We start from the raw sequence: 49,386 nt of genomic DNA on the forward strand, positions 1-49,386 counted from the left end.
ACGGGGCACACCGCGACGTTGCTGGCGGATGGGCGCGTGCTGGTGGTGGGCGGGTTCTCGAACGCGAGTGGGACGGGAGCGCTCACCTCGGTGGAGCTCTACGACCCCCGGAATGGCGGCTCGTGGACGAGCCTGCCGCCCCTGCAGGTGGCTCGGGGCGAGCACACCGCCACGTTGATCTCCGGAGGGAAGGTGCTGGTGGTGGGCGGCCGCGCGGGGGCCACTCCGACGAAGAGCGTGGAACTCTATGACCCGGCCTCGGGCACCTCACCCCGACCGGACCTGCCGATATCGGCTCGCGCGAGCCACGGGGCGGTGCTCCTGCCGGACGGGGACGAGGTCCTGGTGATGGGAGGCGGGGCGAACGGGGAGACGGGCCTCGGCGACTCGGCGCGCTACGCGGTGTTCGGAGGGACCTGGTCGACCGGGAGCGGCTCCATGCGCGCGGAGCGCAACGTCCTGTCCGTCACGATGGTGCTCAACCGGGTCTTCGCGGTCGGTGGCTACAACGCGAGTCGGACCGAGGGCAGCTACGACGTGTACACGCCAGGGGAGGGGTGGAGCGTCGCCGGTGGTCCCTTGCTGGAGCCTCGGCACGCTCATGCCGCGGCGGTGATAGGGCAGGGCGAGGCGGCCGCGCAGCTGCTCATCACGGGCGGCAAGCGAGGGGATGGCGCGGGCTCCGTCATCGCCCTCTCCTCGACCGAGTTGATTCCGACCGAGGAGGGCAGCGGCAACACCCCGATTCCCATGGACGCGATGTTCGACGCGCGCTTCGCGCACACGGCGACGACCCTGAAGTCGGGGGACGTGCTGGTGGTGGGGGGCTCGGAGGCGGACTATGACTCGCTGTCGACGGTGGAGCTCTTCGACTCGAACCAGCTCGAGTGGGTGCTCCGGCCCGCCCTGCCGACGGCGCGCGCGGGACACACGGCGACCCTGCTCGATGATGGCTCGGTGCTGGTGATTGGCGGGCACGGCTCCAATGGCGCCGCGCTGAAGTCCGCCGAGCGCTACTGGCCCTGACGCACGGAGGAGGCGCGCATGGTGACAGGATTCAAGCGGCGGCTGGCGGAGACCATCGCGTGGTGTCTGCCACGCGCCGAGGCCGCCAGGGCCGGGGTGACGACGCGCTCGGTGGAGCTGATGCCGCCGGTCTGCGGGCATGACGGCGACACGCTGGTGTTCCAGTTGTTGAGCGCGCCCGCCGTGCCCGCGGAGGCGGTGGACTTCATCGTCGAGCGACGTCGCCGGGCGCTCGAGCGGCTGAAGCTGCCGCTGCCGCCGCTCGGAGACTTGATGGGCGGGCGGGTGTTCGCGACACACTTCGACTCGGACCTGTGTGGCGCGGCGACGCAGCCGTCAAATGGCTACCTGGATGACTACGACATCCCCGGCTGGGACACCTGGTTCGCGCACGACAGCGAGTGGAAGGGCGACTACACAGAGGTCCACGGCGGCCTCGTCTACGGCTGGGTTCCGCCCGTCCTCCTCGAACTCGCGGACCAGGGGTTCTATGTGATTCCCGTGTCCAGCGTGTGGTGGGTCGAGGACGCGGAGCTCCGCCGACTGATGGCGACGTGAGCTCCGCTTCCTCGAGGTGACGTCAGCGCAGCCGCGTCCAGAACGAGCGGCGCGCGGAGATTCGCTCCAGGGCGTGTTGCAGCTCCTCGTCCGCGTCGGCGCGCTGGGCGATGTCTCCCAGCGAGATGATGCCGACGAGCCGGTCATCGCGCTCGATGACGGGGAGCCGGCGAATCTGCCGGCGGGCCATGATGTCGATGAGACCATGCAGGCTCTCGTCGAGCGTCACCGCCTCCACGTCCTCGGTCATCACGTCCGCGGCGCGCAGTTGCTCCGGTGAATTGCCACCGGCGAAGGCGCGCAGCGCGAGGTCCCGGTCCGTGACGAGCCCTACCAGGCGGCCCTGCTCGTCGACGATGGGGACGACGCCGCAGTCCTCGTCCTTCATGATGCGAGCCACTTCGCGCAGCGGGCTGTCACGCCGCACCGAGCGCACGTTGCGCGTCATCACGTCGCGAGCCGTCAGCGGCTCCCGCTGCCATCGCTGGGACATGCCGAGCGGCGGTGCGCGGTAGTCCTGGCTCCGGTCCTCGCGGATGTGGTCCGCGACGAAGGCGCGCTCCGAGCGCTCGACGCCAGACGTGCCACGCGAAGACGAGGACGTGCGCTCCGAACGAGAACCTCCTCGCGAGGACGAAGACACCTCACGGCCCTCGCGAGAGCCTTCCTCCGGACGCACCACACCGGAGCGCTCACGCGACCGCGCGGACATCTCTCGCTCCTCGCGCCAGCCCTCATCGGAGTGCTGCCGCGAAGGCGCGGAGAGGTCGCGACCGCCGCGCACGCCACCCTCCGAATCGGAGTGCTGACGTGAGGGCGAAGCGCCGCGCCATCCACCCTCTGCGCGCTCCGAGTCGGAGTGCCGACGCGACGGCGCGGCCAGGTCGCGACTGCCACGCCATCCGCTCCCAGCGCGCTCACCCGGGCGGCTCACGTGGGAGCGCGCCTCGAACTCGAGCGTCTCCTCCGCGAGCCCCAGCTCCGTGTCGACATCGCCCGTGTGGAACGCGCGTCCCTCGCTCCGGCGCGGCGGCTCATGGAGCGTGCTCGTCTCCAGCGGCAGCGGCGCCTCCTCGCGAGCCCGCCAACCCGAGACCGCACCCGGCGCGTCCCCGCGCATCCGCGACTCCTCGCCGCCGTACCCCTCCCGGTTCCAGGACCGGTAATCCGCGGGCTGGGGCGAAAGCTCCTGGTCCTGCGTCCCCATGCGTGCCCGAGGCCCCACGCCCGTGGCGTAGCGGTCATCCCGGTCATCACGCCCATAGGGCCCGCCCTGGACACCTCCGCTCGCCCACGCCTCGTCGGAGCGGTCCTCCACCGCCGTCCGGGGCTGCGCCATGCGCAGCGAAGCGGCGCGGTGATAGCGTCCCTCCCGCGACGAAGGCGCCTCATCCCGAGCGGGGTTCCAGCCCGACACATCGGACTCACTCCGCTCACGAGACCCAGGCGGCGCCGCGTCCGCCGGCCGAGCCGTCTCCATCCCGGGCCGAGCGGCGGCCCCCCGCGCCTCATCCTTGCCGTTGTCCATGCCTCGATGCGCCATGCGGCGCACGCTGGTGACGGCCCCGCGCTCCACCAACCCGCCACACCCACGCGGACCCACCCGAGTGTCCGCTTCCCATCGGCCCCGCGCACCGACTTCCCACGAGCCAACACCCGCGCCGCCCTGCACCGGACACGCCCCCCGACCGGAGGGCTCGACACGGGCCCCCGCGAAAAGAAACGCGCGTGCCCCCAAGCAAGGGAGACACGCGCGAGCTTCAGCGAACCGAAGGACGACCGCGCCCTAGCAGCAGGGGTCGTTCTTCTCCTCGCAACAGGCCTGCGTGGTGGAGACCTGGGGCGAGGTGCTCTGCGTCTCGGTGGAGGAGGTGGACGTGGCGCTGCCATCGCCTCCGTGGATGCGGGCGAGGTCCTTCACGAACAGCTCCTTCAAAGTCTTCACCTTGTGGCTCTTCATGATGCGTCTCCCGTAGGGGTGAGGCCGGTCGCCGAATCGACCGGCACGCCAGAGCGTAGGCCCCGCCCGGAAACCCGAGAAGCGTCATGTTTCACATGACTCACCGTGTCTCACGACTCACGCGAGCCCACGGAAATCTTCCACCACGCTCCCGAGCGCGGACGCCGTGCAGCGAATGCTCGTTCAGTGGACGGCCCAGCGCTCCGCGATTTCCTCACACGCGAGCACCACGTCACTGAGTCGGCGGATATGCGCGCGGGGCGCGGTGAAGAGGGTGCCCGCGAACACGTCCACCACCTGCACCATCCGGTGGTCCGACGGACCCAGCTGACACAGGTGCTGCTCGGCGAAGCGCTGCAGCATCGTCCCGATGTACTGCCCGGAGCGCTCATCCAGCGGATGGTGCTTGGAGAAGTAGAGCTTCATCAGGCCCACGCGTGGATTGCCATGTCGGTCCATGCGCTGCAGGACGACCTCCGGCCGCACGCTGATGGTGACCCCCGCCATCTCGAGCACGGGAGGCTCGGCGCCCACGGGGCTGATGATGGTGTCCTCCAGCCCCAGCCACGGCACCAGGTCCGCGAAGCGCTCCAGCGCCTCCGAGCACAGATGCAGCCGCTGCGCCTCGAACTCCGACTGCGGCACGCTGCACGCGAAGCGGCGCTGGTGCTCGCGGAGGATGGCCGGGTCCAGGTCACGACACAGGAAGTCCGTGATGGCGAGCGACGCCTCCGGGTAGCGCAGATACTGCTGCTCGGGCGGGTGCTTCTGGTCGTAGATGATGCGCTTGCGACGAGCCGGGGTGGCGGTGAGGTACTCACCCAGCTTGTTCACGGATACACGAGGCAGCTCACGGACTTCCGCCATGGAGTTTCCTCCCCCTGGATGTGCTGGCGAATGAGCACACAGTACAGGGAGGGGCTGACATTCCAGACGGGGCGTGAGGGATTGCGCGCGGGGTCACCAGACACTCAATCGAGAAGAGGCCGTGGCCCGAGGGGACCTGGAGGGTTCGGGAAAGCCCCCTCGGGCCGGCCGTGAAGTCAGTCCTTCTCCTCCTCCAGGCTGCCCGGGAAGGCGGTCCAGTAGAGGTCGGGAAGAGGATTGGTGCCCGCGTCGCTGCGGGGACCGTCGCCGTCCGGGATGTCGTCCAGGATGGCCTCCGGCGTGCGCTCGGCGGGGTCGATGGGGTGGGCGCGTCCGTGACGCTCGGGCGCGTCGTCGTCGGGCGTGGAGGGCGGGACGCGGGGCGGCTCACGCTCCTCGCGGGGCGCGGGCTCGCCCCGGGGACCGGTGGGGCGCCCGTAGAAGTCCTCGGCGGGCTGGGTGGCGGGCTGTCGTCGCGGGTCCTTCGCCATGATGGAATCCTCCGTCTGGATACAGTCATGACGCGGAATGCCTCCGGCAACCCGGCTATCGTCGTGGCGCAGAAGTCCGCACGGCGAGCGGGCGGGCGAGCGCCTGTCCGCTGCGTCTCGACAAGGAGCGGGGTGATGGCATTGGGGCACGAGGAGCCGGCCGCGGCGCTGACGGAGCCGAGGCTCCGGCTGGGGTGTCAGTCGTGTGGCGCGATGCTGGTGTTGGAGCCCTCGCTGCGCACCACGCGCTGCCCGTATTGCGCCGCGCCCTCCGTGGTGGAGCGCCCGCCGACGCCCGGGGTGCCCGAGCCGCGCTTCGCGCTGGGCTTCTCGCTGAACCACGCGGCGGCGCGGGAGAAGGTGTCGCACTGGCTGCGCTCGCGCAGCCGCTTCTGTCGCTCGGGGATTCGCGACGCGAAGCCGGGGGACGTGCACGGCGTCTATGTGCCCGCCTACCTCTACAGCGCGCTGGCGACCTCCCGGTTCCAGGCCTCCATCGGTGAGAACTATCAGGAGCAGGAGCGCTACACGACGACGGAGAACGGGAAGACGGTGACGCGCACGCGCACGGTGACGCGCACCGAGTGGCGCCCGTTGAGCGGCCAGGTCTCCGGCTATGTGGCGGACGTGCTCGTCACCGCGTCCAATGGCTTGCACAACGACGAGCTGGAGGCGCTGGAGCCGTTCGATTTGCGGGGGCTGGCGCGCTACACGCCGGCGCTGGTGTCCGGCTGGGTGGCGGAGGAGCCCACGCTGACGTTCCAGGCGTGTCTGGAGAAGGCGCGCGAGGAGGTGTCGGGGCGGCTGCTGGACAAGCTCGCGGCGCTGATGCCCGGGGACTCGCATCGGGAGCTGAGTCACGACAGCCACCTGGATTGGGAGTCGTTGGACGTGTGCCTGTTGCCCGTCTGGGTGCTGGCGGTGCGCTACGCCCAGGACGCGGAGCCCCTGCGCGTGCTGGTGAATGGACAGACGGGTGAGGTGCACGGGAAGGCGCCCCTGTCCGTGTGGAAGGTGGCGGCGGCGGTGGTGGTGGGGTTGCTGGGGGTGCTGGGCCTGTGGCTCTTCCTCCAGGGAGGTGGCCGATGAGCGCGGCCGTCAGCGTGTCGCCGTGCGAGCGGTGCGCGTGCGAGCTGGAGGTGGATGACCTGCGCTGTCCGGTGTGTGGCCTCGCGACGCCGGAGCCGCCCAGGCAGGAGGCCGCCGTCGAGCGGGCGCGCGTGGTGCGCTGTGACAGCTGCGGCGCGTCGGTGGAGTACTCGGTGGAGGCGCGGGCGCCACGGTGTGACTACTGCGGCGCGGTGACGCATGTGGAGATGACGGTGGACCCGGTGGAGCAGGCGCAGGGGTGGCTGCCCTTCTCGGTGGAGCCGTCGGTGGCCAGCGAGGCGCTGTCGCGCTTCCTGGGGCGGAAGGCGTTCTTCCGGCCTTCGGGGCTGGCCGAGGAGGCGTCGCTGGAGTCCATGCGGCCCATGTGGTGGCCCGCGTGGGTGTTCAAGGCGGGCGTCGAGGTGAGCTGGACGGCGGACTCGGACGCGGGCTCACGGCGCTCGGACTGGGCGCCGCATGCGGGGCAGACGCACCTGGACTTCTCCAACATCCTGGTCGCCGCGTCGCGCGGCTTGAAGATGGACGAGTGCGACAAGCTCACGCCGCACTACCGCTTCGACGAGGCGGTGGGTGAGGCGCGAGGGCCGGAGGGCGCCAGCGTCGAGCGCTTCGAGGCGACGCGCTCGGGGGCGAGGCGCAGGGTGTTCCAGGCCGTGGAGCGGCTCGCGAGCGAGCACGTGCAGTCGAGTGGAGACATCCCCGGCCGTCGCTACCGCAACGTGCGCGTGGCCGTGGCGCTGTCGAGCCTGCGCACCACGCGGTGGGCCCTGCCGGTGTATGTGCTGGCGTATCGCTATCGCGACAAGCCGTACCGCGTCCTGGTGCATGGCCAGGACGCGGAGGTGGTGTTCGGCGAGTCCCCCATCTCCGCGTGGCGTGTGCTCGGCGTGGTGCTGGCGGTGCTCGCGGCGCTGGTGCTGACGATGCTCATCGCGGGGAGGATGTAGCGCGAGCGCTCAGGACGCGTCGGGCTCGTCGTCCGGCTCGAGCGGCTTGCTCCCACCCGGAGGCGTGACGTCATCCTCCGGCCACGGCGCCTCCACGGCCCCGCTCCGCACGGGCGAGGCCACCGACTCCGCTTCGACCCTGGACGTCCACCACGCCTCCTCCCCATCGCGAGGCGCGGGCTCCTCCACGCGGGCGCGCGTCACCCCGCGCTTGCCCGGCACCCCGAACACCCGCGCGGCCTCCTCCGCCAGCGAGCCCTCGGCGTCCAGCTCCGCGCGCCCACCCGGCTCCAGCGGCACCGACGCCTCCTCCGCCGTGAGGTCCTCCGGATGCAGCCCACCCTCCAGCAGCTCCGCCTGATTGCGCCGGCTGGTCGCCTCCATCGCCACGCGCGCTATCTCCTCCGCCGTCGCATGGCGCCCCTGCCCGGGCGCGTGCGCGCTCAGCCACCCCCGCAGCACGCAGCCCATCTCCTCCGCCGTCTGGAACCGCTCCTCCGGCGCCCTGCGCAGCGCGCGCAGCACCACCGCCGCCAGCCCCTCCGGCACGTCCGCGACCAGCCGCGCCACCAGCTCCGGCTCCAGGCTCGTCATCCGCGCGGCCACCTCGTCCACCGGCATCCAGGTGGGCCCCTGCGCCTCCAACGTCAGCCCCTCCGGCAACGGAGGCGGCGGCGTGTCCTCCACCGCGAGCGGGTGGCGCCCCGTGAGCAGCTCCAGCAACACCAACCCCAGCGAGAACAAGTCCGAGCGCGCATCCACCGGCGCGCGCAGCAGCAGCTCCGGTGACGCATAGGCCACGTCGCCCTTCACCAGCGGCCGGCTCGTCTCCTCCCGCCCCACCAGCCGCGACGAGGCCACGGTGAAGTTCGTCAGCTTCACGTCCCCATGCGTCCCTACCCGGATGTTCCGGGGGCTCACGTCCCGGTGCACGATGCCCAGCGGCCGGTTCCAGTCATCCACCGCGAGGTGCGCGTGGTGCAGCGCGTCCGCGACCTCCGCCACCACGAACGCCGCCAGCGCGGCGGACACGGGCCGCCGCCGCATCGCCGTCAGGTTCAACAGCGTGTCCAGCGACCGCCCCTCCACGTACTCCATCACCACGTGGGGCGCGCCCCGGTACACCTTCATCTGGTGCACCTGCGCGATGTTGGGGTGCTTGAAGCGGAACGTCAGGCTGACCTCCTCCACCAGCCTGCGCCGCTCCACGAAGGTGGCCGGGCTGCGCAGCCGCTTCACCACCACCAGGCCGCTCTGCCCGTCCCGGTAGCGGCGCCGGACCAGCATCAACAGCTCTCCGGTGGAGCGCACCTCCAGCTTGCGCACGAACTCGAACACCGTGCCGCCCACGTTGAACAGCACCCGCGGCCGGCGCGGTCCTCCGGGAGAATCCTCCGTCGTCGTGTCGGGCGTCGTCATGGCCTGCCTCTCAACCTGGGAAGTGAGTTGGGCGCTACAGGATGCCCCAGGTAACACGAAGCCGGCCGTGATGGAATATCCGAGGTCGGGCGACAACCATTGGACGTCAGGTGTTGGATGCCTAGTCCTTCCCGCGCCAGGGCTTGAGCGCCCCCTTGAGCACGTGCAGCCGCCGGCGCAGCCAGGAGCGCCAGGGCGCGACGGGCGGGGCCACCGGCTCGGTGGAGGGCGTGCGGGCGGACCCCGACGCGGAGCTCGCGCCGGGCCAGTCCGGCCAGCGCATCCACTGCCGCACCTCCCGGCCCTCCTCGTCCCCATCGAACAGGGACTCGTCCTCCTCCGTGACGGCCTCGTGGGGCGGCCGGGGCGGGAACAGCGGCTGGTCCCACGTGTCGTCCGCCAGCTCCAGCGCCGCGGAGAGCGCGCCGAACAGCTCCGCGCCGCTCGGGAACCGTCCGCCCGCATGCTTGTCGAGCAGCCGCAGCACGATGCCATCCAGCACCCGGGGCACGCGCGGGTTGAGCACGGACGGCAGCTGCAACACGGCCGACTCGATGCTGGCCAGCAGCGCGGACGGCGGCAGGTGGGCCGGATAGGGGAAGGTGCCCGTGAGCACCTCGTGCAGCACCAGCCCCAGCGAGTACAGGTCATCGGTGGGCGCGAACCGGTAGCGCGCGCCGGGGATGCGTGGCCCCATCCAGAAGCGCAGCGACTCCGGGCTGCGGTAGCTGGGCGTGCCCGGAGGCAGCCGGTCCTCCGTCAGCGACGGGGCGCACGGGTGGTCCCCCGAGCCGAAGTCCACCAGCACCGGCTCCCCGTCCGACGCGCGGACGATGATGTTGCTGCCCTTGAGGTCTCGGTGCACCACCCCCGCGCCGTGGATGGCGTCCAGCGTGAGCGCCAGCGACGCGAACACCTGCGCGGCCCGGCGCGGCGTGGCCTTCTCCGTGGTGGCCCACCTGGCCAGGGTGGGGCCCTCCACGTAGTCCATGATGAGGTACAGGTAGCCGCGGTGCGCGTCCGGCCAGCGCCGGTAGCCCAAGAGCTCCACCACGTTGGGGTGCGCCAGGTGCATCAGCAGCCGGGCCTCCCGCTTCGTGCGCGCGTCCACCCGCGCCTCGTCGTTCTCCGAGGGGCCCTCCAGCGCGAACTTCAGCGCCACCGTGCCCTTCGTCTCGCTCTCCGCCAGGAAGATGGCGCCATAACCCCCGGTCGCCAGCCTCCGGATGATGCGCAGGGCCCCCAGCTGCTCCGAGGGTTGGAGCAGCAGCGGGTGCATCGCCTCCAGGTCGCTCATCGTCCCATCCTCTCCGTCTGTCCCCACCCATGAGGGCATCACCACACCCAGGACCTTCAAGGTCGAATCCCTCTCCGGAAATCGAAACCCCGCCAGCGAATCCGGATGACCTGGGTCAACCCCTGACGTCATTAGCATGGCGGCCTTCTTTTTGGGTAGCCTGTCCCCCTCGTGAGGTAGGGTGCGGCGCGGACGATGTAGTAGGGAGACTGCCCGAGAGGCGCGGGGACCATGAACGAGGAACTGGCCATCACCGTGGGGACGGCGGCGAAGGCGGCGCGGGCCCGGTTGGGATTGACCCAGGCGGACGTCGCGGAGCGCGTGGGAATCGCCATGGAGGTCTACAGCCGCATGGAGCGCGGACGCGTGCTGCCCAGCGTGACCACGCTGCGCAGGCTGTGCCTGGTGCTGTGCATGGATGCGAACGCGCTGCTGGGCTTGTCGGAGGGCGCGCCCGTGGCGGTCCGAGGACCGGTGGGCCCGCGCGTGGAGGACCCGCCCGTGCTGCGGCGGCTGCTGCGCTCCCTGCGCGCGCTGGAGCCGGAGGCGCTCAGGGCCGTGGTGCAGGTGGTCCAGGGCGCGCTCGCGCTCCGGCGGCGCTGAGGGGACGGGAAACTTGCCTCCCCCGCGCGCCGTGCGACGCTGCCCCCATCATGCGTGAGCCCGTCGACCACAAGCTCGCGGCCATCCTGGGAGGGGCGGCGCGGACCGCTCGCCTGCGGCTGGGCCTCACCCAGAGCGACGTGGCCGAGCGCGTCGGCATGGCCATGGAGGTCTACAGCCGGCTGGAGCGTGGCCGGATGTTGCCTCGCACGCAGACGCTCAAGCGGCTGTGTGACGTGCTCCAGGTCTCCTCGGATACGCTGCTGGGGGTCGGCCGGGGTGGTGCTCCGCTGACGCCCGTGACGCGCAAGCCGGAGCGCGAGGACCCGCTGGAGCTGCGTCGCATGACGCGCAAGCTCCGGGAGCTGGAGCCCTCGCAGCTGCGCGCGGTGTCGCGCGTCGTCAACGCCGTCGTGTCGGTGATGCCGCCCCGGGCCGCCCCGGTGAAGCAGGCCCGTCCGGCGCGGCGGCGCAAGGCGACCGGCTAGGCGTCCGGCGCCGGGAGGCTGGGAATGCGCGGGCGTCGGGTGTTGAATCCCCGACGCGGAACCCTGGACAGACGTCCACTCCCCAGGTTCCCCGCACGTGGGTTAGCACACCCTTACCCCCCAGAGGAGGTCCGCCCCCATGACGACCCTTCGCAAGGTGATGCTGGTGGATGACGAAGAGGACATCCGCGCCATCGGGAGGCTGAGCCTGAGTCGGGTGGGCAAATGGGACACGGTGCTCGCCGCGTCGGGCGCCGAGGCCCTCTCCAAGGCCGCCGAGGAGCTGCCGGACCTCATCCTCCTGGACGTGATGATGCCGGGCATGGACGGGCCCACCACCTTCGGTGAGCTGCGCAAGCAGGCGGCCACGTCGAGCACGCCCATCATCTTCATGACCGCCAAGGTCCAGAAGCAGGAGGTGGAGCGCTACCTGGGGCTCGGCGCGGTGGGCGTCATCAGCAAGCCCTTCGACCCCATGACGCTGCCCAAGGAGATTCGCAAGCTGGTGCCGGAGTGAGCGGCACGCGCCTGTCGAAGCGCTCCGTCGCCCTCGCGGTGGGGGCCCTGCTGGTGCTGTGCGCCCTGTTCGTGGTGGGCCGCCCCTGGGGCACCGCCCGCATCGACGCGTACCGCACGGGCCTGCAGCAGCTGCGTCTGGCGAGCGCGGAGCTGGAGCAGGACGTGCTCCGCGAGCGGCTGGGCCTGCCCGAGCGCCATGGCTCCCACGCCCAGGCCTTCGCGGCGCTGAAGGCCCGCGCGGAGTCGCTGCGCGAGGTGCCGCCCTTCCTGTCGGAGGAGGAGGCGCGGGTGATGGCCTCGTCGCTGGACGCGTACCTGGGCGCGCTGGAGGACAACCGGCTGCTCCTGGAGCGCTCGCGGGCGGCCCAGGCCCGGGGTGAGCAGCCAGGGGCGGACGCCGCGATGCAGGCCCTGTTGGAGCGCTCGGCCAGCGCGCAGGCGGAGCGGCTGGTAGGCACCTTCATCCAGTTGCACGAGCGGGCGCAGGTGGCCAACGAGCGCACGCGCGTCGTCTTCTTCGCGGCGTCGCTGCTCCTGGGGGCGTACGTGGTGGTGGTGCTGGTGCGGCTGTCGCGCGCGTCCGGGGAGCTGGCCACGCTCAACGCGGCGCTGGAGGAGCGCGTGGAGCAGCGCGGCCGGGAGCTCGTCGCCGCGAGCGAGGCGCAGCGCACCACCCAGGCGCGCAAGGCGGCCATCCTGGAGGCGGCGCCGGACGGCATCCTGCTCATCGACGAGGCGGGGCGGCTGCTGGAGCTCAACCCCACGGCGGAGAAGGTCTTCCGGCTCACGGCGGCCCAGGCGGTGGGGCGCGAGTTCCTGGGGCTCGCGCTGCCGGCCTCGTTGCCCGCGAGCAAGCGCGAGGAGGTCTCCGCCGCGCTCGGCGAGACGTCCGGCGTGGCCACGCGGCTGGAGTCGCCGTGCCTGCGCGCGGACGGGAGCATGTTCCCCGCGGAGCTGACGCTGGTGCGGGTGCCGGGCGAGGGGCCCGCGCGCTTCACCGCCTTCGTGCGCGACATCACCGAGCGCAAGGAGGTGGAGCGGATGAAGAACGAGTTCGTCTCCACGGTGAGCCACGAGCTGCGCACGCCGCTGACGTCCATCCGCGGCTCGCTGGGTTTGCTCGAGGGCGGCATCGTCGGCGAGGTGCCGGAGCCGGCGCTGGAGATGGTGCGCATCGCCCGCTCGAACACGGAGCGGCTCATCCGCCTCATCAACGACATCCTCGACCTGGAGAAGATGGAGGCGGGCATGCTGGAGCTGAAGCTCGCCTCGCTGGATGCGCGAGAGCTGGTGGAGGCGACGCTCAGCGGCCTGAGGGGCGTGGCGGACGCGGCGGGCGTGGTGCTGCGCGCGGACGTGGAGGAGTCGCCCCGCGTGCGCGGAGACCGGGACAGGCTCATCCAGGTGCTCACGAACCTGGTCTCCAACGCGGTGAAGTTCTCCACCGGCGGCGCGGAGGTGGTGGTGCGCGTGCTGCCGGAGGTGCCGGGGCGCGTGCGCTTCAGCGTGGTGGACTCCGGGCCCGGAATCCCCGAGGAGCAGAAGGACCGGCTGTTCGCGCGCTTCCAACAACTGGACGGCTCGGACACCCGCTCCAAGGGCGGCACGGGCCTGGGGCTGGCCATCTCGCAGGCCATCATGAACCAGCACGGCGGCGGCATCGAGGTGCTGAGCGCGCTGGGCAAGGGCTCCACCTTCACCTTCACGCTGGAGGCCGCCAGGCCCCTGTCGGGCTCGCACCCGGCGGTGGTGGCGGCGGCGACGGCGCGCGACACCAGCCGGCACGACGTGCTGGTGGCCACGGCGGATGGGGAGCTGTCCGCGTTGCTGCGCGGGTTGCTGTCGCAAGAGGGTTACCGCGTGGTGCGGGCGGTGAGCCTGGCGGAGGCGCAGAAGGTGCTGGAGGCCGAGCCGCCGGACGCGGTGGTGCTGGACACGCGGATACCGGACGGGCAGGCGCTGGACTGGGTGCGCTCCTTGCGGGAGCAGCCGCGCACGCGGGCGCTGCCGGTGGTGGCGCTGTCGGGGCGCTCGTCGGAGGGCGAGGGCGTGGGCACGCCGCTGGTGGTGGACTGGATGTCGCAGCCCTTGGAGGAGTCGGGGCTGCTCGGCGCGCTGCGCCACGCGATGCGGCGGCCGGGGCAGGCGAGGGTGCTGGTGGTGGACGACGACGTGGCCACGCGGCGGGTCATCTGCGCCAGGCTGGAGCGGCTGGGGCGGGTGCAGGTGTTCGAGGCGGCGGATGGGGAGAGCGCGGTGGAGCTGGCGCGGCGCACGCCGCCGGACCTCATCGTGCTGGACGTGGGGCTGCCGGGGCTGGACGGGTTCGAGGTGGTGGACATCCTGCGCCGGGGACGGGGGCGCACGACGCCGCTCATCGTCTTCACGGGGCGGGACCTGTCGCGCGCGGACCAGCGGCAGCTGACGTTGGGGATGACGCGGCACCTGAGCAAGGCGCGCTCGTCCGAGGAGGAGCTGGTGGCCTCGGTGCGCGAGCTGCTGCACGAGTTGCTGTCCGGCAAGGACGGCGAGCTGGAGACAAGGGCCGTTTCATGACCGACGCGAAGACGCTGCTGTTCCTCGAGGACGACAAGGACTTGCAGAGCCTGGTGTGCGCCTTCCTCCGGGAGAAGGGCTTCCGGGTGGAGACGGCGCGCACGGCGGCGGAGGCGCGGGCGGTGCTGGCGAAGGTGCCGGTGGACGCGGCCATCGTGGACGGCTTGCTGCCGGGGGTGACGGGGGCGGACTTCATCCGCGAGCTGCGCGGCCAGCAGCCGGACCTGCCGGTGTTGTTCGCGTCGGCGTTCTGGAAGGACCTGAAGAGCCACGAGCTGCTCACGCGGCAGCTCAAGGTGGCGCGCATCATCCACAAGCCGTACCGGCCGGACGAGCTGTACCTCTGGGTGAATCAGCTCTTCACCAAGGCGCTGCCGCCGGCGCCGGCGGGGCCTCGGGCCCTGGCGGACGTGGACCTGGTGCGCGACGAGCTGGCGGCGAGCCTGGTGGCGCTCAACCAGGAGTACGGCGCGCGGCTGAAGGACAAGGTGAGCGGGCTGGAGGCGCTCTTGTCGGCGGCGCGCGCGGGGGACGGGGTGGCGTTGGAGGAGGCGGGCGTCGTCGCGCACAAGCTGCATGGCACGGCGGGCAGCTATGGCTTCACGGAGGTGAGCCTGGCGGCGGGGCGGCTGGAGGATGCGCTCCGGGCGGGGAGGGACTGGGGCCTGGTGGACGTGGTGTTCCGGGAGCTGGCGGCGACGGCGTCCGTGCAGGTGACGCCGCCGGCGCGCAAGGAGGGGCCCTCGGCGGTGTTGCCCACGGAGGGGGTGTTGTTGGTGGTGGACGAGGACCCGGCGGTCCTCGAGGAGGCGCAGCGGCTGGGGCGCGCGCACGTGGTGCGGGTGTTGTCGGCACGCACGGCGGACGAGGCGGTGGTGTTGGCGCGCAGGCAGTGGGTGGACGGGGTGCTCATCCACATGCACCTGGGTGGGGAGATGGGCGGCATCCAGGCGGCGCACGAGCTGCGTTCGACGGAGGGGCTGGGCTCGTTGCCGTTGGGGTTCACGGGGGTGTCGGGCGGGTTGGAGGACCGGGTGGCGGCGGCGCACGCCGGGGGCTCGTTGTTCCTGCCCAGGCCCTTCACGGCGACGGACTTCGCGGCGGCGGCGGAGCGGATGGTTGCGGCGCGGCGGCCGGAGCGCTCGCGGGTGCTGGTGGTGGACGACGACCCGGAGGCCATCGCCGCGCTGGTGCACGCGCTGGCGAGCGAACAGATTGAGGTGGTGGGGTTGGGGGACGCGCACCGGTTGATGGAGGCGCTGGCGGAGCATCGGCCGGACCTGTTGCTGTTGGACGTGCAGATGCCGGGGCCGAGCGGCTTCGACCTGTGTCGGATTTTGAGGTCGATGCCGGCGTGGCAGGAGCTGCCGGTGTTGCTGATCACCGCGCACCTGGGGTTGGAGTTCCGGCTGGCGGCGTTCCAGGCGGGGGCGGACGACTACATCTCCAAGCCGGTGTTGAAGGAGGAGCTGCGGGCGCGGGTGCAGGCGCGGCTGGAGCGGGCGCGGCTGTCGCGCGAGCGCGCGGAGCGGGACGCGCTGACGGGGCTGATGTTGCGGCGGCCGTTCATCGAGGGGGTGAGGAGCCGGCTGTCGGAGGCGCAGCGTCAGCAGCGGCCGTTGTCGTTGTGCTTCCTGGACGTGGACCACTTCAAGCGGGTGAACGACAAGTACGGGCACCTGGCGGGGGACCGGGTGCTGACGCGGCTGGGGCGCCTGTTGGGCGCGCGGTTCCGGCGCGAGGACGTGCGCGGGCGCTGGGGAGGGGAGGAGTTCGTGGTGGGGCTGCTCGGGGAGACGGCGGCGAGCGCGAAGGCGATTCTGTCGCGGACGATGGCGGAGGTGGCGGAGATGACCTTCGACGGTGACGGCGGCGAGTCGTTCCGCGTGACGATGAGCGCGGGCATCGCGGAGTCGCCAGGAGATGGCGCGACGATGGAGGCGCTGCTGCGCGTCGCGGACGCACGGCTCAACCGCGCGAAGACGAACGGGCGCAACCGCATCGAGGTGTGAGCGGCGTCACTCCCCCGGAGGCTCCGTCAGCACCAGCAGTCCGCGCGACGTATCCACGACATAGACATGGCCATCCCCGGGCACCTGGAGCCCGGTGGCGCCTTCCTCCATCGAGTCCCCGCGTCCCGGGTCCGTCTCGCGGAAGCTGTTGAAGTACGCCACCTCGCGCGGCTTCGTGGGGTTGCTCACGTCCAGCACGCGCAGCCCCTCCTGGTGGTACGTCACGTACAGCCGCGAGCCCCTCAGCTCCATCGCTCGCGGGGACACCACGGCGCGCAGGCCGTACTCCCCTATCTTCACGATGTGCCGCGGCTCGCTGACATCCAGCGCGCGCAGCCGCGCCCCCATGCCCAGGCTGCTCTCGAAGGCCACGATGCGCCCGCCGAACGTGCCCACCGCGCTCGCTCGGCTGTTGGCGTACGGATACGTGTAGTGCCCCAGCACCCGGACCCCCGAGGACGCGCGCGCGTCGACGACCTGCAGCCCCGCGCCCCGGTGATTCACATACAGCCGGCCCTCGTAGCTCACCGGGCCCCGGGAGGACGGCTGGTCCGGCATGCGCATGCCGGAGACGATGCGCTCCAGCAAGCGCGGCTCCGCGGGCTCGCTGATGTCGAACATCAAGGTGCCCACCGCCGCGTCCGTGGACACGGCATACAGCCGGTCCCGGTCCACGCTCACCATCGACACTCCCGGCGAGGCCCTCGCGGACACGCGGCGCACCAGCACCGGCGCCGAGGGCACGGAGACGTCGAGCACCACCACCCCCGAGCTGGCGCTCGCGACGTAGAGCATCCCGCCCTTGAACGTCGCGCCCCGCCAGTCCGTGTCCCCTGGCGTGCTCAGCTCCGCCACGCGCAGAGGCACCGCCGGGTCGCTCACGTCGAACACCGTGAGCCCCCCCGGCCGCCCACGCCGGTCCTGCGAGATGACATACGCATGGCGGTCGATGAGCTGCACGTCCACGGCCGGACCCAGGCCCACCGCGCGCTCGGACACCAGCCGCATCCCGCCGGAGATTTCATGCTCGCCCTGGAAGCGCGTGACGCGCTCGGCGCGGAACGTCCCCGACTCCACCAGCACCCCGTCCCGGCACCGCGTGAAGCACCCCGTGACGACGCGAGGGTTCACCGCGTTGCAGCCCGCGAAGGTGAACAGACCCCCATCCGGCGTCTCGCTGGCGATGAACAGCGTCCGCGCGTCCCAGACGCCCGCCACGGCGTTGGCGCCCTGCACCTGCTCGGGCGTCCCCGCCGCGTTCAGCTTGAAGCCCCCGCCCATGGGCACGAAGCGCGCGGGGGCGCCGTTGCGCGCATCGATGCGCAGGAGGCTGCGATACACCCCCATGCGCTCCAGCTGCTCCAGCGTGTGGCGTCGACAGCCGGACAGGTCGAAGGACTCCAGGCTGCCGCACGCGGCCCCGCTCTCGACGACGCCGCAGACGGACAGCGGCCCGTAATCACTCCAGTCGCCGAGCTCCTCCAGCGGCGTGTAGCGCCCATCCCAAGGGGGCTCATCCGACGACGCGCAGCCCGTCGCCAGACAGGCGAGCAGTGCCATCGACGCTGGCAGCGCGGGCCGCATCGCGTACCTCCCGGGTGCAGAGCCACGCGCCGGCCAGCGAGCTCCCGCTCCAGGATTGTAGGAATGAGGTCGTCCGCTCGGGAAGCGCACGCCGCCGCGGAGTGGTGAACGCCATACGTCTTGGGGGATGTGCCCTGTGTTCGCACCCACCCACCACGGCGGATGCGGGACGCCCGGTGTCCACGGGGACACATCCCGAACGCCCCCGACGCCAGCAGGCGCTGACCCGCACGCCTGGCCGGGGAGCCGGGCCGACCCGACGATGCGCCGATTCGCCCTGAATCGGCGCTCTCCCGCGAGCGAGGGCTCCCGTTTAGTTCTTCACCATGAACGACACACAGGTGAAGGACGTGGTGATTGTGGGGGGTGGCCCGGCGGGCCTGAGTGCCGCGCTGATCCTGGGACGGGGCCGCAAGCGGGTGCTGCTGTGCGACGCGGGCGCTCCGCGCAACGAGCGGGCGGAGCACATGCACGGCTTCGTCACCCGGGACGGCATCCCCCCCGCGGAGTTCCGCGCCATCGGCCGCGAGCAGCTGCGCCCCTACGACGTCGACGTGCGCAACGTGCGCGTCGAGCGCATCGAGCCCAAGGGGACACGCTTCCAGGTGACGCTGGGCGACGGCCAGGTCGTCGAGGCCCGCAAGGTGCTCCTGACGACGGGCCTGGTGGACCAGGTGCCGGACCAGCCCGGCTTCCGCGAGCTGTGGGCGCACAGCGTCTTCCAGTGTCCGTACTGCCACGGCTGGGAGATTCGGGACCGGGGCTGGGGCGTGCTCGTCCCCGAGGAGAACACCCATCACCCGTACGTCGACTTCGTCCTCTTCCTGAAGGGCTGGACCTCCAACCTCACGCTCTACACCCAGGGCCATCTGGCGCTGACCGCCGAGCAGCGCGAGTCCCTGCGCCGCGCCGAGGTGCGCGTCGTCGAGGGCAAGGTGCGCGGCCTCATCCCCACCCAGGATGGCCAGCACCTGGAGGCGGTGGAGCTGGAGGACGGCACCCGCGTGCCGCAGGAGTACCTCTTCGCGCACCCGCCCCAGAAGCAGACGGCGCTGGTCCAGGGCCTGGGGCTCGCGCTCGACGAGCTGGGCTTCGTCAAGGTGGGCCCGACGCTGGAGACCTCCGTGCCCGGCATCTACGCGGCCGGAGACCTCACTACGCGCCTGCAGGGGGCGCTGGTGGCCGCGTCGGCGGGCGCGATGGCGGCCTACACGCTGAACCACCTGCTCAACATGGACGCCCTGGGCCTGGCGCACCCGGCCTGACGCCGGCTTGAGCCCGGCCCCGCCAACCGCTACGAGAACGACCCCATGGCGTCCACCGAGCAGTCCTGTGTGCATCCCCCCTCCACGCTGCGCCAGGACTTCGAGGAGAAGCGGCGGCTCACGTGGGTCGGCACGCTGGGGCCCGTGGCGCCCCTGCGAGTCACCCCCCGCGCCAGGGTCCACGCGTACGCCGCCATCGTCCTGGTGTTGAAGGGCGAGTCACACGTGCGGCACGCGGGGGACCTGGTGCTGCGCGCGGGCGACGTGCACCTCATCCCACCGGGAGATGCGCATGGCCATGAGCACTCGGACGCGCAGGGCCTGGGGCTGGGCTTCTATCCCGAGGCCCTCTCCGCGAACGCCGAGGAGCGCGAGGCGCGCCTGGGGCCGCTGCTGCGCGTGCGCGCGGGCTGCCACCCCGTCTTGCGTCCCACCAGCGTGCAGCGCCGCCGCCTGCTGCGCTGGATGCGCCTGATGGAGGAGGAGCAGACCCGGAACGAGCGCGGCAACGAAGAGGCGAGCCTGTCCCTGCTGCGCCTGGTGCTCATCGAGCTGGAGCGGATGGCCTCCCCCGAGGCCCTCACCGAGCCCGCCTCCGTGGGCCTCAGCCGCCGGGCGCTCACGTACATCGAGACCCACTGCCTGGAGCCCCTGTCCCTGGCGAAGGTGGCGAAGGAGCTGGGCCGCTCGGCGCCACACGTCGCGGGCGTGGTGCGCCAGGAGACGGGCCGCACCGTGGGCGAGTGGATTCTCGAGTGTCGGATGGCCGAGGCCCGCAGCCGGCTGCGCCACACCGACGAGCGCGTGGACATCGTCGCGGACCGGGTGGGTTACGCGGATGTGACGCACTTCATCCGACTCTTCCGTCGCGTGCATGGTGTGACACCCGCCGCATGGAGGCGACGCATGGCGCCAGGGGTGCGCTGAACGCACGTTCTCTATTTCGTGGGGCGAATGGATTGACAGGAAACTGTCATCTGGGTAGTTCCGGGGCATGCCGACGCCGATGAGGGACTCATCGGGAGCAAGCCTTTCGAGGGCTGCTCCCCGAGGGGCGGTTGCGTGCCCATGCTTCAGCGCAGCAGCGGGACAGCACGGGCGGTGTCGCTGATGGCGACGCGAGCGAGTCGAGGAGGCAGGGGCGCCGCGCGGCCCGTGTGTCTCAACCCCGAGGAGGGGTCTTCCGCTCCGGAGGGAGGCGGCGCGCCGCCGCTGTTGTGCCCGTTCTGGTTCAACCTGGGACCGCAGGTGGCGGCCAACGACACGGAGTCCCCGTCCCGTAGGAAGGGTCGTCGCAAGAGCGGGCCCACCGCGTCCTGAGCCTTCAGTCCGACGTGTCGCGCCCCGAGCGGGACACCGTCTCGTGAGCGAGGGCGCGGAAGTGCTGCGCGGCGGGTGACGGCCGCCGTCCAGGGAAGGCCACGACCAATTCCGCGTGGCCGGGCGCGCCGCTCAGGGGGCGGAACACGACGCCCTTGGGGCACAGGGCCTGCGAGGACGCGGGCGCGATGGTCAGCCCCAGCCCCGCCTCCACCATGCCGACGACGGAGGGCCACGAGCGCGCCTCCTGTCGGATGTTGGGGGAGAAGCCCGCCGCCAGACACATGCTCGTCACCAGGTCGTGCAGGCCGGGCGCGGAGTGGCGGGGGAACAGGACGAAGGGCTCGTGCGCCAGCGAGGACAGCGCCACGACGCGCTGCCTCGCGCGAGGGTGACGGGCGGGCAGGGCGAGCACGAAGCGCTCGCGCAGGAGTCGCTCCACGGTGAGGCCCTCGTGGCGGAAGGGCGCGCGCAGGATGGCCAGGTCCAGCTCCCCCGAGGCCAGCGCCGCGCCGACGTTGAGCGTCTCGCTGTCATCCAGCTCCAGCTTCACCTTGGGGAAGCGCGTGCGGAAGCGCAGCACGATGTCCGGCAGCACGCCGAACGCCGAGGACGCCGCGAAGCCGACGCGCAGCGTGCCCGACTCGCCGCTCGCGGCCTCGCGCACGGCGTGGGTGGCGTCCACGCGTCGGGCGAGCAGCGCGCGCGCCTCCTCCAACAGCCGCGCCCCGGCGGCGGTGAGGGCCACGTGGCGGCTGGTGCGCGTGAGCAGCTCGACGCCCAGCTCGGACTCCAGCCGGCGGATCTGTTGGCTGAACGGCGGCTGCGCCATGCCGATGCGCGCGGCGGCGCGTCCGAAGTGCAGCTCCTCCGCCACGGCGATGAAGAGCTGGAGCTGACGGAATTCCATATCGAGACGATATCCGTCTGGATGGGTGCTGAAAGAGATATTGGTCGTGAAGGATGCGGCTCCCTAGCATCGGTGCATGCGACTCTCCTTCCTCGCCCTGATGCTCACGACGCTGACGGGTGCGCCCGTCCTCGCGGACCCGCCCGGTCCGGTCTTCGCGCCCGTCCCGGACACGAGCACCCAGGCCAGGCTGGACCTGGCGGACCGGTACCTCCGGCGCGTGGAGCTCGTGCGGGACAGCCTGGTGCCGCCCCGGTGGCTGCGCGAGGGAGACCGCGTGGTCTTCTGGGCCCGCGAGGGCAAGGACGGCGGGACGTGGGTGCTGGCGCACGCGAGGACGGGCGAGCTCGAGCCGCTCGTGTCCGGGGAAGCGCTGCGCCGCCAGCTCTCCGCGCTCCTGGGCAGGCCGGTGACGGCGCCGCGCTTCCACGACGTCGCGCTGGCGCCGGATGAGCAGGGCATCGTGTTCCAGCTCGACGGGAAGGCCTTCGGACTGGGCCTGTCGGGAGGCAAGGTTACGCGGCTGTCGCCCCAGGACCGGGCCGCGCTGACGCTGTCTCGCGAGCATGTCCTCGCGCCGCGTGGAGGCGCGCTCGCGGTGCGGAAGGAGGGCGGCTTCGCGGTGCTGGGCGCGGATGGGGCCACCGTGGTGGAGCGCCAGGGCGAGGAGCGGCTCGACTGGCGGATTCCCGAGCGAGCCTGGTCGCCGGATGGTCGCTACCTCGTGGTGTGGCGCGAGGACACGCGCGCGGTGCACCGGGTCCCCGTCGTGGACTACTCCACCGCGCTGGAGAAGGTGACGACGGTGCCGTACGCGAAGGTGGGGACGCCGCTGCCGCGCTCGGAGCTGCACCTGGTCGACGTGACGACGGGGAGCGTGACGCGCGTCGCCCCCGTCGAGGGTGAGACGTATGACTTCTTCGCGGGCTGGAACCCCGAGGGCACGGAGGCGCTGTGCCTCCACCTCTCGCGGGACGCGAAGCGGCTGGACCTCACCGCGGTGACGCCGGGGAGTGCCCAGCGTCGGCACGTGCTGCGCGAGGAGCGCCCGGAGACGTTCGTCGCGGGCCTCGACTTCGCGGTGGGCGGCTTCGAGCTGCAGGTGACCGCGCTGCCCTCGGAGCGCGGCTACCTGTGGATGTCCGAGCGCGACGGCTGGCGTCATGTGTACGCGTATGACCGCGCGGGGAAGCTCGTGCGGCAGGTGACGCGGGGGGCCTTCCCCGTGCACCAGGTCGTGTCCCTGGCGCCCACCGGTGACGCGCTCTACGTGCTGGCGTCCGCGGACAGCGGCGCGCCCTACGAGCAGCTCATCTACCGGGGCAGCCTGAAGGGCGGCGCGCTGACGCGGCTGTCCCCGGGCTCGGGGATGCACCGGATGACGCCGTCCCCCTCGGGCCAGTACTACGTCGACACCTGGTCCTCGCGCACGCAGCCCCGCGTCCGGGAGCTGGTCTCCGTGAAGGGGGGCCGGCGCGTGCGCCTCACCACGTCGGACGCGAGCGAGCTGGAGGCGCTCGGCGGCACGAAGCCGGAGCCGCTGCTCGTCAAGGCGGCCGACGGCGTCACGCCCCTGCACGGCGTGCTCTACAAGCCGCGCGACTTCGACCCGAAGAAGCGCTACCCCGTCATCGCGCACATCTACGCGGGGCCCTTCCTCTCGGTGGTGCCATGGAGCTACATCGGCAACTACGAGTCATTGACGGCCAGCGCACTCGCGCAGCTCGGCTTCGTGGTGGTGCTGCTGGACCCGCGCGGAGGGCCCGGACTGAGCAAGGCCTTCCAGGACGCGAACCACGGCCGCGTGGGCCAGACGGAGATTCCCGACTACGTCACGGGCCTGGAGCAGGCCGCGTCCACGCGTCCGTGGATGGACCTGGAGCGCGTGGGGCTCCATGGGGCTTCGTGGGGTGGCTACTTCACGCTGCGAGGCATGCTGACGGCGCCGGACTTCTTCAAGGCGGGCTATGCGGTGGCGCCGGGCGCGCTGGAGGAGGAGGCCATCATCAACGAGCCCTACCTCGGCCTGCGCGACCAGAATCCCCAGGGCTACGCGGCGGGCGACAACCTCGCGCTCGCGCACCAGCTGAAGGGGCAGCTGAAGCTGATGCACGGCACCAGCGACGTGAACGCCACGCTCTCGGTGACGATGCGGATGGCGGACGCGCTCATCAAGGCGGGCAAGCGCTTCGAGCTGCTCCTCATGCCTGGCGAGCCCCACTCCCCGCGGGGCGCGGCCAGTCGCTACTCCCGGGACGACGTGGGCCTGTTCTTCCTGCGCACGCTGGGCGAGCCCCGGTGAACGGCGCCTGGGGCACGAACGCACCCTGGGGTAGACTCCGGCCGTGGCCAGAGTCCGTCTTCGGTGTGTGAACTGCGGTGCCCCCTTCCTCAAGTCCGTGGAGCGTGAGTCGACGTGCGGCCATTGCGGCGCGGACCGGCCCCGGCTCTCGAACAACCCTCTCCCCCTCGGGTGGAAGGAGGTCCCGGCGCCCAGGTCGTCGAACGACACGAAGGTCATCGTCGCCTGGGGGCTGCTGGGCATCGGCCTCACGGGCGGCCTGCTCGCCGCCACCCTGATGCTGGCGCTGTCCCCTCACGACGAGCCCCCTCCCCGGGTCGTCACGCCCAGGCCGGTCTCGCCGCCCCCGCCCCCCATCGTCACGCCTCCGCCGCCGCCTCCTCCCATCGTGGAGGCACCGCCGCCCGTGCCTGAAATCATCGTGGAGAAGCCCGTCAAGCGGCCGCCTCCGCCGATGCCCAGGACGAACGAGGCCTGGGGCGCCCTCCAGCTCGCGAAGAAGCTGCGCCAGTACGACTACTGCGGCAAGGAGGCCATCCTCCGGGACGGCACCATCCCTCGCCGCTTCACGCTCCACGCGCGGTTCGACGCGAACGGCGAGGGCATGCGGGGCCACGTCCTCCCCAAGACATCCGTGCGGATGCTCGATGCCTGCATCAAGAACAGGACGAAGTACGTCTACCTGGGCACGCCTCCCGAGAAGCGCGAGTTCGAGGTGGAGGTGACCCTGTCCTTCGCGCACCTGCGTCCCAAGGGCAAACCCGAGACGTACGATGACCAGTGGAGTGTCCTCTATGACGACTGAGTCCGGGCGTCGCCGAGGGCTTCCGCCAGGAAGTCGATAAGTCACGCGGGAGCGCATTGGAGGCCTCCGGGTGACGCGTGTCTCCTCCCGGTGCGCGACCGCCCCATGTCGGGGCTGTTCCGTCGCGACCCAGGAACACGACATGTCCTCACGTGATGTCCGCCGGTCCCTCGTCTGCGCGGTGCTGGTCTCGGGAGTGCTCTGGCTTCCCTCCGCCCGCGCGATCACCCCGCGGGACCCGACGGAGCGGCACCACGACGCGCGCCTGTCGCACAACGCGGGCCCGCGCCGGCGCGTCTCCGCGGTCCAAGGTGAAGCGGAGGCCCGCCTGCGTCGCGCGGTGCCGGAGCTCCGCGTGGAGGTGGACCCCTCGACGGGGCGGGTGCGCTCGCTGGTGAACCTGGTGGGCGCGCTCTCCGAACCCGCGCCGGGAGACGCGCTGGCCGTGGGGCTGGCGTTCGTCCAGCGCAACCTCGACGTCCTGGGTCTGGAGCTCGCGGACGTGGCGGACCTGGAGGTGGCTGACCGGGTCTACTCCAGGCCCAGCGGCGCCACGCACCTGTATCTGCGACAAAGGTACAACGGTGTCGAAGTCTACAATGCGCGGCTGCAGCTCAACGTGGACCGCGAGGGGCGCATGCTCGCGGTGCACAGCGACCTGCAGCCCTCGGTGGAGTCGACGCTCGTGGGCACCACGCCTCGCCTGGGCGCCGCCGAGGCGGTCCGGAGCGCGGCGAAGCACCTGGGGGTGCCGCTGGCCCGAGCGCCGCGAGCGCTCGAGGCGGAGCCGGGCCCGGCGCGGCGCACCCGGGTCGAGGTGGCGGGCCTGTCGAGCGAGCCCATCGACGCGTCGCTCGCGGTGCTGCCCCTGCGTCGGGGGGAGTCCCGCTGGGTGTGGCGCTTCCTGGTGCACACGCTGGATGCACGGCACGCCTACGAGCTGACGGTGGACGCGGAGACGGGCGAGGTCTGGACGCGCTTCGACCAGGTCGCGAGCGATTCATACAAGGTCTACCCGATGCCGGTGGAGGGCCCCCACCACACGGCCCCGCTGCCGCCCGCGGATGGACGCGCGACGGAGGCGTCACCCCACGGCTGGCACGACACGGACGGCGTCGCGGGCGCGGAGTACACCACGCCGCGCGGCAACAACGTCCATGCGTACGAGGACCGCGACGCGAACAACCTGCCGCCCACGTCGGGAGAGCCGGACTGTGGCGTGAGGCTCGACTGCGTCTTCCCGCTCGACCTCACGGGCGCGCCGTCCACGTACGTCTCGGCGTCCGTCGTGAACCTGTTCTATTGGAACAACCGCCTGCACGACGTGCTGTACCAGTACGGCTTCGACGAGGTGGCCGGCAACTTCCAGGTCAACAACCTGGGGCGGGGCGGCCTGGGCAACGACGACGTGCGCGCCGAGGCGCAGGACGGCGGTGGCATCAACAACGCCAACTTCCTCACGCCGCCGGACGGGGTGCGTCCGCGCATGCAGCTCTACCTGTGGACCGCGCCGGACCCGGACCGGGACGGCTCGCTCGACAGCGGCATCATCGCCCACGAGTACGGCCACGGCGTCTCCAACCGGCTCGTCGGTGGGCCCTCCATCGTCTCGTGCCTCACCAACCGCCAGCAGCCCGGCGAGGGGCTCAGCGACTTCCTGGCGCTCGTGTTCACCGCGCGCCCGGGCGACACCGCGAACACGCCGCGCGGCGTGGGCACCTATCTCCTGAACCAGGCCATCACGGGCGCGGGGCTCCGTCCGCAGCCGTACACGCTGGACTCCCTGCGCAACACCTGGACCTACGAGAGCAGCAACACGCTGCCCGTACCCCACGGCGTGGGAGCGGTGTTCGCGCAGGCCCTGTGGGAGGTGTACTGGGCGCTCGTCACGCAGTGGGGCTTCGACGCGAACCTCCACGACGCCCAGGGCGGCGCGGGCAACCAGCGCATGCTGCTGTACTTCATCGAGGGCCTGAAGCGCGCCCCCTGCAACCCCTCCTTCCTCCAGACGCGCGACGCCATCATCAGCGCGGCGCACACGCTGCACGGAGGCGAGGACGTCTGCCGCATGTGGCGCGCCTTCGCGGGCTTCGGCCTGGGCTCCAACGCCACCGCCTTCAACGCCGTCGCCGTCAACGGCCATGCCGTGCCGTCCTCGTGCGACTTCGTCAGGGGCCGCGACGACGCTCCTTCGCGCACCCCGCGCTGAGCACCACCCGACACGTCCTGGACGGTGGTCCTCTTGATTCGAGAAATAGTGTCGATCCCAGGAAAACTCCGGGGCAGGGTTTGAGGCACCCCTGTGAGGGTTTCCATCGAGAGGAGCAAGACATGTTGGCACGGAGGCATCGGCTTCGGGGCGTGGTGGGCGCGCTGGTGGTGTCGTTGTTGGGAGCGTGTGGTGACGCGGGGCCCGCGGGCGCGCCCGAGGACGTGGGGCAGGCGGGGCGCGCCATCGACGACGACATCCGCGCGCGGCTGGAGGCGCTGCCGGGGGTGACGATTCTGGGGGATGAGCGGTTCGAGGACTTCCGCTTCTTCACGCTCGACTTCGAGCAGCCGGCGGACCATCGCCGTCCGCGGGGGGAGAAGTTCCTGCAGCGCATGACGTTGTTCCACCGGTCGACGACGGCGCCGATGGTCATCGACACGGAGGGCGCGGAGCTCTTCACGGAGCCCATCGCCGCGGAGCCGGTGGACCTGCTCAAGGGCAACCAGGTGACGGTGGAGCACCGCTTCTACGGCACCTCGACGCCGGCCTCGCGGGACTGGCGCCTGTTGGACGTGTGGCAGTCCGCGGCGGACGCGCACCGGGTGGTGGAGGTGTTCAAGACGCTCTACACGGGGCGGTGGCTGTCCACGGGCGTGTTCCGCGGCGGCACGGCGGCGCTGCTGCACCGCTACTACTTCCCGAACGACGTGCAGGGGACGCTGGCGTACGCGGAGCGGCACAGCCTGGGCCTGCAGGACGCGCGGGCCGCGCACTTCCTGCGCAACGTGGGGGATGCGACGTGCCGCGCGAAGCTGACGGCGGTGCAGCGCGCGGCGCTGGCTCGGCGCGAGGAGCTGGCGCCGCTGCTGGCGGCGCAGGTGGAGTGGGGCTTCACCTTCGACACGCTGGGCGTGGACAAGTCGCTGGAGTTCAGCGTGGTGCGGCTGTCGTTCAACTTCTGGGAGTACCTGGGGCTGGCGCCGTACGACTGCGACAGCATCCCGGAGCCCACGGTGTCGGCGGAGGAGCTGTTCGGCTTCGTGGACCTGGTGGCGGGCCCGGCGTACATCTTCTCCGACCAGGCGCTGGCGACGTTCGGTGAGCCGGAGAGCTACCAGAGCGCCACGGAGCTGGGCGCGCCGCTGTATCCGGAGGCGGAGCTGCGCGACCTGCTGCGCTACCCGGGCGGACAGGTGCCCACGTTCCTGCCGCCCCTGGGCGTGACGAAGTTCTACAACCCGGTGCCGCTGTTGTCGCTGGAGGTGTGGGCGCGGCTGCACGCGAAGCAGGTGCTCATCCTGGATGGCGCGCTCAGCCCGTGGAGCGCCTCCGCGTTCCACGTGAGCCCGTGGAACGACGCGTACCGCATCGTGGACCCGGAGGGCATCGGCTTCTACGGGACGCTGACGGCGCTGCCCGAGCCGCAGCGCGCGTTCTTCTTCGAGCGGCTGTCCGACTGGGCCGGCGCGCCCGTGCAGGTGCCGGAGGTCTCCGAGCAGAAGCAGGGCGCGCGGTACCAGAAGCTGCTGCGTCACGTCCGCGGGCGCTGAGTCCGGAGGGGGCTCAGGGCTCGTCGAAGATGAGCAACCCGCGCGAGGAGTCGACCACGTAGACGTGCCCGTCCCCGGGCACGCGCACGCCGTAGGCGCCGGTGAAGGGGCTGTCGGTGCGCTCGGGGTCGGTCTCCCGATAGGTGTTGTGGTGCGCCACCTGTCGGGGGCTCGTGGGGTTGCTCACGTCGAACACGCGCAGGCCCTCCTGGTACCAGGCGACGTAGAGCGTCTGGCCGCGGAGGATGAGGTTGTGGATGGAGGTGATGTTGCGCTTGCGCACCTCGCCAATCTTCACGATGTGCGCCGGGTCGGTGACGTCGAGCACGCGCAGGTGGGCGCCGGGACCCTCACCGCCCTCGAAGGCGATGGTGCGGCCGGCGAAGGTGCCCACCGCGCTGTGGTGCGCGAAGGCCTTGTTGCCGTGGACGAACTGGCCCAGGTGCCGCACGTCCTCGAGGTCCGTGACGTCCATGATGGAGTAACCGCCGTTGGCGTTGCTGATGTACAGGCGCCCCTGGTGGGCGAAGGCGTCGTGGGGCCCGGCGAGGGAGAGCGGCTCGGGCAGGGAGATGAGGGTGAGCAGCACCGGGTCGAGCGGGTTCGTCACGTCGTAGACGAAGGTGCCGCTCTCCGGAGCCATCGCGTACAGCCGCTGGCCATCGACGAGCAGGGTGTGCACGCCGTAGGTGCCGGAGGGCAGGTTGCGCACGAAGCCGGGCGCGGCGGGGTTGGAGATGTCGTAGACGACGGTGCCCGAGTCGGCGCTGGCGATGTAGAGCGCGTCCCCGTGGGCCCAGGCGGCGTTCCACAGGTTGTCCTGCGGGAGGCTGATGGAGGTCTTGAAGATGGGGTGCCGAGGGTCGCTGACGTCGTAGACGGACAGACCGCCGTTGCGGCTGTGGCGTCGCATGGAGACGACGTAGGCGTGGGATTTGGCGACGTACACGTCCACGGGCTCACCGGTGGCGACGTGGGTTTCGGAGAGGAGCGTCAATCCGCCGGAGGACTCGGGTTCACCGGACCACTTCGCGACGCGGTGGGCGGTGAAGGTCCCTTTCTGGATGGCGCCGGCGCCGAAGCAGCGGGCGAAGCAGCCGGTGATGCGGTCCGGCGCGAGCGTGTCGCAGCCCCTCAGCGTGGTGGTGGTGTTCGTCACGGTGCGCGAGACGAGGGAGAACCCGCCATCCCGCGTGTCGCGGGTGAGGAGGGGCTGGCCCATCATCGTGTCCTGGGTGCCGTCCTCGCTGAGTCGGAACGAGGTGAAGGTGCCCGTGGCCAGGGTGCCGCCATCGGCGAGGGTGCGCTCGGTGCGCAGGTCGACCATGTAGATGCCGTGTTGCTCCAGGGCGGCGAGCGCGGTGGGGTCGCACGAGGACACGTCGAAGCGGGACGGCTCCTGGCACGGGGAGGTGGAGGCGTCGGCGGTGTCGAAGTCGCAGGCGGAGGAGCGGCCCGGGTCCACCCAGTTGCCGCGCTCCTCGAGTGGGGTGGCGGTGCCGTCCCAGGGCGTGCCCGCGTCGGGAGTCCCCGCGTCGTCCTGGGGCGACTCGCTCGCGTCGGGAGGAGCCGCGCGGCGGGGCTTGTCGTCGTCGTCGCAGCCGGAGCACAGGGCGAGGGTGAGGACACAGAGGGACGTCAGGAGTCGGTGTGAGCGGGGAGGGTGAGTCATCCGTGGACCTCGGCCGGGGAGAGGTCGCGCGAGGCGACCTTCCGCGGATACGTCGCGGTGCGAGGGGCATGGCGCATGGATGGGAAAGTGATTGCCGCGTGATGTGGACTCGGCGCCACGAGTGGCTCGTGGTGGTGGGTGGCGCGAGGATGTGCGCGGTGTGTCGCGACTTCGAAGTGCGAGCCGCCCCGGCGGAGTGTTCGGGTTGCGGCGTGAGGCGGGCGCGGTAGGGTGGGCGCTCGATGCCCATCACGCGTTTGCAGATATCGGGTTACCGCTCGGTGCGCCGGCTCTCGATGGAACTCGGGCCGATGAATGTCATTGTCGGCGCCAATGGGAGCGGCAAGACGAACCTGTACCGCGCGCTGTATCTGCTGTCGGTGGCCGCGGAGGGAAGGCTGGCGCGGACGCTCGCGGAGGAGGGTGGGACGCCGAGCGTGCTATGGGCCGGGCCGCGCATGGCGAAGAAGCCCGTGCGATTGTCGGTGCAGGTGGAACTGGGCGAGCTTGCGTACGAGCTGACCTGCGGAATCGTTCCTCCTGTCCCGAAGATGCCGGACCCCTTCCGCCTGGACCCTGAGGTGAAGACGGAGCACCTGTGGGCTCTCTCCGGAGGGCGCAAGGTGGTGCTGATGGAGCGCAAGGACCGCACGGCCTTCATGCGGGACGCCGATGGGAAGCGGGTGGTGTTTCCCACCCACCTCTGGAGCGCGGAGTCGGTGCTGGACCAACTGGGTGAGCCGCACCGCTTCCCTCGGTTGTCGGAGGTTCAGCGCACCTTCGCCTCGTGGCGCTTCTACCATCACTTCCGCACGGACCCGGACGCGCCCATGCGTCATCCTCGCGTGGGTGTGAGGACGCCGGTGCTGGCGCATGACGGCGCGGACCTGGCGGCGGCGCTGATGACCATCCTCGACATCGGGGACGACCGAGCCCTGGACCAAGGCATCGACGATGCGTTCCCGGGCGCCAGGCTCGATGTCCGCTCGGAGGAGGGCCGCTTCAGCCTGTTCCTGCACATGCCCGGACTGAGTCGCCCCATGGCGGCGGCCGAGCTGTCCGACGGCACGCTGCGCTACCTCTGCCTGCTGGCCGCACTGCTCAGCCCGCGTCCTCCCGCGTTCCTCGCGCTCAACGAGCCCGAGACGAGCCTGCACCCGGACCTGCTGGAGCCACTGGGCCGACTGCTCGCGAAGGCGTCGAAGACCTCCCAGGTCTGGGTGACGACGCACGCGGAACTGCTGGCGCGCACCGTGGCGAGCGCCACTCGCTGCGAGCCCGTGTACCTGGTGAAGAAGGACGGCGTCACGCAGGTGGAGGGACGCTCGGAGGATGATGAGGACGAGCCCGACGATGATGCGTGAGCCCATCCTCATTCCACCCGCCGCGCTCGTGGACACTCCATCAGTCCGTGCGTGCGCCCGAGGCCATGACCAGCCGCGAGTCCCGCGCGGACATCCCTCATCCGTGAGTGACACCGTCAATCAGCGCGCCTGATGTCCTGGCCAGCCACAAGTCCACGTGGGCGATAGAGTCGAGCCGCTTCGGAACCGTTCCTGAGAAGGAGGCATGTCGCTCGTGCCAGCGCGTGAAGTCATCATCGTGGGTGGCGGCGTGGGTGGGCTGTGCGCGGCCCTCGCGCTCCGTCGAGCAGGGCTCCGGGTGAAGGTGTACGAGCGCGCCGAGGACTACCAGGCGCTCGGTGCGGGGCTCTCCCTCTGGCCGAACGCGATGTGGGCCTTCTCTCTCTTGGGTCTGTCCGACGAGGTGGCTCGAATGGGAGCCCGGTGGCGACAGACGGTGATGCACCGGTGGGACGGCAAGGTGCTCTCGCGACTCGACGTGAACGCGCTCTGCGAGGAGTTGGGGCAGCCGACGGTGACGCTGCTCCGCGCGGACCTCCAGCAGGTGCTGTTGCGAGCGCTCGGACCGGAGAACGTCCGGATGGCGGCGGCATGCACGGGCTTCCACGTGGAGGGCGACGAGGTCCGCGTCGAGTTCGCGGACGGTCAGCAGGCGCGGGGCGACTGCCTCGTCGGAGCGGATGGCCTGCGCTCCGTCATCCGCCAACAACTGCGCCCGGAGTCGCGAGTCCGCTACAGCGGTCGGACCTCATGGCGCGGCATCGTGACTGTCCCGACGGAGATGATTCCCGCGGGCAGTCAGTTCGAGCTCTACGGCCAGGGGACCCGCTTCGGCATCTGTCATCTCGGCCGGGGTCCGGAGGGGACGTGGCGGATGTACTGGTTCCTCATGGCCCGAGCCCCCGAGGGTGGACGTGACGAGGAGGGCGGCCATCGCGAAGCGGTGCTGCGCCACGTGCGCGGCTGGATGGCGCCCGTCGAGTCCCTGGTCCAGGCCACGCGCGAGTCGGACATCCTCCGCACGGACATCCATGACCTGGAGACGCTGTCGCGCTGGGGAGAAGGGCCCGTCACGCTGCTGGGAGACTCCGCGCACGCGATGGTGACCGACCTGGCGCAGGGGGCCTGTCAGGCCATCGAGGATGCGCTGGTCCTGGCGAAGCACCTGCGCGAAGGCGGCGACTTGCGCGGAGCCCTGCGGGCCTATGAGGCCACGCGCCGGCCCCGCACGAAGCACGTCGCCGACATGAGCCGGCGAGCCGGGTCACTCCGTTACCTCCGCAACCCCGTGGCACGATGGTCGAGAGACGTGTTGATGCAGGCCCTCCCGCACGCGGTGGCGCTCCAGCACCTGCGCTCCGTGGTCGCCCACGACTTCCTTGCATAGCCCCAGTCCACGGCGGCGCCGTTCTCCGGTGACACACCCCACCGGCAGGCGCGATGCTGCCCACCTCCCCGGGTCTCCGAGCGTGTCAGCCCTCACTCCGCGCAAGCGCAATCCTCCGTGCAGGGTGGCTTCATGACGCCGGGCCTCTATCGCGTGCACAAGCCGGTGGGCCCCACGAGCTTCTCGGTGGTGCAGTCGTTCCTCGAGGAGACCCGGGCCGTCCCCGGCAAGCGCGTGCCGGTGTGTCACGGCGGCACGCTGGACCCGTTCGCGGAAGGGCTGCTGCTCATCCTCGTGGGACAGTCCACGCGCCTGTTCGAGCTGCTGCACGCCGTGCCCAAGACCTACGAAGCGGACGTCATCTGGGGCACGGAGATGGACACGGGGGACCTGCATGGCCGCCCCGTCTCCCAGGGGGACACATCATCCCTGACGCCCGAGAAGCTCGACGCCGCGCTCGCCCCGTTCCTCGGCTGGAGAGCGCAGGTCCCGCCCGCCACGAGCGCCAAGAAGGTCGGCGGCGAGCCCGCGTATCGCAAGGCACACCGGGGTGAAGTGGTCGAGCTGCCTCCATCGCGCGTGTACCTCCACTCCGCGAGCTGGCTCTCGCACGACCTGCCGCGCACCAGCCGCCTCACGCTGACCTGCCGGGGCGGCTACTACGTGCGCTCCCTCGCGAGAGACCTCGGTCGAGCACTCGGCTGTGGCGCGCACCTGTCCACGCTGCGCCGCACACGAATCGGCCCCTGGGCCGACCCCGAGCCCGGAACGCGGGTGCTGGCCACGGGCCGCGAGCTGCTCCCCTGGGCGCGAGTGCGTCCGCTCACGGACCACGAGGTCGGCGAGCTGCGTCGCGAGCGCTCCATTCCGCTCATCGGCACGAACCCACCGGACTGGCGTCTCCCCACGGGCTTCCCGGACCCGGAGGCGCCGGTGCGGGGCTTCCACCAGGGCCGGCTCGTGTTCCTGCTGCGTGAGCGGGACGGCGCGCTGTGGAGCGAGTCGGAGCTGCGCGGCGGACTGTGAGCAGGGCTCGCTGTCCGGCACATGAAACTGCTTTCGAGGGTCGTCCGTATGTCCTGTGCGTCCCGGGACACGGGGGCGGGTGCGGCTCTTTGACAGGCAGGGCGAGGATCCGGTGACTCCAGTCACCACCCAACGGGCCTCCAGCTGGTGACTGTTGTCACCGGTGGTGACAGGTGTCACCACCCCCCACCTCCACCGAGGTGCGCCGTAACTCCCTGAAAATAAAGAAGAAGTGAAGGTAGGCGTCTGTGGCACGGGACGCGCAATAGGGGTGCTCACCACGGCACACGACGGAGACCCCAAATGGCCATCGCTACCACGTTCAAGCCCGCGCTGCAGAAGCTCAACCGCACCGAGGCGAAGCTGGAGAAGCTCGAAGGCAAGCTCGAGCGCGTCCTCGAGCGCGAGCACAAGCTCCTCAAGGAGCTGCGCAACGCGATGAAGCAGCAGGGCCAGAACGGGCGCGCCGGGGGTGACAGCTTCGACGCGGGCTCCTCGCGCGGTGGGGTCGCCAACCGCCCGCTGCCGAACGAGTGGAGCCCGCTGGACACGGGGGCGCTGCGCGAGACGAACAAGCTGGACAAGACCAAGGGCCCCATCACCGCGGACCAGCTCACCGAGGCCATCCGTCGCGGCACGGGAGACCGTGACGGCAACGCGGCGCGAGGCGAGTACCGCGCGTTCTCGGAGTGGGCGGAGAAGAACCAGGCCCGCCTCACGCCCGAGGCGAAGCAGGTGATGGACCGCTTCTCCAAGTTCGCCGCCGAGCGCCAGGCCAACGGCCACAAGGACGGCGACTGGCGCGACATGATGAAGGACATGAAGGGCATCGGCGACAAGGGCGCCGAGAAGCAGCTGGCGAAGCTGGACTCGCTGCCCAAGCCCATCTCCGGTGAGCAGATGTCGAGCGCCATCGAGCGCGGCGTGAAGGACCGCGACAACAACACCGGCGACGAGCTCAAGGCCTTCCAGGACTGGGCGAAGAAGAACCAGGACAAGCTGTCGCCCGAGGCCAAGGAGGTGCTGGGCAAGTTCGAGAAGCACGCCAAGAAGGCGATGGCCTCCGGGGACAAGGACCTGTCGCGCGGCGAGCTGGACAAGATGCTCAAGGACTTCAAGAGCGTCGGTGACGTGAGCGCGAAGAAGGCGATGGGGGAGCTGGACAAGGAGAGCGGCCCCATCTCCGGCGAGGACATGCTGGGCGCCATCCAGAAGGGTGTGTCCGACGGTGGCCGCGCCACGCCCAAGGAGCTGGCCGAGGTCCAGAAGTGGGCGGAGAAGAACAAGGACCGCATGACGCCCGAGGCGCAGAAGGTGCTGGAGACGTTCCAGCAGCACGCCATGAAGTCGGGCACCGGTGGCCTCGACAAGGCCGAGCTGGACGCGGCGGTGAAGGAGGCGTCCCAGCACAAGACCTTCCGCGACGACACCATGCGCACCGCGCTCGAGGGCCTGGACGGCAAGAGCGGGAAGATCTCCGGCAAGGACCTGACCGACGCCATCAACCAGGGCGCGGGTGACTTCGACGGGCAGGGCGCGGGCGTGGAGCACGCGGACTTCCAGAAGTGGGCGATGCAGAACTACGACCGCCTCTCGCCCGAGGCGAAGAAGGTCGTGGACCTCTACGGGAAGTACGCCTCGGACGCGCTGGCCAAGGGCGAGACGGGCATCGCGAACACGGAGTTCCAGAAGATGCTCAAGGAGATGGAGCGCGCCAGCACGCCCGTCCTCCCGCCGCGCATCATCGCCGCCTGATTCACGAACACCACGCGGCCTGGCGATGACTTTGAAACGGGCGGCTCCGACATAGGGGGAGCCAGCCCTCGGGCTCCCCGAATCGTTGGGGGATGGTTCGGGAGCCTTTTCTTGTGGGAGCGCCCCTCTTTAAGGGGGGCAGCGGGAGCTCGGACTGTTGGGGGATGGCCCGAGCCCCATTCTTGATGCGGTACCGAGGGACAGAAGCAAGAAGGGCCCGGACCGTTGGGGGATGGTCCGGGCCCTTCGTTTCTTCAGGCGCGCGCGTGGGGCGCGCGGTGGCTCACGCCTTGTTCTTGGCGAGCGTGTCCTTGGCCACCTTCACCACGTTGTCCACGGTGAAGCCGAACTTCTGCTGGAGCGCCTTGATGGGCGCGGACGCGCCGAAGCTGCGCATGGCGACGATGCCGCCCTGGAAGCCCACCCAGCGCTCCCACCCGAAGGCGGCGCCCTTCTCCACGGCGACGCGGGCGCGCACGTTCGGCGGCAGCACGCTGTCGCGGTACTCCTGCGACTGCTGCTCGAACAGCTCCCACGAGGGCAGGCTCACCACGCGCGAGGCGATGCCCTCGGCGGTGAGCTTGTCGTGCGCGTCCAGGCACAGCTGCACCTCGCTGCCCGTGCCGATGAGCACCACCTCCGGCTTGCCGCCCGCCGCGTCCGCCAGCACGTAGCCGCCCTTGGCCACACCCGACGCCGCGCCGTACTTCGTGCGGTCCAGCGTGGGCACCGCCTGGCGCGTGAGCACCAGCACCACGGGGTGGCTCTTCTGCTGGCCGATGACCCGCCACGCCTCCACGACTTCGTTGGCGTCGCCGGGGCGCAGGACGATGAGGCCCGGAATCGCGCGCAGGCTGGCCAGCTGCTCCACGGGCTGGTGGGTGGGGCCGTCCTCGCCCAGGCCGATGGAGTCGTGGGTGAAGATGTGGAGCGCGGGCAGCTCCATCAGCGAGGACAGGCGGATGGCGGGGCGCTCGTACTCACTGAAGATGAGGAACGTGGCGCCGTAGCCGCGCACCTTGCTGAGGCACAGGCCGTTGACGATGGAGCCCATCGCGTGCTCGCGCACGCCGAAGTGGATGTTGCGGCCCTTGAACTCGCCGGGCTTCATGGACTCGGACGTGGTGATGTACGTCTTCGTGGACGGGTTCAGGTCGGCCGAGCCACCCACCAGCCACGGATGGTTCTTCGCCACGGCGTTGAGCACCTTGCCGCTGGACTCGCGGGTGGCCATGCCCTTGGCGTCGGCGGGGAAGGTGGGCAGCTCGGAGTCCCAGCCCTTGGGGGCCTCGCGGCCCTGCATGCGCACCAGCTCATCGGCGAGCTCGGGGAACTGCTTCTGGTACTCGACGAAGCGCGCGTCCCACGCCTCGCGCAGCTTCTTGCCGCGGGCGCCCACGCGCTCCTGGAAGCGCTCGCGCACGCCGTCGGGGACCAGGAACTTCGCGTCCTCGGGCCAGCCGTAGTTGCGCTTGGTACCCTTGATCTCCTCGTCGCCGAGCGGCTCGCCGTGGGCCTTGGAGGAGCCCTGGAGCTTGGGGGCGCCGAAGGCAATCTGGGTGGTGACGATGATGAGGGTGGGCTGGTTGTTGCGCAGCGTCTTGAAGGTGTGGAGCGCCTCGCCCAGGACCGTCAAATCGTTGGCGTCGGGGACGTGGAGGACGCGCCAGCCGTAGCCCTCGAAGCGCTTGCCGACGTCCTCGGTGAAGGCCAGGTCGGTGCTGCCGTCGATGGAGATGTGGTTGGAGTCGTAGAGCCAGCAGAGGTTGCCGAGCTTGAGGTGGCCGGCGATGGACGCGGCCTCGGAGGCGACACCTTCCATGAGGTCTCCGTCGCCGCAGATGGCGTAGACGTCATGGGTGAACAGGTCGAAGCCGGGCTTGTTGAAGTGCTCGCCCATCCAACGGCTGGCGATGGCCATGCCCACGCTGTTGGCGACGCCCTGGCCCAGGGGGCCCGTCGTCGTCTCCACGCCGCTGGTCCACCGGTACTCGGGGTGGCCGGGGGTGGACGAGTCGAGCTGGCGGAACTTCTGGATGTCCTCGAGCGAGACGCTGAGGGCGTCCTCGACCTTGTAGTCGCGGGTGACGCGCTTGACGCCTGCCAGGTGGAGCAGGGCGTACAGGAGCATGGATGCGTGGCCGTTGGAGAGGATGAAGCGGTCGCGGTCCGGCCAGATGGGGTGGGACGGGTCGTACCGGAGCTCCTGTTGCCAGAGCTGGTAGGCGACGGGGGCCAGGGACATGGGGGCCCCCGGGTGACCCGAGTGGGCTTGCTGGACCGCATCCATGGCGAGGGTGCGGATGGTGTTGATGCTCAGCAGGTCCTGCGTATCGGTGGTCATAAGGTCCTCGAGCTTCCGGCGAATCGTGGGGCGCACCATGCCGGAACTCGCGCCGGTGCGCCGCACGAAAGGACCAGGCCCGCCCGCTCGCCGTCCGGCAGTCCACGAGCCCCTGGATTTTCTGGCCCTTGCTGGGGGCTCCGAGGACTTCAGCGCCGCGCCATCGCGCCCTTCACCGTGCGTCCCCGTGTCAGGTGGGCCACGGCCTCACCCAGGCCCTCCACGGTGAGGGAGAACATGGGGAACACGCGGGCGATGGTGGCGATGGAGCCCGTGCGCCACGCGCCCATGGGCTCGGGGTTGAGCCAGACATTGCGCTCGAAGTGCTGGGCCAGCTGCATCAGCCACGTCAGCCCCTCCAGCCCGTCCGCCTTGTAGCGCCCCTCCGCGTCGGTGCGGATGCCCAGCTCGTACGGGGCCATGGAGGCATCACCCACCATGATGAGCTTGTGATGTCTTCCCACCTGCGCCACCAGCTCCGGCACCGTCATGCCGCCGGTGAGCTGCGGCGTGGCGTAGAGCTTTCCGTAGACGCAGTTGTGGAAGTAATACGTTCGCAGTTCCTTGAAGTGCGTCGCCTGGCTCGCCACGGAGAACAGCCGGCTCATGGTGGCCGCGTACGGGTCCATGGAGCCGCCCACGTCCATCGCCAGCACCACGCGCGTGTTGGGCCTGCGCGGAGGACGCGTCACCACCTCCAGCTCGCCCGCGTTGCGCGCGGTGGCGGAGATGCTCTCGTCCACGTCCAATTCCTCCGCCGCGCCTTCGCGAGCGAACGCGCGCAGCTTGCGCAGCGCCACGGCCAGCTGCCGCGTGTCGAGCACCAGGTCATCGCGGTAGCCCGCGTACTTGCGCGCCCCCGCCTGCATCAGCGCCATGCCCTGCTTGCCGCCGGCCTTGCCGCCCACGCGCATGCCGCCGCGCGAGAAGCCATTGTTCCCGAACGGTGAAGTCCCGCCGGTGCCGATCCACCGGTTGCCGCCGTCGTGGCGCTCCTTCTGTTCGCGCAAGCGCTCCTCGAACAGGCGGCGGATCTCCTCCGGGTCCAGCGCCTCCAGCAGCGCCTGCTCCTCGGGCGTGAGCTGGGGTCGCTCGCGCGCGTCCTCCAGCCACTGCATCAGCTCCTGCGTCAGCTCCAGGCCCGCGGTCTCCACGCCCTGGAAGTGCGCGAGGAACGCCTGGTCGAACGCATCCAGCTGCGTCTCCGAGTGGACGAGGAGCGCGCGGCCCACGTGGTAGAAGCCGTCGAGGCTGCTGTCGTGCAGCCCCGCCTTCAGCGCGCCGGCCAGGGCGAGCGCCTCCTGCGCGCCCACCTTCACGCCTCGTCGCCGCAGCTCGTAGAAGAATGGCAGGAACATGCCGTCTCCTGGCTCAGGCGCGCGTGCGCCGGCCGCGCCCGAAGGCCTCCGCCACGGAGACCAGGTCCTGCTCCTTCTTCAGGAGCGCCCCGAGGAATGGAAGCTGCTCGTCCAGCTTCAGGTCCGTCACGCCCTGCGCCTTGAGCACGGTAATCCAGTCGATGAGCTCGCTGGTGGAGGGCCGCTTGCGCAGGCGGGAGAGGGCGCGCAGCTCGTAGAACACCTTGAGGGCCTGCTCCGCGAGCGCGGCGTCGAGCCCCGGGTGGTGCACGTCGACGATGCGGCGCATGAGGTCCGCGTCCGGGAAGTCGATGAAGTGGAACACGCACCGGCGCAGGAACGCGTCGGGCAGCTCCTTCTCGTTGTTGGACGTAATCACCACGATGGGGCGGTGCTTCGCGGCCACCTCGTCGTTGGTTTCAGTGACGCGGAAGCGCATCCGGTCCAGCTCGTGGAGCAGGTCATTGGGGAACTCCAGGTCCGCCTTGTCCACCTCGTCGATGAGCAGCACCACGCGCTCGGGGGACGCGAAGGCCTCGCCCAGGGGGCCCATGCGGATGTATCGCCGGATGTCCTTCACGTCCCCGTCGCCGAAGCGCGAGTCATACAGGCGCTGCACGGTGTCGTAGATGTACAGGCCGTCCTGGGCGCGCGTGGTGCTCTTGACGTGCCAGGTGAGCAGCTTCAGGCCCAGGGCCTCGGCGATGGCCTCCGCCAGGAGCGTCTTGCCGGTGCCCGGCTCGCCCTTCACCAACAGGGGGCGCTGGAGCGTGAGGGCACAATTGACGGCGGCCTGGAGGCCCTCGTGGGTGAGGTAGGAGTCAGTGCCTCGGAAGCGGACGGGAGGAGGGGCCAAGGTCATGTTGGGCCTCCTTTAACATCCGGAGTGGCCGCGCGGGGGACCCGGGCCGCTCGCTCCCCCTCCCTCCAGGGCGGGTCAGACCCTTGGGCTAGGCTCGTTCGTATCCCCAGGAGGCCAAGGAATACGGTCCGCCGCGTTCTGGGTGGGTATCCGAGCCTGAGGAGGCACGTGTCGTGGGTCACCCGGTGGTGCTGACGGTGTTGTTGGTGTGGGCGCTCGCGTCGTTGGCGGGGGGCTGCCCCAGGGCGGGGGCCTCGCTGTTCGAGCTCCCGACGTCGGTGCGCAAGGTGGACCCGGTGACGCCGCGGCCCGAGCCGTTGACCTGCGCCCAGGGTTGAAACTGTTTCAGGGAGACGTTTCACCAGGCCCTGGAGTCGGAGGGTTTCGCTCGGAGCAGGACCTCCTGGAGGGTCCGGAGGCGGAAATCCGCTCGGAGGCGACGCTTGGCGCGTGCCGTGCAGCGGATTTCCCGCCGGGAACCCAGGACGGCGTATATCCTCCCGTCACATGTCCATTGCGAATGAGCTTGGAGAGATGTTCCGGCGCGAGTTGCAGACGCAGCTCGTGCCCTTGCGGCAGGCGGTGAGCCGGTTGGAAGAGGGCCTCGAGGCCCTGGACATGCTGCGCTCGGTGACCTTCCGGTTGGCGCCGCTGACGAGCCGTCTGGGTGCGGTCGCCGGTGTGCGGCCGGTGGCGGCGCGGCAGTCGTCGGTGTTGCCGGCGCCCGCGGCGAAGCGGGGCCGCAAGCCGGGTCGCAAGCCGGCGGCGCAGGTGGAGCTGCCGCTGGTGGCGACGAAGGGCGCGGCGACGCGGGCCCGGGTGGCGGAGGGTTCCCGCTCGTGCGCCATCATCGGGTGCAAGCGCCCCAGCCGTTCCAAGGGCTACTGCTCGGCGCACTACCAGAAGCTGCGGCTCCTGATGCGCACGGACCGTCGGCCCACCGCGTGGGTGGATGACGCGAAGCCGCAGTCGGTGCAGGACGTGAAGCTGCCGCGCGGCCGTGCGGCGAGCAAGGCGCTGCGTGAGGCCCAGCCGGCGAAGGGCAAGCGCGGTCGCAAGAAGGGCGGCAGGGGCGCGCAGGCGTCGCTGGTCTGAAGTCCCGCCGCGGATGTCTCGCGGCTCCCACACAAGCTCCCGGTGACCGGGCTCCTCGAGAGGGGAGCCTTGTTTCACGGCATCGAGCGGCTCTTCGGATGAGCCGCCATGCGAGCCGTGTGTCCCGAGCGTGCCAGCGGCAGCGAGGGCGATGAGCCCGAGCCGGGCGCCCCATATCCCGAGCGCGGAATGCGCACACGCGCCGCGGCGGGACGAGCGTGGACCGCCCGACCTCGTCACGGCCAAGGAGGCCAGGGCAGAAGGCCGAGCCCGGGTGCCCTGAATCCCGTGCGCGGAATGCTCGCACGCGCCGCGGCGGGACGAGCGTGGCGCGCCCCGACCTCGTCACGGCCCGGGATGCCAGGGCGAGAAGCCCGAGTCTTGAGAGCAGGGTGAAAGGCGCGCGTCGCCCTCGCCCCAGTGGCCCCAGGTCGGCGCGAGCACGGCTGCTTCCGGGCCCACGATGTGTCGAGGTTCTCGAAGCCCGTGGAGGCGCTGACTCCGGGGGACTCCCCTCCACGTGGGCACCGCCCCTAGCCTGTCTCCACGAAACCTGAGCAGGGGCGCGCTCGCGACGGCCGCGGGGACGGTGGCGACGTGAGACCGAGGTCCTCCGGAACGGCTGCGGTCCCAGGTCCGAGCATGGAGTCCGAGGTGCGCGCGGAGGGGTGTTCAGCCGGCGAGCAGGTGCCTGGGACGCGGAGGTGGGAGGGCGTTCACCAGGCGGGCATGTGGCTGGCGGACAGGGCGATTTCGCCGCCGTTGACAGGTTGGGGGGAGGGATGGGATTCGGGCGCCATGAGTGAGCAAGGCTATCCAGTCACGGTGGCGGTGCGGCGCCCCGATGGTCGCGTGGAGCAGGTGCGCGTGGGCACGGCGTTCAGGAGCGAGGAAGGCTTCACGCTGCGGATGGGAGAGTTGTCCATCGGCTCGACGCCGGACGCGGCCTCCGCGGCGCCCCGTCGGTCTGCGCCGAGCGCGGGTGGTGGCGGCGGTGGCGGGGACGGAATGGTGTTCCCGAACTACGGCCGCAGCAAGGGCGCGCCCGTCGCGGGCGCGAGCATGCAGGACCTGGAGTTCTACGCGAATGGCGCGCGTCGTTCGCTGAACGACCCAAGCAAGTCGCGCTGGCACGACAAGGAGCGCCAGCTGCTCTCCGCCATCGAGGCGGAGATGGCGCGTCAGCAGGGCGGCGGCGGTGGCAACGAGGGCGGCGGCTATGGTGGCGGTCGCGGTGGTGGCGACAGCTACGGTGGCCGCGGTGGTGGTGGCTACCAGGACGACGTCCCGCCGCCCAACGACGACGACAACATCCCGTTCTGAGCGTCGAGCGGTCCTCGCGGGCACCGTCGAGCGCGGTGCCCGTGTGAAGCAACCCAGGAGGCGTGAGGTCGACCGCCCCGAGCGCCGCACCCTCAAGCCACGGCGCGAGTCTCCCCGGCATAGGGCAACCACACGGTGAAGGTGGTGCCCTGTCCGACGGTGCTGTGGACGATGACCTCGCCGTGGTGTCCGTCGACGATGCGTCGGACGATGGCGAGCCCCAGCCCGGTGCCGCTGGCGCGCGTGGTGAAGAACGGCTCGAAGATGCGCTGTTGCAGCTCGTCCGTCATCCCATGACCGGTGTCGGAGATGGTGAGCCGGGCGTGCGGCGTGCCCGAGCGCACATCCGTCTCGATGCGGGTGACCAGGCTGCCACCAGCGGGCATGGCCTGCACGGCGTTGGTGAACAGGTTGGTGAGCGCCACGTGGAGCAGGTGCGCGTCGAGCGCGATGGGCGGCAGGGACTCGTCCAGATCTCGCGACACGTTGATGCCCGAGGCCCCCGAGCGCAGCGACGCCACGAGCGCGCCCTCCACCACGGGGCCGAGTGACTGGCTGCGCAGCCGGGGCTCGACGGGGCGGGTGAAGTCGAGCAGGTCATTGACGAGCAGGGCCAGCCGTTCGACCTCCTCGTCCATGATGTCCATCAGGGAGCCGGTGGGGCCGGTGGCCATCTGGGGCGTCAGGCGTCGGATGGCGGCGAGCGCGTTGGAGATGGCGCCCAGCGGATTGCGGACCTCGTGGGCCACGGTGGCGCTCAGCTCGCCGAGCGCGGCCATGCGCTCGCGTTGCACCAGGGTGGCCTGGGTGGCGGCGAGCGTCTGCAGCGACTGTCGCAGCTCCTGGTTGAGGTGGCTGACCTCCTCCTGGGCGCGGCGCCGCTCGCTGAGGGCGCTGGCGAGCAGCAGTCCGGACACGCTGGCCACGGCGAGGAAGGACTGGAGGAAGGTGAGGCTGTCGTTGTGCCACGCGAACTGGGCGAACGGGCCGTTGCCCAGGGCGGTGTGCAGCAGGGACACCGAGGACATCACCGCGGCGGCCATGGTGATGCCCCGGGCCTCGAAGCGCAGCGCGGCCCACAGCAGGAAGGGGAACGTCAGGTACGTCACTGGATGGAAGGTGGCCGGAGGCGCGGCTGACGGCGGCATGCGGAACACCCAGTGGGTGGCCACGCCGAGCAGCAGCAGGAGCGCCACCAGCTCCAGTCGTCGCTGCCGGTTCCAGCCGCTGGTCCCTCGCGCGGTCCAGGTGAGCAGCAGGGGCGCGACGAGCAGCACGCCCATGGCGTTGCCCACCCAGAACACGCGCCACGCGGGCCAGAAGTCCGCGGGGGCCAGGCGCTGCGCGGACAGCAGCATGCTCATGCCCAGGCTCGCGCTGAGCAGGGTGGCGCCCAGGGCGCCCAGCCCCACCAGCCCCAGCACGTCGCGCACGCGGTCCATCGACGGGTGGAAGCGGACCACCCGGCGCAGCAGCAGCGCCCCCACCATGGCCTCCAGCAGGTTGCCCGCGGCGATGACGAACCCGGTGGACGTGACGGGCCCGTGTGAGGCGCCCACGGCGAAGGGCTCGACCAGGATGGCGGCCAGCACGAGCGCGGGCCACTCGCGGTGCCGGGTGAGCAGCAGCCCCGCGAGCGCCACGCCGCTGGGGGGCCACATGGCGGAGACGTGCTCGGGAGGAAACGCCAGCACCGCGCCCAGCCGTGCCCCCAGTGCATACGCGGCCGTGAAGAGCACCAGCCGGAGGACGGGCTGCCAGCGGCGGGGGAGGGACTCGAGCGAGGGCACGACCCATTCGTCGACCGGGCCTCCGCTCTGGGAGTGCGCGGTCCCGCGACGCCTTTCGGAGGCGCACACTGGCATGCTCCCACGCGCCCCGGGAAGTATCCGGGAAATCCCCGGGCCTCCGCCGGGAACCCCAGGAGGCCCTGGCGTGTCCAGTGCCATGGGTCCAAGATGTCTCGGCACTCGGAGTGCGCAATCACTCGCAACCCTGGCGTTGCTGGTCTCCGGGATGCCGCGTCGAGTGGAGTGGCGCCGCACCTGAAGTCAATGTATCGCCGGCGCTGCTTCAATTCCGCAGCAAGACGCTTCATTTCTGAAGCATCACGGTCCTCCTTGTAAATCCGGTGGGTTGAGCGCGCGTGGCTCCATGAAGCTCTTCAAGAGTGAAGCGGCTTCCGGGTTGAGAGGCCGTCATTTCAAGGGCTTCGTATCTGGCGTGAATCCTGCTCGATGCAGTGGGCCAGGGAATCCCTCCCATCCGGCGTGGCTGTGAAAAAACGAGGCCATGGAATGACACCCAATGTCTGTGTCGTCGGTGCCGGAGCATTTGTTCCTTCGCGGCGGGTGAGTAACGCGCGCATCGCGAAGGCCATCCCCGGGTGGCCGGCGGAGCGCATCGAGGAGAAGCTGGGCATCCGTGAGCGGCGGTTCTTGTGGGACTTCGACGAGGCGACGGGGCGCGCGGTGCCTCCGCCGGAGGACGACGGCCACTTCTACCCCGCGACGAACACGGACATGTGCGAGGTGGCGCTGCGCAAGGCGCTCGAGAGCTCGGGCGTGGACGCGAAGCAGCTCGACGCGTTGTTCGTGGTGACGTGCACGCCGGACGCGCCGCACTTCAACCACGACGCCATGGCGGTGCACCAGCGGCTGGGGCTGCGCGAGGACGCGTTCGCGCTGCTGGTGGACGATGGCTGCGGCGGCACGACGTACGTGTTGGACCTGGTGAAGAAGATGATGGACGGGGGCCGCTTCCGCACGGTGGCGGTGGTGGCGTCGGCCTTCACCTCGCCGCTGGTGAACCGGGAAGTGTACCAGGACGAGCTGCCACCGGGCCCCGGGCGGGCGAAGACGCTGCAGGGCTATCTGTCCATGTACGTGTTCGGAGACGGGGCGGGCGCGGTGGTGCTCCAGACGAAGGAGGACGCGCCGGGAGGTGCGGGCATCCTCGCCTCGTTCTCCGGCAACGCGCATGGGGACCTGGTCATCCGCAAGGGCGGCGGGACGCTGAAGCTGCCCTACCAGCCGGGGCGCTCGCGTCCGGCGGACATGGCCTTCGTGGTGGATGGCTTCCGCGTGGCGCGCAGCTATCCGGAGTACATGCAGAAGTGCCTGGACGCGGTGTTGAGTCCCCGACCCGACCTGAAGGGTGAGGTGAAGCGGTACTACTTTCATCAACCGAACAAGCGGGTGATGGACGCGTTCGTGGCGCGCGCGGGGCTACCCGCGGAGGCGGTGGCCTGCAATGTCGACTTGTATGGCAATACGTCGGCCGCGGGGATGCTCATCCTGTTGGCCGAGGACCTGGCGTGCGGGCGGGTTCGCCTCGGAGGAGGGGACATCGTTTTGGTGGCGGCCGTTGGCGCGAACATCCACTACGGCGCGCAGCTCATTCGGCTGTAGACTTCGGGTGCCTCCTTCCCCCCCATGGAGACACCGTTTGATGGCAGACATGGCTTTGAAGTTGGACGTGCTCGAACCCCAACTCGCACGAGAGCTGGAGGAGCGCGTCTCGTTGGCGACGCGCGACGACACCGCGCGAGGACTGTTTTTCAATGGCGTACTTGGCGCGGTCAGGGTGCTCGATGGCGAGGCCGCGGTGCAGCGTTGCCTCGCCGCTGCGGGAGAAAAGAAGTACGTCGATTTCTTCAACTACCCGGTGGAGGCGTACCTGAGGCTGGCCTTCACGGCGGCGCAGGTGATGGGGCCCAAGCTGGGTGGCTTCGACGCGGCGCTGCGGCGGATGGGCGTGCAGGCGACGACGGACTTCCTGTCCTCCGCGGCGGGCAAGACGTTGCTCCTGCTGGCGTCGAACAGCCCGAAGCGCATGTTGGGCAACCTGCACTCGGGCTACAAGGCGGCGGTGAGCTACGGTGAGCGTGGCGTGACGTGGACGGGAGACACCAGTGGTGTCTTCTCCATGAAGCGCGACTTCATGACGCCGGCCTATCACGAGGGCGTGCTCCAGGCGGTCATCGAGGCCGTCGGTGGCAAGCAGGTGCGGGTGAGCGGCAAGAAGACGGGGCCGCTCGACGCTGAGTACACGCTGTCCTGGCAGTAGCCGTCCTGGCGCGCCCGGACGGGAGGGCCGGGCGCCGTTAGGAGGGTGGACTCTCGACGGAGGTGCCGATGGCGCGGTGGCACGACGCAGTGGTGGCGTTGATGTTCGCGGGTGCGTTCGAGGCGCGGGCGGAGTCGGAGGTCTTCCAGTTCCGCACGCAGGAGGACGCGACGAAGCCCGCGGATGCGGCGGCCTGCGCGGCGGCGCCGTTCGAGGCGACGGTGAAGCTGGGGGCGGGCATCTACGTGCCGCGCGCTCGCGAGCAGGATGGCAAGTGGGTGGACCTGGGGCAGAAGAGCGTGGGCATGGCCACGGCCTGTCTGCGAATCACGCCGGGCACGCCGCTGGCGCCGGGCAACCAGGTGCCGGCCCACATGCGCTTCGTCCTCCCGGAGGGGACCTTCGCGGCCACGGGCACCTGCAACGTGGTGTCGAACGACGTCCCCGTCGCGGGCCTGGTGCTCGCCGGGTGTGCGCTGAAGCTGGTGGAGATGCCCGCGGGCTACGTGGGCGGCACGGTGTCGAGCACCAGCTCGTTCAACCCGAAGAAGCTGCCGGGGTATGCGACGGGCTCGTACTACACGCTCCTCGCCTACCGGGGCTCACCGCCCAAGGCGGCGGGAGCCAAGGCCCCCACGCCCTGAGTCCTGGAGCACGGAGGAGCCTCCCGCGGTGATGGCTCCCCGCGCCCGGGAGCGCCGTCCCGGCTCGAGTGCCCCGTGTACCCTCTGCGGGCCCCGGCATGGACCGGGAGGCACATTCGTTCCGATTTCGGAAATTCCGAAAACGGAATGATTGTTGCGCGAGTATCATGAAGCGGCTCAGATTCGTTCTCGAGGTGCACCGGGCCACGCATCGCATCGGCCTGTTCCTGGAGGGGGCGGCGCCGCCGCTGGGGCTCTCGCAGGGGGAGGCCCACCTGCTGGCGTACCTGTTGGAGGCGGGGGACACGTCGTTGAGCGAGCTGCACGCGGCCTTCGGCCACAAGCGCTCCACGCTGACCAGCTACATGGACCGGTTGGAGGCGAAGCGGCTGGTGAAGCGGGAGGCGCGGCCGGAGGACCGGCGCTCGTTCCAGGTCTCCCTGACGGGGCCGGGGCGGACATTGGCGACGCGGGTGCACCGGCGCCTGGAGGCCCTGGAGGCGGTGGTGCTGGGGCAGCTGGGAGAAGAGGACGTGGAGAGCTTGCGAGCGGGGCTCGAGGCCATCGCCGAGGTCGACCGGGAGGAGCACCCGTCCGAGAGCCCGAGGCGAATGCGGACGAGGACCCGGTCGACATGAGCGAGGATTGGAATCAGCTGGAGGACGCGGCCTTCGTGGCGGCGGTGGCCTCGGCCACGTATCCGGGCGAGCGGTTCGGGCACCGCGAGCACCTGAGGTTGGCCTGGAGCTGCCTGCGCGAGGAGCAGGGGTTCGACCGTGGACTCCAACGGGTGCGAGCGCTCATCCAGCGCTATGCGGCCGCGCTTGGAGCCACGGGCAAGTACCATGAGACGCTCACCCGGGCGTGGATGGAGCTGGTCCAGGTGGCGATGGAGCTCACCCCCGAGGCCCGGTCGCTCGAGCAGCTGCTGGAGGCGAATCCGCACCTGCTGGACGCGAAGCTCCTGGCGAGGCACTACCGGAAGCAGACGCTCGACTCCGCCGAGGCGAGGACGGCGTGGGTGGCGCCCGACGTCACGCCCCTGAGGCCACCGGCGGTGTGAGGCGCGCCCTGGGTCGAGCGGCGCGCCGGAGCGGGGCCGGTGAGGTGGGCTGCTCAGGGAGCGGCGGTGCCCCGCTCGCGCATGTACTTGTCGAGCGTCTTCCGGGCCTGGGCGCGGACCTGGTTTCGCAGGAGGGGCGTCCATCCGAGCACCAGTCCCGCGGGGCCGAGCGCCTGTCGTGACCAGGCCCAGAAGTCGAAGCGGTCACGGTGGCGGACAATCTTGCCGTCGCGGAACTCGAACTCCGCGTCGATGCGGTTGAGGACCTTCCGGCCGGTGGTGGAGAAGGTGTAGTTCGCATCCCAGTGGGCGCGGCCGGAGCGGTCATCGGCCTGGATGTCGCGGAAGGTGAGCTCCAGGTCCTTGCCCCGCTCGCAGAGCATGCTCCACATGGAGGTGGTGCCCGCGTGGCGCAGTCCGACGAAGACCTCATCGGTGAACTCCACATCCGGGTGGTAGCAGGCGTTCATGGCCTGGGCGTCGCGGCGCTGGAACGCCGAGTAGAAGTCGTTGAGGAGCTGAGCGTGCGGGTGCATGGCGCCGAGGTCTAGCAGACCTGGGGACCTCCGCGCTGGGAGGCGGGCCTCCGACGGGGCGGGGGCCCCGACGGATGGGGCGCTGGGGCCTGGCCAGGGTCCATCATTCCAGGGACATGCGGAATGGCGCGGCGAAGGTGGGGCGCACATGGCAGATTGCGCCCATGGCTCGCGAAATCGTTATCTGGCCCAACAAGGTCCTGACCACTCCCACGAAGCCCGTGACGGACTTCGGCCCCGCCCTCCAGACGCTCCTGGAGCAGATGGCCGAGTCCATGAAGGAAGCCGAGGGCATCGGCATCGCCGCCAACCAGGTGGGCGAGCCTCTTCGGGTGGCGCTGGTGGGGCGGGAGGACGGGACGTCCTTCGAAATCGTCAATCCCCAGGTGCTGGAGAAGAAGGAGCCCGTGAAGCTGGAGGAGGGGTGCCTTTCGGTTCCCCGGGAGTGGGAGAAGTGCCCGCGCTTCCACAAGGTCAAGGTCCGCTACCAGGACCGGACGGGGGAGTGGCACGAGCTGGAGGCGGAGGGCCGCATCGCCCACATCCTCCAGCACGAAATCGACCACCTGGATGGCCACGTCTTCGTGGACCACCTGTCCTCGCTCAAGCGCACCCTCATCCTGGACAAGATGAAGAAGCTCCAGAAGTCGAAGGCCCGTCAGAAGGAGAGCTGACCCGTCGAGGGGCAGCCGGAGCGACGAGCCGGACGATTCGGGGATGGGGCGCAAGGGCCTCCCGGGTTCCCCCAATGGACCGGGCCGGAAAATCCGCCGGGTGGATCATCCGGTATTTGACGGACGGGATGTGACGAGGTAGTAACTGGACCCCTGCTCGTCGCCCTGGCGCTCCGGCCCTGGGGAAACGAACAACGGGGGAAGAAAAAGGTCGACGAAGGTTGTTGACCTGGAACGCGGTGGTGATAGAAGCCGCGCCCCTCGACGAACCGGTGAACGCAGCAGCCCACCGGGACGGACGAAAAGAATCAAACGGATCTGACCAAATAGGTTGATCCGGGATGCGGCGAAGAGGTAGAAGCCGCGCCCCTCCGGAAGAAAGCAGCGGAAGCCACTGGGCGGCGCTGAGGACTT

General features: G+C 70.7%; 42 protein-coding genes (1 of these 42 only partly in view). 28 read left to right on the plus strand and 14 right to left on the minus strand.

Annotated elements, in window-relative coordinates:
• Positions 1-1,026, plus strand: the 3' portion of a protein-coding gene (locus K8640_RS34685; RefSeq protein WP_223750993.1) for a kelch repeat-containing protein. The gene continues 303 nt to the left of window position 1, outside the view; only the last 1,026 of its 1,329 coding nucleotides appear in the window; its start codon lies beyond the left edge, outside the window; the stop codon is at positions 1,024-1,026.
• Between the two features lie 18 nt (positions 1,027-1,044).
• The gene (locus K8640_RS34690) at positions 1,045-1,584 is read left to right on the plus strand and encodes a hypothetical protein (protein WP_223750994.1); all 540 of its coding nucleotides are present in this window, start codon (positions 1,045-1,047) and stop codon (positions 1,582-1,584) included.
• A gap of 22 nt (positions 1,585-1,606) precedes the next feature.
• Here K8640_RS34690 and K8640_RS43340 read toward each other — a convergent pair whose 3' ends face one another.
• The 4 genes from K8640_RS43340 to K8640_RS34710 form a co-directional block, all read right to left on the minus strand.
• Positions 1,607-3,187, minus strand: a complete 1,581-nt coding sequence (locus K8640_RS43340) for a CBS domain-containing protein (protein WP_223750995.1) — start codon at positions 3,185-3,187, stop codon at positions 1,607-1,609.
• Between the two features lie 183 nt (positions 3,188-3,370).
• On the minus strand, positions 3,371-3,544 hold the full coding sequence (locus tag K8640_RS34700; protein WP_170300510.1) for a hypothetical protein: 174 nt from the start codon (positions 3,542-3,544) through the stop codon (positions 3,371-3,373).
• A gap of 183 nt (positions 3,545-3,727) precedes the next feature.
• Complete coding sequence (locus K8640_RS34705) at positions 3,728-4,411, minus strand: hypothetical protein (RefSeq protein ID WP_141332498.1); 684 nt, start codon at positions 4,409-4,411, stop codon at positions 3,728-3,730.
• Positions 4,412-4,587: 176 nt separating this feature from the next.
• Complete coding sequence (locus K8640_RS34710; RefSeq protein WP_223750996.1) at positions 4,588-4,902, minus strand: hypothetical protein; 315 nt, start codon at positions 4,900-4,902, stop codon at positions 4,588-4,590.
• 135 nt (positions 4,903-5,037) lie between these two features.
• Here K8640_RS34710 and K8640_RS34715 point away from each other — a divergent pair, with 135 nt between their 5' ends.
• Together K8640_RS34715 and K8640_RS34720 are read left to right on the plus strand one after the other, a co-directional pair.
• Positions 5,038-5,991 (plus strand): hypothetical protein, encoded by a 954-nt coding sequence (locus K8640_RS34715; RefSeq protein WP_223750997.1) that lies wholly within the window; start codon positions 5,038-5,040, stop codon positions 5,989-5,991.
• Entirely contained in the window at positions 5,988-6,959 is a 972-nt protein-coding gene (locus tag K8640_RS34720; protein ID WP_223750998.1) for a zinc ribbon domain-containing protein, read from the plus strand. The genes K8640_RS34715 and K8640_RS34720 overlap by 4 nt, the downstream gene beginning before the upstream one ends.
• A gap of 9 nt (positions 6,960-6,968) precedes the next feature.
• Here the strand turns inward: K8640_RS34720 and K8640_RS34725 are convergent, their stop codons facing one another.
• Both K8640_RS34725 and K8640_RS34730 read right to left on the minus strand, forming a co-directional pair.
• A complete protein-coding gene (locus K8640_RS34725) occupies positions 6,969-8,378 on the minus strand; it encodes a serine/threonine-protein kinase (protein WP_223750999.1) in 1,410 nt (469 codons plus the stop codon).
• 121 nt (positions 8,379-8,499) lie between these two features.
• The gene (locus K8640_RS34730) at positions 8,500-9,675 is read right to left on the minus strand and encodes a serine/threonine-protein kinase (protein ID WP_141332395.1); all 1,176 of its coding nucleotides are present in this window, start codon (positions 9,673-9,675) and stop codon (positions 8,500-8,502) included.
• Positions 9,676-9,906: 231 nt separating this feature from the next.
• Here K8640_RS34730 and K8640_RS34735 point away from each other — a divergent pair, with 231 nt between their 5' ends.
• The 5 genes from K8640_RS34735 to K8640_RS34755 all read left to right on the plus strand — a co-directional run bounded on the left by K8640_RS34735 (position 9,907) and on the right by K8640_RS34755 (position 15,853).
• Positions 9,907-10,278: a helix-turn-helix transcriptional regulator gene (locus tag K8640_RS34735; RefSeq protein WP_223751000.1), complete on the plus strand. Its 372-nt coding sequence runs from the start codon at positions 9,907-9,909 to the stop codon at positions 10,276-10,278.
• A 50-nt stretch (positions 10,279-10,328) separates the two neighbouring features.
• The gene (locus K8640_RS34740; protein ID WP_141332397.1) at positions 10,329-10,766 is read left to right on the plus strand and encodes a helix-turn-helix domain-containing protein; all 438 of its coding nucleotides are present in this window, start codon (positions 10,329-10,331) and stop codon (positions 10,764-10,766) included.
• Between the two features lie 139 nt (positions 10,767-10,905).
• Complete coding sequence (locus K8640_RS34745) at positions 10,906-11,283, plus strand: response regulator (RefSeq protein ID WP_223751001.1); 378 nt, start codon at positions 10,906-10,908, stop codon at positions 11,281-11,283.
• Positions 11,280-13,841 carry an ATP-binding protein gene (locus K8640_RS34750; RefSeq protein ID WP_223751002.1) on the plus strand — a complete coding sequence of 854 codons (2,562 nt, stop codon included), beginning with the start codon at positions 11,280-11,282 and terminating at the stop codon, positions 13,839-13,841. Before K8640_RS34745 ends, K8640_RS34750 begins: the two co-directional genes overlap by 4 nt.
• Positions 13,838-15,853, plus strand: a complete 2,016-nt coding sequence (locus K8640_RS34755) for a response regulator (protein WP_223751003.1) — start codon at positions 13,838-13,840, stop codon at positions 15,851-15,853. Before K8640_RS34750 ends, K8640_RS34755 begins: the two co-directional genes overlap by 4 nt.
• Positions 15,854-15,859: 6 nt before the next feature.
• Here K8640_RS34755 and K8640_RS34760 read toward each other — a convergent pair whose 3' ends face one another.
• Positions 15,860-17,437, minus strand: a complete 1,578-nt coding sequence (locus K8640_RS34760; RefSeq protein WP_223751004.1) for an LVIVD repeat-containing protein — start codon at positions 17,435-17,437, stop codon at positions 15,860-15,862.
• 326 nt (positions 17,438-17,763) lie between these two features.
• Between K8640_RS34760 and K8640_RS34765 the strand changes: the two genes are divergently transcribed.
• Together K8640_RS34765 and K8640_RS34770 are read left to right on the plus strand one after the other, a co-directional pair.
• The gene (locus K8640_RS34765; protein WP_223751005.1) at positions 17,764-18,702 is read left to right on the plus strand and encodes an NAD(P)/FAD-dependent oxidoreductase; all 939 of its coding nucleotides are present in this window, start codon (positions 17,764-17,766) and stop codon (positions 18,700-18,702) included.
• A 45-nt stretch (positions 18,703-18,747) separates the two neighbouring features.
• The gene (locus K8640_RS34770; protein ID WP_141332502.1) at positions 18,748-19,629 is read left to right on the plus strand and encodes an AraC family transcriptional regulator; all 882 of its coding nucleotides are present in this window, start codon (positions 18,748-18,750) and stop codon (positions 19,627-19,629) included.
• Between the two features lie 397 nt (positions 19,630-20,026).
• Here the strand turns inward: K8640_RS34770 and K8640_RS34775 are convergent, their stop codons facing one another.
• Complete coding sequence (locus K8640_RS34775; RefSeq protein WP_223751006.1) at positions 20,027-20,932, minus strand: LysR family transcriptional regulator; 906 nt, start codon at positions 20,930-20,932, stop codon at positions 20,027-20,029.
• A 76-nt stretch (positions 20,933-21,008) separates the two neighbouring features.
• Between K8640_RS34775 and K8640_RS34780 the strand changes: the two genes are divergently transcribed.
• From K8640_RS34780 to K8640_RS34795, 4 genes are all read left to right on the plus strand, one after another.
• Complete coding sequence (locus K8640_RS34780) at positions 21,009-23,234, plus strand: DPP IV N-terminal domain-containing protein (protein ID WP_223751007.1); 2,226 nt, start codon at positions 21,009-21,011, stop codon at positions 23,232-23,234.
• A gap of 67 nt (positions 23,235-23,301) precedes the next feature.
• Positions 23,302-24,039 (plus strand): hypothetical protein, encoded by a 738-nt coding sequence (locus tag K8640_RS34785; protein ID WP_223751008.1) that lies wholly within the window; start codon positions 23,302-23,304, stop codon positions 24,037-24,039.
• 142 nt (positions 24,040-24,181) lie between these two features.
• The gene (locus tag K8640_RS34790) at positions 24,182-26,248 is read left to right on the plus strand and encodes a M36 family metallopeptidase (RefSeq protein ID WP_223751009.1); all 2,067 of its coding nucleotides are present in this window, start codon (positions 24,182-24,184) and stop codon (positions 26,246-26,248) included.
• Between the two features lie 122 nt (positions 26,249-26,370).
• Positions 26,371-27,801 carry a S28 family serine protease gene (locus K8640_RS34795; RefSeq protein WP_223751010.1) on the plus strand — a complete coding sequence of 477 codons (1,431 nt, stop codon included), beginning with the start codon at positions 26,371-26,373 and terminating at the stop codon, positions 27,799-27,801.
• A 13-nt stretch (positions 27,802-27,814) separates the two neighbouring features.
• On the opposite strand, the gene K8640_RS34800 is transcribed toward K8640_RS34795, so the two are convergent.
• A complete protein-coding gene (locus K8640_RS34800; protein ID WP_223751011.1) occupies positions 27,815-29,473 on the minus strand; it encodes an LVIVD repeat-containing protein in 1,659 nt (552 codons plus the stop codon).
• A gap of 242 nt (positions 29,474-29,715) precedes the next feature.
• On the opposite strand from K8640_RS34800, the gene K8640_RS34805 reads away from it, so the two are divergent.
• From K8640_RS34805 to K8640_RS34820, 4 genes are all read left to right on the plus strand, one after another.
• Complete coding sequence (locus tag K8640_RS34805; RefSeq protein ID WP_223751012.1) at positions 29,716-30,837, plus strand: AAA family ATPase; 1,122 nt, start codon at positions 29,716-29,718, stop codon at positions 30,835-30,837.
• A gap of 205 nt (positions 30,838-31,042) precedes the next feature.
• On the plus strand, positions 31,043-32,224 hold the full coding sequence (locus tag K8640_RS34810; protein ID WP_223751013.1) for an FAD-dependent monooxygenase: 1,182 nt from the start codon (positions 31,043-31,045) through the stop codon (positions 32,222-32,224).
• A 132-nt stretch (positions 32,225-32,356) separates the two neighbouring features.
• On the plus strand, positions 32,357-33,250 hold the full coding sequence (truB, locus tag K8640_RS34815) for a tRNA pseudouridine(55) synthase TruB (protein WP_223751014.1): 894 nt from the start codon (positions 32,357-32,359) through the stop codon (positions 33,248-33,250).
• 303 nt (positions 33,251-33,553) lie between these two features.
• Positions 33,554-35,005: a hypothetical protein gene (locus K8640_RS34820; RefSeq protein WP_223751015.1), complete on the plus strand. Its 1,452-nt coding sequence runs from the start codon at positions 33,554-33,556 to the stop codon at positions 35,003-35,005.
• A 283-nt stretch (positions 35,006-35,288) separates the two neighbouring features.
• Here the strand turns inward: K8640_RS34820 and tkt are convergent, their stop codons facing one another.
• From tkt to K8640_RS34835, 3 genes are all read right to left on the minus strand, one after another.
• Positions 35,289-37,349 carry a transketolase gene (gene tkt, locus K8640_RS34825; RefSeq protein WP_223751016.1) on the minus strand — a complete coding sequence of 687 codons (2,061 nt, stop codon included), beginning with the start codon at positions 37,347-37,349 and terminating at the stop codon, positions 35,289-35,291.
• 149 nt (positions 37,350-37,498) lie between these two features.
• Entirely contained in the window at positions 37,499-38,707 is a 1,209-nt protein-coding gene (locus K8640_RS34830) for a VWA domain-containing protein (RefSeq protein ID WP_223751017.1), read from the minus strand.
• Positions 38,708-38,720: 13 nt separating this feature from the next.
• Positions 38,721-39,569 (minus strand): MoxR family ATPase, encoded by an 849-nt coding sequence (locus K8640_RS34835; RefSeq protein WP_141331140.1) that lies wholly within the window; start codon positions 39,567-39,569, stop codon positions 38,721-38,723.
• Between the two features lie 173 nt (positions 39,570-39,742).
• On the opposite strand from K8640_RS34835, the gene K8640_RS42700 reads away from it, so the two are divergent.
• From K8640_RS42700 to K8640_RS34850, 3 genes are all read left to right on the plus strand, one after another.
• Entirely contained in the window at positions 39,743-39,907 is a 165-nt protein-coding gene (locus K8640_RS42700) for a hypothetical protein (protein ID WP_254042161.1), read from the plus strand.
• Positions 39,908-40,076: 169 nt separating this feature from the next.
• Positions 40,077-40,664: a vegetative protein gene (locus K8640_RS34845; protein WP_223751018.1), complete on the plus strand. Its 588-nt coding sequence runs from the start codon at positions 40,077-40,079 to the stop codon at positions 40,662-40,664.
• Between the two features lie 798 nt (positions 40,665-41,462).
• Positions 41,463-41,987 carry a hypothetical protein gene (locus K8640_RS34850; protein WP_223751019.1) on the plus strand — a complete coding sequence of 175 codons (525 nt, stop codon included), beginning with the start codon at positions 41,463-41,465 and terminating at the stop codon, positions 41,985-41,987.
• A 92-nt stretch (positions 41,988-42,079) separates the two neighbouring features.
• Here the strand turns inward: K8640_RS34850 and K8640_RS34855 are convergent, their stop codons facing one another.
• Positions 42,080-43,777, minus strand: coding sequence for an MASE1 domain-containing protein (locus K8640_RS34855; RefSeq protein WP_223751020.1), 1,698 nt, complete (start codon positions 43,775-43,777; stop codon positions 42,080-42,082).
• 507 nt (positions 43,778-44,284) lie between these two features.
• Here K8640_RS34855 and K8640_RS34860 point away from each other — a divergent pair.
• The 5 genes from K8640_RS34860 to K8640_RS34880 all read left to right on the plus strand — a co-directional run bounded on the left by K8640_RS34860 (position 44,285) and on the right by K8640_RS34880 (position 47,762).
• Entirely contained in the window at positions 44,285-45,397 is a 1,113-nt protein-coding gene (locus K8640_RS34860; RefSeq protein WP_223751021.1) for a 3-oxoacyl-ACP synthase III family protein, read from the plus strand.
• 40 nt (positions 45,398-45,437) lie between these two features.
• Positions 45,438-46,055, plus strand: coding sequence for a DUF2378 family protein (locus K8640_RS34865; protein WP_370640428.1), 618 nt, complete (start codon positions 45,438-45,440; stop codon positions 46,053-46,055).
• A 68-nt stretch (positions 46,056-46,123) separates the two neighbouring features.
• The gene (locus K8640_RS34870; RefSeq protein ID WP_223751022.1) at positions 46,124-46,699 is read left to right on the plus strand and encodes a hypothetical protein; all 576 of its coding nucleotides are present in this window, start codon (positions 46,124-46,126) and stop codon (positions 46,697-46,699) included.
• Positions 46,700-46,866: 167 nt separating this feature from the next.
• The gene (locus K8640_RS34875; protein ID WP_223751023.1) at positions 46,867-47,337 is read left to right on the plus strand and encodes a MarR family winged helix-turn-helix transcriptional regulator; all 471 of its coding nucleotides are present in this window, start codon (positions 46,867-46,869) and stop codon (positions 47,335-47,337) included.
• Positions 47,334-47,762: a hypothetical protein gene (locus tag K8640_RS34880; RefSeq protein ID WP_223751024.1), complete on the plus strand. Its 429-nt coding sequence runs from the start codon at positions 47,334-47,336 to the stop codon at positions 47,760-47,762. The genes K8640_RS34875 and K8640_RS34880 overlap by 4 nt, the downstream gene beginning before the upstream one ends.
• A 53-nt stretch (positions 47,763-47,815) precedes the next feature.
• Here the strand turns inward: K8640_RS34880 and K8640_RS34885 are convergent, their stop codons facing one another.
• Positions 47,816-48,298: a nuclear transport factor 2 family protein gene (locus tag K8640_RS34885; protein WP_141331158.1), complete on the minus strand. Its 483-nt coding sequence runs from the start codon at positions 48,296-48,298 to the stop codon at positions 47,816-47,818.
• Positions 48,299-48,462: 164 nt separating this feature from the next.
• On the opposite strand from K8640_RS34885, the gene def reads away from it, so the two are divergent.
• The gene (def, locus tag K8640_RS34890) at positions 48,463-48,972 is read left to right on the plus strand and encodes a peptide deformylase (protein WP_223751025.1); all 510 of its coding nucleotides are present in this window, start codon (positions 48,463-48,465) and stop codon (positions 48,970-48,972) included.
• The last annotated feature ends 414 nt before the right edge of the window (positions 48,973-49,386 follow it).

The sequence above is a fragment of the Myxococcus sp. XM-1-1-1 genome (assembly GCF_020037095.1).
Classification (GTDB): Bacteria; Myxococcota; Myxococcia; order Myxococcales; family Myxococcaceae; genus Myxococcus; species Myxococcus fulvus.

Bases quoted from the DNA above. Each gene is read 5' to 3' on its own strand.
- K8640_RS34805 (WP_223751012.1), top strand. From the start codon at position 29,716: ATGCCCATCACGCGTTTGCAGATATCGGGTTACCGCTCGGTGCGCCGG.
- K8640_RS34760 (WP_223751004.1), bottom strand. From the start codon at position 17,437: ATGCGGCCCGCGCTGCCAGCGTCGATGGCACTGCTCGCCTGTCTGGCG.
- truB (WP_223751014.1), top strand. From the start codon at position 32,357: ATGACGCCGGGCCTCTATCGCGTGCACAAGCCGGTGGGCCCCACGAGC.
- K8640_RS34860 (WP_223751021.1), top strand. From the start codon at position 44,285: ATGACACCCAATGTCTGTGTCGTCGGTGCCGGAGCATTTGTTCCTTCG.
- K8640_RS34710 (WP_223750996.1), bottom strand. From the start codon at position 4,902: ATGGCGAAGGACCCGCGACGACAGCCCGCCACCCAGCCCGCCGAGGAC.
- K8640_RS34715 (WP_223750997.1), top strand. From the start codon at position 5,038: ATGGCATTGGGGCACGAGGAGCCGGCCGCGGCGCTGACGGAGCCGAGG.
- K8640_RS34870 (WP_223751022.1), top strand. From the start codon at position 46,124: ATGGCGCGGTGGCACGACGCAGTGGTGGCGTTGATGTTCGCGGGTGCG.
- K8640_RS34775 (WP_223751006.1), bottom strand. From the start codon at position 20,932: ATGGAATTCCGTCAGCTCCAGCTCTTCATCGCCGTGGCGGAGGAGCTG.
- K8640_RS34885 (WP_141331158.1), bottom strand. From the start codon at position 48,298: ATGCACCCGCACGCTCAGCTCCTCAACGACTTCTACTCGGCGTTCCAG.
- K8640_RS34745 (WP_223751001.1), top strand. From the start codon at position 10,906: ATGACGACCCTTCGCAAGGTGATGCTGGTGGATGACGAAGAGGACATC.
- K8640_RS34800 (WP_223751011.1), bottom strand. From the start codon at position 29,473: ATGACTCACCCTCCCCGCTCACACCGACTCCTGACGTCCCTCTGTGTC.
- K8640_RS34780 (WP_223751007.1), top strand. From the start codon at position 21,009: ATGCGACTCTCCTTCCTCGCCCTGATGCTCACGACGCTGACGGGTGCG.
- K8640_RS34835 (WP_141331140.1), bottom strand. From the start codon at position 39,569: ATGACCTTGGCCCCTCCTCCCGTCCGCTTCCGAGGCACTGACTCCTAC.
- K8640_RS34850 (WP_223751019.1), top strand. From the start codon at position 41,463: ATGAGTGAGCAAGGCTATCCAGTCACGGTGGCGGTGCGGCGCCCCGAT.
- K8640_RS34705 (WP_141332498.1), bottom strand. From the start codon at position 4,411: ATGGCGGAAGTCCGTGAGCTGCCTCGTGTATCCGTGAACAAGCTGGGT.
- K8640_RS34830 (WP_223751017.1), bottom strand. From the start codon at position 38,707: ATGTTCCTGCCATTCTTCTACGAGCTGCGGCGACGAGGCGTGAAGGTG.
- K8640_RS34875 (WP_223751023.1), top strand. From the start codon at position 46,867: ATGAAGCGGCTCAGATTCGTTCTCGAGGTGCACCGGGCCACGCATCGC.
- K8640_RS34865 (WP_370640428.1), top strand. From the start codon at position 45,438: ATGGCAGACATGGCTTTGAAGTTGGACGTGCTCGAACCCCAACTCGCA.
- K8640_RS34720 (WP_223750998.1), top strand. From the start codon at position 5,988: ATGAGCGCGGCCGTCAGCGTGTCGCCGTGCGAGCGGTGCGCGTGCGAG.
- K8640_RS34820 (WP_223751015.1), top strand. From the start codon at position 33,554: ATGGCCATCGCTACCACGTTCAAGCCCGCGCTGCAGAAGCTCAACCGC.
- K8640_RS34740 (WP_141332397.1), top strand. From the start codon at position 10,329: ATGCGTGAGCCCGTCGACCACAAGCTCGCGGCCATCCTGGGAGGGGCG.
- K8640_RS34770 (WP_141332502.1), top strand. From the start codon at position 18,748: ATGGCGTCCACCGAGCAGTCCTGTGTGCATCCCCCCTCCACGCTGCGC.
- K8640_RS34700 (WP_170300510.1), bottom strand. From the start codon at position 3,544: ATGAAGAGCCACAAGGTGAAGACTTTGAAGGAGCTGTTCGTGAAGGAC.
- def (WP_223751025.1), top strand. From the start codon at position 48,463: ATGGCTCGCGAAATCGTTATCTGGCCCAACAAGGTCCTGACCACTCCC.
- K8640_RS34880 (WP_223751024.1), top strand. From the start codon at position 47,334: ATGAGCGAGGATTGGAATCAGCTGGAGGACGCGGCCTTCGTGGCGGCG.
- K8640_RS34845 (WP_223751018.1), top strand. From the start codon at position 40,077: ATGTCCATTGCGAATGAGCTTGGAGAGATGTTCCGGCGCGAGTTGCAG.
- K8640_RS34795 (WP_223751010.1), top strand. From the start codon at position 26,371: ATGTTGGCACGGAGGCATCGGCTTCGGGGCGTGGTGGGCGCGCTGGTG.
- tkt (WP_223751016.1), bottom strand. From the start codon at position 37,349: ATGACCACCGATACGCAGGACCTGCTGAGCATCAACACCATCCGCACC.
- K8640_RS34810 (WP_223751013.1), top strand. From the start codon at position 31,043: ATGTCGCTCGTGCCAGCGCGTGAAGTCATCATCGTGGGTGGCGGCGTG.
- K8640_RS34690 (WP_223750994.1), top strand. From the start codon at position 1,045: ATGGTGACAGGATTCAAGCGGCGGCTGGCGGAGACCATCGCGTGGTGT.
- K8640_RS34725 (WP_223750999.1), bottom strand. From the start codon at position 8,378: ATGACGACGCCCGACACGACGACGGAGGATTCTCCCGGAGGACCGCGC.
- K8640_RS34790 (WP_223751009.1), top strand. From the start codon at position 24,182: ATGTCCTCACGTGATGTCCGCCGGTCCCTCGTCTGCGCGGTGCTGGTC.
- K8640_RS34755 (WP_223751003.1), top strand. From the start codon at position 13,838: ATGACCGACGCGAAGACGCTGCTGTTCCTCGAGGACGACAAGGACTTG.
- K8640_RS34735 (WP_223751000.1), top strand. From the start codon at position 9,907: ATGAACGAGGAACTGGCCATCACCGTGGGGACGGCGGCGAAGGCGGCG.
- K8640_RS34730 (WP_141332395.1), bottom strand. From the start codon at position 9,675: ATGAGCGACCTGGAGGCGATGCACCCGCTGCTGCTCCAACCCTCGGAG.
- K8640_RS34765 (WP_223751005.1), top strand. From the start codon at position 17,764: ATGAACGACACACAGGTGAAGGACGTGGTGATTGTGGGGGGTGGCCCG.